The organism is Oceanicaulis alexandrii DSM 11625 (assembly GCF_000420265.1).
GTDB classification, from domain to species: domain Bacteria; phylum Pseudomonadota; class Alphaproteobacteria; order Caulobacterales; family Maricaulaceae; genus Oceanicaulis; species Oceanicaulis alexandrii.
The window spans coordinates 2,501-60,171 of sequence record NZ_ATUP01000002.1 but is presented as its reverse complement, the minus strand read 5'-3'; the positions used below and the strand labels follow the sequence as shown (position 1 = coordinate 60,171).

The 57,671-nt window shown below is 61.6% G+C and carries 47 protein-coding genes, 3 tRNA genes and 2 rRNA genes (1 of these 52 cut by a window edge); 22 read left to right on the top strand and 30 right to left on the bottom strand.

Going from position 1 to position 57,671, the window contains the following annotated elements:
- The 4 genes from G405_RS0112900 to G405_RS0112885 form a co-directional block, all read right to left on the bottom strand.
- Positions 1–309, bottom strand: the 5' portion of a protein-coding gene (locus tag G405_RS0112900; protein WP_156861541.1) for a hypothetical protein. Its footprint begins 132 nt before the window's first position; the window shows 309 of its 441 coding nt (coding positions 1–309); its start codon is at positions 307–309; its stop codon lies beyond the left edge, outside the window.
- A gap of 224 nt (positions 310–533) precedes the next feature.
- Positions 534–3,092, bottom strand: a complete 2,559-nt coding sequence (locus G405_RS0112895) for an EAL domain-containing protein (RefSeq protein ID WP_022701935.1) — start codon at positions 3,090–3,092, stop codon at positions 534–536.
- 126 nt (positions 3,093–3,218) lie between these two features.
- On the bottom strand, positions 3,219–6,050 hold the full coding sequence (locus tag G405_RS0112890) for a S8 family peptidase (RefSeq protein WP_022701934.1): 2,832 nt from the start codon (positions 6,048–6,050) through the stop codon (positions 3,219–3,221).
- Positions 6,051–6,427: 377 nt separating this feature from the next.
- A tRNA-Phe gene (locus tag G405_RS0112885) sits at positions 6,428–6,503 on the bottom strand.
- Positions 6,504–6,697: 194 nt separating this feature from the next.
- Between G405_RS0112885 and G405_RS0112880 the strand changes: the two genes are divergently transcribed.
- Positions 6,698–9,334, top strand: coding sequence for a TonB-dependent receptor domain-containing protein (locus G405_RS0112880; protein WP_022701933.1), 2,637 nt, complete (start codon positions 6,698–6,700; stop codon positions 9,332–9,334).
- A gap of 68 nt (positions 9,335–9,402) precedes the next feature.
- Here the strand turns inward: G405_RS0112880 and G405_RS0112875 are convergent, their stop codons facing one another.
- The 9 genes from G405_RS0112875 to G405_RS17095 all read right to left on the bottom strand — a co-directional run bounded on the left by G405_RS0112875 (position 9,403) and on the right by G405_RS17095 (position 14,576).
- Positions 9,403–9,603: a DNA gyrase inhibitor YacG gene (locus tag G405_RS0112875; protein ID WP_022701932.1), complete on the bottom strand. Its 201-nt coding sequence runs from the start codon at positions 9,601–9,603 to the stop codon at positions 9,403–9,405.
- On the bottom strand, positions 9,600–10,664 hold the full coding sequence (locus tag G405_RS0112870) for a ribonuclease E/G (RefSeq protein WP_028284801.1): 1,065 nt from the start codon (positions 10,662–10,664) through the stop codon (positions 9,600–9,602). Before G405_RS0112870 ends, G405_RS0112875 begins: the two co-directional genes overlap by 4 nt.
- Positions 10,661–11,245, bottom strand: coding sequence for a Maf family protein (locus G405_RS0112865; protein WP_028284800.1), 585 nt, complete (start codon positions 11,243–11,245; stop codon positions 10,661–10,663). Before G405_RS0112865 ends, G405_RS0112870 begins: the two co-directional genes overlap by 4 nt.
- A 7-nt stretch (positions 11,246–11,252) precedes the next feature.
- Complete coding sequence (infA, locus tag G405_RS0112860; RefSeq protein WP_009800516.1) at positions 11,253–11,471, bottom strand: translation initiation factor IF-1; 219 nt, start codon at positions 11,469–11,471, stop codon at positions 11,253–11,255.
- Between the two features lie 153 nt (positions 11,472–11,624).
- Complete coding sequence (locus tag G405_RS0112855) at positions 11,625–12,047, bottom strand: arsenate reductase/protein-tyrosine-phosphatase family protein (protein WP_022701929.1); 423 nt, start codon at positions 12,045–12,047, stop codon at positions 11,625–11,627.
- 2 nt (positions 12,048–12,049) lie between these two features.
- Complete coding sequence (locus G405_RS0112850; protein ID WP_022701928.1) at positions 12,050–12,523, bottom strand: UPF0262 family protein; 474 nt, start codon at positions 12,521–12,523, stop codon at positions 12,050–12,052.
- A gap of 28 nt (positions 12,524–12,551) precedes the next feature.
- On the bottom strand, positions 12,552–12,998 hold the full coding sequence (locus G405_RS0112845; protein ID WP_022701927.1) for a DUF2948 family protein: 447 nt from the start codon (positions 12,996–12,998) through the stop codon (positions 12,552–12,554).
- Positions 12,999–14,276 (bottom strand): UDP-N-acetylglucosamine 1-carboxyvinyltransferase, encoded by a 1,278-nt coding sequence (gene murA / locus G405_RS0112840; protein ID WP_022701926.1) that lies wholly within the window; start codon positions 14,274–14,276, stop codon positions 12,999–13,001.
- A gap of 150 nt (positions 14,277–14,426) precedes the next feature.
- Positions 14,427–14,576 (bottom strand): hypothetical protein, encoded by a 150-nt coding sequence (locus tag G405_RS17095; protein WP_022701925.1) that lies wholly within the window; start codon positions 14,574–14,576, stop codon positions 14,427–14,429.
- A 115-nt stretch (positions 14,577–14,691) separates the two neighbouring features.
- Here G405_RS17095 and G405_RS0112830 point away from each other — a divergent pair.
- Both G405_RS0112830 and G405_RS0112820 read left to right on the top strand, forming a co-directional pair.
- Positions 14,692–14,766: transfer RNA gene (locus G405_RS0112830), tRNA-Thr, on the top strand.
- A gap of 355 nt (positions 14,767–15,121) precedes the next feature.
- Complete coding sequence (locus G405_RS0112820; protein WP_040705771.1) at positions 15,122–16,135, top strand: alpha/beta fold hydrolase; 1,014 nt, start codon at positions 15,122–15,124, stop codon at positions 16,133–16,135.
- 19 nt (positions 16,136–16,154) lie between these two features.
- Here G405_RS0112820 and G405_RS16055 read toward each other — a convergent pair whose 3' ends face one another.
- On the bottom strand, positions 16,155–16,976 hold the full coding sequence (locus tag G405_RS16055; RefSeq protein WP_022701923.1) for a DUF2793 domain-containing protein: 822 nt from the start codon (positions 16,974–16,976) through the stop codon (positions 16,155–16,157).
- 143 nt (positions 16,977–17,119) lie between these two features.
- Between G405_RS16055 and G405_RS16050 the strand changes: the two genes are divergently transcribed.
- The 3 genes from G405_RS16050 to G405_RS0112800 all read left to right on the top strand — a co-directional run bounded on the left by G405_RS16050 (position 17,120) and on the right by G405_RS0112800 (position 21,620).
- The gene (locus tag G405_RS16050) at positions 17,120–19,087 is read left to right on the top strand and encodes a methylmalonyl-CoA mutase family protein (protein WP_022701922.1); all 1,968 of its coding nucleotides are present in this window, start codon (positions 17,120–17,122) and stop codon (positions 19,085–19,087) included.
- Positions 19,084–21,225 carry a methylmalonyl-CoA mutase gene (scpA, locus tag G405_RS0112805; RefSeq protein ID WP_022701921.1) on the top strand — a complete coding sequence of 714 codons (2,142 nt, stop codon included), beginning with the start codon at positions 19,084–19,086 and terminating at the stop codon, positions 21,223–21,225. The genes G405_RS16050 and scpA overlap by 4 nt, the downstream gene beginning before the upstream one ends.
- A gap of 74 nt (positions 21,226–21,299) precedes the next feature.
- Complete coding sequence (locus G405_RS0112800) at positions 21,300–21,620, top strand: heavy metal-binding domain-containing protein (RefSeq protein WP_009800528.1); 321 nt, start codon at positions 21,300–21,302, stop codon at positions 21,618–21,620.
- A gap of 133 nt (positions 21,621–21,753) precedes the next feature.
- On the opposite strand, the gene G405_RS0112795 is transcribed toward G405_RS0112800, so the two are convergent.
- Positions 21,754–22,038, bottom strand: a complete 285-nt coding sequence (locus G405_RS0112795) for a GIY-YIG nuclease family protein (RefSeq protein ID WP_022701920.1) — start codon at positions 22,036–22,038, stop codon at positions 21,754–21,756.
- A gap of 273 nt (positions 22,039–22,311) precedes the next feature.
- Between G405_RS0112795 and G405_RS0112790 the strand changes: the two genes are divergently transcribed.
- The 5 genes from G405_RS0112790 (at position 22,312) to meaB (ending at position 25,789) form a co-directional block, all read left to right on the top strand.
- Positions 22,312–22,743, top strand: a complete 432-nt coding sequence (locus G405_RS0112790; RefSeq protein ID WP_022701919.1) for a hypothetical protein — start codon at positions 22,312–22,314, stop codon at positions 22,741–22,743.
- A 300-nt stretch (positions 22,744–23,043) separates the two neighbouring features.
- Positions 23,044–23,481, top strand: coding sequence for a hypothetical protein (locus G405_RS0112785; RefSeq protein ID WP_022701918.1), 438 nt, complete (start codon positions 23,044–23,046; stop codon positions 23,479–23,481).
- Between the two features lie 178 nt (positions 23,482–23,659).
- On the top strand, positions 23,660–24,175 hold the full coding sequence (locus G405_RS0112780) for a CC0125/CC1285 family lipoprotein (RefSeq protein WP_022701917.1): 516 nt from the start codon (positions 23,660–23,662) through the stop codon (positions 24,173–24,175).
- 69 nt (positions 24,176–24,244) lie between these two features.
- Positions 24,245–24,760: a CC0125/CC1285 family lipoprotein gene (locus tag G405_RS0112775; RefSeq protein ID WP_022701916.1), complete on the top strand. Its 516-nt coding sequence runs from the start codon at positions 24,245–24,247 to the stop codon at positions 24,758–24,760.
- Between the two features lie 60 nt (positions 24,761–24,820).
- Positions 24,821–25,789, top strand: coding sequence for a methylmalonyl Co-A mutase-associated GTPase MeaB (gene meaB / locus G405_RS0112770; protein ID WP_022701915.1), 969 nt, complete (start codon positions 24,821–24,823; stop codon positions 25,787–25,789).
- A gap of 15 nt (positions 25,790–25,804) precedes the next feature.
- On the opposite strand, the gene G405_RS16665 is transcribed toward meaB, so the two are convergent.
- The 3 genes from G405_RS16665 to G405_RS0112755 all read right to left on the bottom strand — a co-directional run bounded on the left by G405_RS16665 (position 25,805) and on the right by G405_RS0112755 (position 28,840).
- Positions 25,805–26,326: a helix-hairpin-helix domain-containing protein gene (locus G405_RS16665; protein ID WP_022701914.1), complete on the bottom strand. Its 522-nt coding sequence runs from the start codon at positions 26,324–26,326 to the stop codon at positions 25,805–25,807.
- Positions 26,326–27,408 (bottom strand): hypothetical protein, encoded by a 1,083-nt coding sequence (locus tag G405_RS0112760; protein ID WP_022701913.1) that lies wholly within the window; start codon positions 27,406–27,408, stop codon positions 26,326–26,328. The genes G405_RS16665 and G405_RS0112760 overlap by 1 nt, the downstream gene beginning before the upstream one ends.
- Before the next feature lie 67 nt (positions 27,409–27,475).
- On the bottom strand, positions 27,476–28,840 hold the full coding sequence (locus G405_RS0112755; protein WP_233346055.1) for a helix-turn-helix domain-containing protein: 1,365 nt from the start codon (positions 28,838–28,840) through the stop codon (positions 27,476–27,478).
- Positions 28,841–29,023: 183 nt separating this feature from the next.
- On the opposite strand from G405_RS0112755, the gene aceA reads away from it, so the two are divergent.
- The 3 genes from aceA to aceB all read left to right on the top strand — a co-directional run bounded on the left by aceA (position 29,024) and on the right by aceB (position 32,575).
- Positions 29,024–30,319 (top strand): isocitrate lyase, encoded by a 1,296-nt coding sequence (gene aceA, locus G405_RS0112750; protein ID WP_022701911.1) that lies wholly within the window; start codon positions 29,024–29,026, stop codon positions 30,317–30,319.
- Between the two features lie 154 nt (positions 30,320–30,473).
- A complete protein-coding gene (rraA, locus tag G405_RS0112745; protein WP_022701910.1) occupies positions 30,474–30,959 on the top strand; it encodes a ribonuclease E activity regulator RraA in 486 nt (161 codons plus the stop codon).
- Between the two features lie 17 nt (positions 30,960–30,976).
- On the top strand, positions 30,977–32,575 hold the full coding sequence (gene aceB, locus G405_RS0112740; RefSeq protein ID WP_022701909.1) for a malate synthase A: 1,599 nt from the start codon (positions 30,977–30,979) through the stop codon (positions 32,573–32,575).
- Positions 32,576–32,741: 166 nt separating this feature from the next.
- Here aceB and G405_RS0112735 read toward each other — a convergent pair whose 3' ends face one another.
- Positions 32,742–35,288 (bottom strand): TonB-dependent receptor, encoded by a 2,547-nt coding sequence (locus tag G405_RS0112735; protein ID WP_022701908.1) that lies wholly within the window; start codon positions 35,286–35,288, stop codon positions 32,742–32,744.
- Between the two features lie 398 nt (positions 35,289–35,686).
- The gene (locus G405_RS0112730) at positions 35,687–38,239 is read right to left on the bottom strand and encodes a TonB-dependent receptor (protein ID WP_022701907.1); all 2,553 of its coding nucleotides are present in this window, start codon (positions 38,237–38,239) and stop codon (positions 35,687–35,689) included.
- Between the two features lie 78 nt (positions 38,240–38,317).
- Between G405_RS0112730 and G405_RS17090 the strand changes: the two genes are divergently transcribed.
- The 4 genes from G405_RS17090 (at position 38,318) to G405_RS0112715 (ending at position 42,471) form a co-directional block, all read left to right on the top strand.
- Entirely contained in the window at positions 38,318–38,590 is a 273-nt protein-coding gene (locus G405_RS17090; protein WP_169447527.1) for a hypothetical protein, read from the top strand.
- Positions 38,541–39,710, top strand: a complete 1,170-nt coding sequence (locus G405_RS0112725) for a hypothetical protein (protein ID WP_022701906.1) — start codon at positions 38,541–38,543, stop codon at positions 39,708–39,710. The genes G405_RS17090 and G405_RS0112725 overlap by 50 nt, the downstream gene beginning before the upstream one ends.
- Before the next feature lie 65 nt (positions 39,711–39,775).
- Positions 39,776–41,836: a S9 family peptidase gene (locus tag G405_RS0112720; protein WP_028284798.1), complete on the top strand. Its 2,061-nt coding sequence runs from the start codon at positions 39,776–39,778 to the stop codon at positions 41,834–41,836.
- A complete protein-coding gene (locus G405_RS0112715) occupies positions 41,833–42,471 on the top strand; it encodes a class I SAM-dependent methyltransferase (RefSeq protein ID WP_022701904.1) in 639 nt (212 codons plus the stop codon). Before G405_RS0112720 ends, G405_RS0112715 begins: the two co-directional genes overlap by 4 nt.
- Here the strand turns inward: G405_RS0112715 and G405_RS0112710 are convergent.
- Genes G405_RS0112710 through G405_RS0112700 form a run of 3 tightly spaced genes read right to left on the bottom strand, consistent with a single transcriptional unit; the run spans position 42,468 to position 45,592 of the window.
- Positions 42,468–43,097, bottom strand: coding sequence for a glutathione S-transferase family protein (locus G405_RS0112710; protein WP_028284796.1), 630 nt, complete (start codon positions 43,095–43,097; stop codon positions 42,468–42,470). The two genes, G405_RS0112715 and G405_RS0112710, sit on opposite strands and share 4 nt — an antisense overlap.
- Positions 43,094–43,864 (bottom strand): hypothetical protein, encoded by a 771-nt coding sequence (locus G405_RS16865; RefSeq protein WP_084683506.1) that lies wholly within the window; start codon positions 43,862–43,864, stop codon positions 43,094–43,096. Before G405_RS16865 ends, G405_RS0112710 begins: the two co-directional genes overlap by 4 nt.
- 6 nt (positions 43,865–43,870) lie before the next feature.
- The gene (locus tag G405_RS0112700; RefSeq protein ID WP_022701902.1) at positions 43,871–45,592 is read right to left on the bottom strand and encodes an amidase; all 1,722 of its coding nucleotides are present in this window, start codon (positions 45,590–45,592) and stop codon (positions 43,871–43,873) included.
- 239 nt (positions 45,593–45,831) lie between these two features.
- Between G405_RS0112700 and G405_RS0112695 the strand changes: the two genes are divergently transcribed.
- Together G405_RS0112695 and G405_RS0112690 are read left to right on the top strand one after the other, a co-directional pair.
- Entirely contained in the window at positions 45,832–46,875 is a 1,044-nt protein-coding gene (locus tag G405_RS0112695; RefSeq protein ID WP_022701901.1) for a hypothetical protein, read from the top strand.
- Between the two features lie 71 nt (positions 46,876–46,946).
- A complete protein-coding gene (locus G405_RS0112690; protein ID WP_022701900.1) occupies positions 46,947–47,735 on the top strand; it encodes a hypothetical protein in 789 nt (262 codons plus the stop codon).
- A gap of 24 nt (positions 47,736–47,759) precedes the next feature.
- Here the strand turns inward: G405_RS0112690 and G405_RS0112685 are convergent, their stop codons facing one another.
- The 3 genes from G405_RS0112685 to G405_RS0112675 all read right to left on the bottom strand — a co-directional run bounded on the left by G405_RS0112685 (position 47,760) and on the right by G405_RS0112675 (position 50,641).
- Positions 47,760–48,365, bottom strand: coding sequence for an FMN-dependent NADH-azoreductase (locus tag G405_RS0112685; protein WP_022701899.1), 606 nt, complete (start codon positions 48,363–48,365; stop codon positions 47,760–47,762).
- Between the two features lie 107 nt (positions 48,366–48,472).
- Complete coding sequence (locus G405_RS16040) at positions 48,473–49,087, bottom strand: FMN-dependent NADH-azoreductase (RefSeq protein ID WP_040705796.1); 615 nt, start codon at positions 49,085–49,087, stop codon at positions 48,473–48,475.
- Positions 49,088–49,198: 111 nt separating this feature from the next.
- Positions 49,199–50,641 (bottom strand): M20/M25/M40 family metallo-hydrolase, encoded by a 1,443-nt coding sequence (locus G405_RS0112675; RefSeq protein WP_022701897.1) that lies wholly within the window; start codon positions 50,639–50,641, stop codon positions 49,199–49,201.
- 107 nt (positions 50,642–50,748) lie between these two features.
- Between G405_RS0112675 and G405_RS0112670 the strand changes: the two genes are divergently transcribed.
- Together G405_RS0112670 and G405_RS0112665 are read left to right on the top strand one after the other, a co-directional pair.
- Complete coding sequence (locus tag G405_RS0112670) at positions 50,749–51,687, top strand: FkbM family methyltransferase (protein WP_022701896.1); 939 nt, start codon at positions 50,749–50,751, stop codon at positions 51,685–51,687.
- A 34-nt stretch (positions 51,688–51,721) separates the two neighbouring features.
- The gene (locus G405_RS0112665) at positions 51,722–52,663 is read left to right on the top strand and encodes a pirin family protein (protein ID WP_022701895.1); all 942 of its coding nucleotides are present in this window, start codon (positions 51,722–51,724) and stop codon (positions 52,661–52,663) included.
- Positions 52,664–52,733: 70 nt separating this feature from the next.
- Here the strand turns inward: G405_RS0112665 and G405_RS0112660 are convergent, their stop codons facing one another.
- The 4 genes from G405_RS0112660 to G405_RS0112645 form a co-directional block, all read right to left on the bottom strand.
- On the bottom strand, positions 52,734–54,086 hold the full coding sequence (locus tag G405_RS0112660; RefSeq protein ID WP_028284793.1) for a DEAD/DEAH box helicase: 1,353 nt from the start codon (positions 54,084–54,086) through the stop codon (positions 52,734–52,736).
- 361 nt (positions 54,087–54,447) lie between these two features.
- A tRNA-Met gene (locus tag G405_RS0112655) sits at positions 54,448–54,524 on the bottom strand.
- 122 nt (positions 54,525–54,646) lie between these two features.
- A 5S ribosomal RNA gene (gene rrf / locus G405_RS0112650) occupies positions 54,647–54,761 on the bottom strand.
- A 104-nt stretch (positions 54,762–54,865) separates the two neighbouring features.
- A 23S ribosomal RNA gene (locus G405_RS0112645) occupies positions 54,866–57,652 on the bottom strand.
- Positions 57,653–57,671 lie beyond the last annotated feature (19 nt).

Sequence of the window (57,671 nt, the reverse complement as noted above, 5' to 3'; positions counted from 1 at the left end):
GCTCTGACCATAATGGGGCAAGCCCGAACGCCCGTCAGCGGAAGCGGCGTATCCATCCGCGCCGAACACATCCGTCAGAACACGATCACGAGCCAGGTCAAGCTCCTGGCGGGCGCGCTCAGCCCCTTCCGGCGTCGAAATATCGCCGGCCCCGGCTTCAAGCGAGACAAGGTAGTTGGAGCGGTCCGCCATGGGTTGCTCTTGCGCGCCCGGCTGATCCGAGGCTGAAGGCGCGGCGCACCCCCCAGCAGACGCAAGTGCGGCGCTTAACGCCGCCATCACGATCAAAGATACTGAGTGTTTGCGCATGGTGATCCGCCCTCCCCTGAGCTTCGTCTGCGGCTTGCAGGCATGCAGGCATGCTGCCGGCGCCCCTATTTAGGCCCCTGCCTCCTGAATGCGCCATTAACGGGTTTTTCAAACGCCAGTTCAACCCTGGTAAGAACAGGCGAAACACAATTCGCGTCAGGAGAACCGCATGCGCTGCAAGCGACAGCGTGTCACAGCGTGAGCCTGTTCACATCACCCACAGATCAGGGGCGATACAGGCTTAGCGGAGCGTCGCCTTCCGCCTGGTGCTGAAACAAACCAACGAGATCCATCACCGGCATGGGGCGCGCCAGGCCAAAGCCCTGCGCCCAATCAGCGCCGAGCCCCTGCAGCGCTGGCAACATGTCCGCATCCTCCACGCCCTCGACCGTGCATTGCATGCCAAGGGTATGGGCCATCTCCACAGAGGAACGGACCAGCAAGCGATCACGATGGGAGTCATTGAAGTCTTGCAAGAAGAAGCGGTCGAGCTTCAGTTCATGCGCTTGCAAATCCTTCAGATAAGCCAGCGAAGACTGACCGACCCCATAATCATCAATGGACAATTTCACGCCGGCCCGAACCCATTGGTCCAGGGTGTGTGCGGCGCGTTTCATATCGTACACGATCGCGGTTTCCGTGATCTCGAAGATCAGCTGGCCCGGCGCTTGCGCCGCGATCCGGGCCGCAAGCGCGGCAAAATCGGGATCTGTGAGCAAGGCCCCTGAAATATTGATCGACAAAGCCACATCATGACCGGCTCTGGACAAGGCGAGCTGATCGCGCGCGATGCGTTTCAGCGCCCATTCCGTCAAACTCCAGATATGGCCGGTTTCTTCCGCCAACGGCACGAATTGACCGGGCGAGATGTTTCCCGTCTTGGGATCATGCCAGCGCGCCAGCGCTTCCGCCCCATCAAACTGGCCTGTGCGTAAATTCAGCTTGGGCTGATAATGCAGGTCCATATGGCCTTCGGAGATGGCCACGGCCATGCGGCTCATCAACGCCAGATTTTCAGACGGGTCGCCGAACGTCTTGGCGTCAAAACGCGCAAAGCCAACATGCGTCTCACGCGCTTGCTCCACAGCGATCATCGCTTGCTTGATGCAATCATCCCCCTCATAGGGCATGCCGCCGACCGTCACCGTCAGATCGATGTCAATGTCATCGATCTTGAACGGCTCCTGCACAAGCCGATGCAGACGCATCGCCACTTGCTCGAGATAATCTTCATCCAGCAAGGAATCCTGAGGGGCGTAGTCCAGGATCACGCCCAGATCGCCGTTGGCGATCAAACCGAGTTTCTCAGTCGCCGCATCCGTCTTCAGGCGCTCTGCCAGCTGCACGCACAAATCAGCGAAGGCACCAAAACCAAGCGCCCCGTTCAGGGCGTCCCGACGATTGATGCTGACCACCAACAACGCGACTTCACGATCCCGCGCCTCGGCCTTTGCGAGCGCACGCTCCAGCGCGCTGCGAGAGGGAAGCCCCGTCATGGCGTCGGTATAAAGCGCGTTTGCGAGGATCGCCTGACGCTCTTTGGACGCCCGGTAGAGATACAGGCTGAACAGCAAGGCGCCAAAAATGAGGGCCAGGGCCGCCCCTGCGCCGATCAGCCGGGTCCGGCTGCGGGCGGTCGCCAAGGCCAGATCTTGTTCCAGCCCTGTCGTGCGCAACTGGTTGATCTGCAACTCTTGCTCAGTGAATTCAAATTGCGCGGCCAGCAAGGCTGTATTGGCGGACGCAGCGATGTCGCGCGCAGCATCTTCAAGCCGCTTGAACGCCTGCGCATGTTCCAGCGCGCGCTCGAACTGGCCCAGACCCGTGTAGATTTCGACGGCGGTTTCATGAAAGTCCGTGAAGGGCTGGGTCGACGCCTCCAACGGCACGCCTTCAAACGTGCGCTGGATATCATCGCGAGCTGTTTCCAGTTCACCACGGCCCAGCGCCGTCTGCGCCCGCACGCCATACAGGAACCGGGACCATTCGCCCGCCTCACGGCCTTCAAACAGAGCAAACGCCCGATCGATCACCTCATCGGCTTCGTCATAAGCTGCATTGGCGGCATGCAAAGCGCCCAGATTGTTCAGGATGCGCGCCTGGAGCACCTGGCTGTCCATGGCTTCAGCGATCTGCAGCGCCGCCTGAAACGCAATCATGGCCTCGTCATAACGTCCCATTTCGCGATAGGCGTTCGCCATATTGTTTGAGGCGGCCAATTCCAGAATGGGATCTTCATACCGTTCGGCTGCATCGGAGAAATGCTGGATCGCCTGCTCGTACCGCCCGCCCGCTGAATAGATCGAGCCGATGGTCTGAAGCACAATGGACTGATTTCGCAGCGCGCCGATCTCAAGATAGATATCATAGGCGCGCCCCATGCTATCCAGCGCCAGCGCATAATCCCCACGGTCTTTTGCGATGCGTCCACGCGCCACCAGAAGGTCGGCGTAAAGCTGGGTGGGAGGCGGCGAGGCGCCCAACAGGGAAATGGCGCGATCCACCACCGGACTGGCGTCAGTCGCGCGTCCGAGCCGGGTCAGCGCTTCGCCTTGCAGCCAAAGCGCGGCCGCTACGGAATGCGCGTGTCCCTCAGTCCGATTGTTGGTTTCGGCCTGGGCTTCAGCAGCCTGGGCTTTGGCGAGAGCCTGCGCCGGATCCGCCATCATGGCGGCCTGGGCCTCTTCAATCAGAGCATCATAGGTAGAGGGCGTCGCTTGCCCGACCGCATGGGTCAAGCTGAAGCAGACAACAATGAGCGCGGCGAGTACAGCTCGCAACATCAGATGGCCCCATAAGAAATACCTAAGAATAAATTACACGTGTATTCTTAATATTCTTGGAATCATCCGCATCAGCATGAAGGCCGCACCTCCGGAACATGTCCGTCAGGTGCGGCCTCAAGCTCTTTAGAAGCGCAAGCGAGCCCGCATGCCGCCCGCCCAGCTGGCGCTTTGCGCCTGGAAGTCAGCGTTCGGGCCTTCAACCCGTCCGAAGGCGTTCAGGCTGAAACGGCCATCCATAGCGTCCAGGCCATAAAGCAATTCCATCGCCAGAGGCCGTTCGCCGCCCATGCTCCAGCGCTGTGTTTGCAGCCCTAAAGCGCCGGTTTCCGCATCCGCCACGGCAAGGCCTGAATACTCGATCACCCCTGTTTCCACATGCAGAGGCTGAATGAAGGACGCTCGCACGGCGTCACCGCGCCGCAAGATGTTCGTCCGGCTGAGCGACACCTGGAAAGCGGTGGACAGCGCCGGATCAGACAAGGTCATGATCCCGTCGCCATACTGCGTCGCCGCCGTCCGGGCGACAGCGCCCGAAACGCTGAGCTGCATCCTGTCGCCAACTCGCATGTCAGCGCCCAGGGTCAGAGCGTCGGTTTCAGAGCCGCCCTCAAACGCCAGAACGCCCAGCCCCTGACCGCCCAGCAGGGCCTCATCTTCTGACAGGTGGGTGTACCCAGCCTGCACGGAGGTCACGTCATTCAATTGATGACGCACATCCATAGCCAGAGCCGATGCGGCGTACGCGTCGAGCGTATCGAAGATCGCGGTGCGTTCGCCCGTCAGCGGATTGCTGAAGGCGTAGGAATCTCGCGTCGTGCTGGCCGCAAACGACAGGCGGGTATCCACGCCCATGTCAAAGCCAGCCATGGCGAACGGCCCGCCGGAAGCGTATCCCAAGAGCGGATTGACGCCGCCGGTTTCAGGGCGGAAATCACTCGCCAGCCCGAACCCGCTATCCTCGCTGAACGCCAGGGCGCCCTCGCCCACACCAAAGCGGACAACATATCCGGCTTCCGTATTTTCCAGCGCCATGCCGGCCTGGAACGGCAGATCGCCGTCCGCCCAGGCTTGCCCCGCGTCCAGGGATGACGCGAACGCGCTGACCACCAGGCCGTCGCGTTGGTCCACCACATAGGACTGCGCCGGACCCTGACGGAAGCTCGCGCCCAGAGGCTGGCCAACCCGCTCAAAGACATAACTCTGATTGGCCGCGGCCGCGCTGGCGCTGACCGCTTCATCGCCCAGGCTCAATTCCTCAAGCGTCATCTCAAAATCGCGATACGTGTCGCGCAGATCCTCAAAGACCGTGATGCTGGAGTCATCCGTCAGGTCAAAGCGCGCCTTCAGCAGGCCCACTTCGCTGGCGTCCACACGCTCGCCCCGACGGGTGACCGCATACAGATTCTCGCGGTTGATCGGCCCCATAGCCGCCTGCACGTCCAGCAGGCCGCGGCCATAGACCGGGTCAACGCCCGGCGCGCCCAGATCCTGTGTGGTGGAGAGCAGCACTTCGGCGATATCGCCCGCCTGCAACCAACGCCACTCGCCTTTCACCAGCGCAGCCGCGCCAGTCACCAGAGGCGCCGCAAAGGACGTACCGGACAGGCGCACATAGCCGCCCTGGCCGTCAGGCATCAGGATCATCTCGCCCGGCGCCACCAGGAAGCGGTCCATCAGACGCGATCCCTCGGCGCAGCGCCCCCTCACTGCGAAGCAGGCGTCGCCCGGCCTGTTGGAGAAGTTTGAAATCTCGCCAGACGGGCTGACCGAGCCCACGATCAGCAGGTTTTCAACGTTCCGGACATCGGTCCAGTTCACGTCGGTCGTCTGAGTGACGCCGTCATTGCCCGCGGCGAAGACGAACAGGGTCTTGTCGGCGAACATCGAGACCCAGCGATCCGACAACACGTCCGCCCAGCCTTCATTAAAGGTCCAGCCCGGCAGGCCGAGCGACAGATTCATGATGCTTGAGGTCATCACTTGTTGGCGTACGCTCGAGCGCACATCGGTCCAGTTCGTGCTCAGGCTCTCATCAAACGGATTAGATAACGTCATGAGCACGTTGGGCGCGACGCCCATCAGTCCTTCACCGTCATGGTCTGCGCCGATCAGGCTGGCCACAGCCAGACCATGGTTGAAATCGAGATAATCCCGGCCGTTATTGTTGCCTGTCAGGCCTGAGATCCGGGACGGCACTGAGAAGTCGACCAGACCGACGAGCACCCAGGAACCGCCGCCCGCCTCTTGCGCCAGGCGCGGCGTCCAGTTGATCGCCGGCATCCAGTGATCCACATGGTCGCGACCGGAATAGCGCATCAGCCCGTCATAGAATTCCAGGAAGAAACGGGCGCGGTCTTCGGCGTCGAGCCCTTCCAGAGAGCGCGCATCATTCAGATCAATGCCAAAGCGTGCGGTCAGCTCGGCCTGGAAACCGCTTTCAAAATCCGTCCCCGTCACGCCTTGATAAGCTGGGCCGAAGATGTCTTCCGCCCGGTCAAACAACGCGTTGAGATCGGTCAGGAGCGTGCCGTACTCGCCGTCATTAAAGGCGCCGATATCGCCCCAGAAGGCGTCGATATCACCCCAGAACGGCCCGATATCGCCCCAGAACGCGCCGATATCACCGTAGAACGCGTCGATATCGCCGTAGAATGCGTCGATGTCACCATAGAAGGCGTCGATGTCGCCCCAGAAGGCGTCAATATCGCCGTAGAACGGACTGATATCGCCCCAGAACGGACTGATATCGCCCCAGAATGGGCTGATGTCGCCGTAGAACGGGTTGATGTCGCCATAAAACGGATTGATGTCGCCGTAGAACGGATTGATGTCCCCGTAATAGGGAGAGATCAGACGGATGGGTTCCTGATCACTGTCATCGGGCTTCTTGCCGTTGTGCGCCAATGCGCCGGCGGAGAGCGCCAGGCTCAAGGCCGAAGCCGAAACTGCGCTCATCAGAAAAGTGTTCAGTGTCCGATTTGTCATTTTGGCGACCTCCAGACCACGACGATAAGGGATCACTCTGTTCTACCGGGCTAACAGATGGGGTTAATAAACCATGAATTCATTGCTATGCTTAGCAAATATTAAAGCACTTGCGCAGGCGCAAACCCCCAAGGCTTACAGTCCTCTACGTCATCGCAGATATGATGCGCAGGCGCGCTTGGCTGCCAGCGCCAGAAAGGTCGAGGGCATATCAATATTCATAAAGTCCGACTCGCCAGTGTTTCCAGCCGAGGGGCGCCCCGGCTCTCGGGTGCTGGGAAACGCACAGTCGGCTGCGCCCCGAATAACGAGGTCGAGCAAAGTCTACCGGTTCAGAAAAAGAAGAATGGTGCCCGGGGGCGGATTCGAACCACCGACACGCGGATTTTCAATCCGCTGCTCTACCAACTGAGCTACCCGGGCGGCGAGACGCAAATCAATGTGCGTCGCGCTGAGGACGCGGTTTATAGGCAAGCACGCGGGGGCTGTCCATGCCCTCCAATCAGTCTTGTGCAGTCAATTTCAGATTTGTCCGGTCTGCCTTCCTGCTTGCCCATACAGGTCGGGGGCTGCTACGCGCTCTGCCAAGAATAAGACTAAAACCTCCGAGGCGAGCAATGAAAAACAAAGTCTGCGTCAGCGCGCTGGCCCTGATGGCCGTGCTGGGTGAAGGCGGCATGGCGTTCGGCCAGTCCGTCACCGACGATGTCATCACCATTACGGCGGGTCGCGCGCCCGGCGCGCAGACGGGCGACCGCCCGGTGATCACACTGGATTCAGACGCGCTCGCCGCCAGCGGCCTGTCCGACCTGGGCGACGCGCTGGCGTTCAATCCCGCCATTGTCGGCTCTGAGTTCAATGACGATCCTGGCACCCAGAACGACACCTCCGGCACGTCGAGCGTCAATCTGCGCGGCCTGGGCCTCGGCGCGACTTTGGTGCTGGTCAACGGCGTCCGGCAAGCACCCTCTTCGGTGGCCTCTGACGACGGCGCCAGTTTTGTGGACATGAACGCGCTTGTGCCCGACATCGCCATCAGCCGAGTCGAGATCCTGAAAGACGGCGCCTCGCCCTTGCACGGCTCGGACGCCATTGCGGGCGTGGTCAATGTCATCACCCGCGACGGGTATGAGGGCTTCGAGGTTCAGACCGAAGCGCGCGGGCCGGACGGGTTTGACGGCGCGGGCTTCACCTCCATCCTCTCCGCCCTCGCCGGGACCGAGATGGGCGCGCTGCACCTGACCGGCGCGATCAGCTATCGCGACACCGATGGCGTTGAGGGCTTTGAGACCGACTTCATTCCGGGCACAGGCCTGTCAGCCCTTGGCCAGCCGGGCGCGTATTCCGTTCCCACGCCGGGCGGCCGTCAGCTGATCATAGACCGCGATTGCGCAGCGGCGGGCGGCCAGCCCTTGGTGCTGGGCGCGGATACAGCCTATGGCACGCCGGGCTATTGCCGGCTCGATTACGGCCAGTTCTTCTCACTGATCCCTGATGAAACCCGACTGAACCTCTATGGCGCCCTTAGCGGCGATTTCGGCGACACGCGCCTGACCGTGCGGGCGGCCTGGGCCGATACGCAGCTGACGCGCGGCAACTCCCCCTCCCTGCCCGCATTGAGCTTTCCCACCATCCCCGTCGCCAATCCGGGCAATTATTTCGGGCAGGACGTGGTTTGGAACGGGCGTCCGCGCGGCGTCAGCGCAGGCGCGGCGCGCCGTAGTTTTGATCATGACACGCTACGGCTGGACGCCGGGCTGGAACATGACTTTGACGCTCTGGGCCGCGACTGGACGGGCGCGGTCACGCTGGCCTATTCCCGCAATGAGCTGGAAGCGACCATTACCGATCATATCGGAGACCGTGTGAGCGCAGCGCTCAATGGGTTCGGCGGCGCCAATTGCCAGACGGGCGCCAGCGCCGGCGATGAGAGCGCGGGCTGTTCCTGGTTCAATCCGTTCGGCTCCGGCGCGCTGGTCACAGACCCGTCAGATCCGCGCTATAATAATCCGGAGCTTCTCGACTGGATGCTGGGCGAGGATGTGCGCACCTCCACTTCCGAACTGACCAGCCTGGACGCCAGCGTGACCACCGCAGCCCTGTTCGCGCTCCCCGCTGGCGACGTGTCCTTGACCGTCGGCGGACAGCTGCGCACCGAAAGCCTTGAGGTCAATCACGGCCAGACCTTCAATGACGACGCCTTCCTGTTCATCGTCGGCGGGCCCGATTATTCCGGTGAGCGTGACGTGGCGAGCGTGTTCGCGGAAAGCGTCATCCCGCTTCATGAGCGCGCACGCCTGACCCTTGCGGCGCGGTATGAGGACCTTGAAGCGTTTTCCTCCACCGATCCCAAGATCGCGCTGGCGGTGGATATCACCGAAAGCCTGACCCTGTCGGCGAGCTGGGCGCAATCTTTCCGCGCGCCGTCCCTGCATCAGCAAGTCAGCGCCACGACCACGCTGCAGTCTCTGACCCTGGGCAATCAAAGCCTGTTCCGCCCCGTGCGCACGGTGGGCTCGACGGCGCTCGATCCTGAAAGCTCAGACAGCTACACGCTGAGCGCCAGCTGGCGCAATGGCGGCTGGAGCGCGCGGGTGGACGCCTGGCGGCTTGAGGTCGAGGACCTGATCATCGAGGAAAGCGCCAACGCCATTCTGGCCGCCGACTTCGCCGATGACGGGGTCTATAACGACCCCCTCGTCGAGCTGTCCCAGGCTGGCGATGTGGTGCTGGTGCGCGCCAATTTCGTCAACGCCCCCAGCGTGGAGGCGCAAGGCGTGGACTTTGCGATCTCCCATGATGGCGTGGATCTGGGCCGGTTCGGCCTGATCAATGCAGGGCTGGACGCGGTCTATATCGACGAATTCACCCTCTTTGACCCCGTTCTCAACACGACGATCGAAGCCGCAGGCAACCGCAACTTCACCAACTTCGCCCGCTCCCTGCCGCAATGGCGCGCCAGCGCACGCGCCGGCTGGATGAACGGGCCGTGGAGCGTCAATGCGCAAGCGCGCTTCATCTCGTCCTATGACGATGATGAAAACGGCGGCGCTGAAATCGACAGCTGGACCGCCTATGACCTTCAGGCGGGCTGGAGCGAAGAGGTGCGCGGCCATGTGCTGACCGCCTCTCTGGGCGCCCTGAACGTCTTTGACGAGGCGGCGCCGACCGTGAACACGCCGCTGGGCTATGACACCAAGGTACATGACGCGCGCGGCCGGGTGCTCTACGCCCGGATCAGCGTGGCTCGCTAGGGTCAGAGTTCAGATCAAACAAAAGCCCCGCAGCGATGCTGCGGGGCTTTTTTGTCGTCGACGGCGGATCAGTGTTGATCCCCGCCCTCCTCATCGCCGCGCGCTTCGGGCGGCAGGGCTTCGGGCGGGACCGGTTCGCCCGGCACCGCGTAAGCGCCGGAGAACCAGCGCCCAAGGTCTGCATCGGCGCAGCGGGCCGAACAGAAGGGCTTGTATTGGGGATCGACGGGTTTCTTGCAGATCGGGCAGCCGGGTTTGGATTTGCTCATAGCGGGCGCACCTCAAAATTGCGCGCCCCCTTTGCTTCGTCCAGAACCAGTTCAAACCGGTCGCCGAGGCGCGATTTCATCGCCTTTGACCATCCGATGGGATCGTTTTCAAGCCAGGCGTGAACCTCTTTGCCCGCCAGGAGCGCCAGACGGCCGCCGCGTTTGGCCTGACCTTCCGCGTCCAGACGGCGCAGCGCGGCGAGCGCACAGGTCTCGACACTGTCGACGCCAAAGCGTTCCCAAGCAATTTCGTGCAGGGCGCGGCCCAGGCGCTGACGCGCCAGCTCCACGATGGCGAAGCGACTGGACGGCGCCACATCGACCTTGGCGGGGTCGCGCTTGAACGCGCCCTTCAGCGTCTGGTCGAGCTGGCTCTGATCCTGTTTCTTCTTCAAGGGCAGGAAATCGATGGCGATGACGCCGCCAATCCCGCGCAAGCGGATCTGGCGCGCGGCTTCACGCGCCGCAGTCTTGTTCAAATCCAGCGCCATTTTCGGCGCGCCGCCCTGGGACTGGCGTCCGGCGGCGTCCACATCGATGACCGTCATCGCCGTCACCGGCTCGATGATCAGCTTGCCGCCGCCCGGCAGCGGGACCACAGCCTCCAGCGCCTCGTCAAACAACTCATCAAGGGCGACATCCGCCTCTTTGGGCGTGCGCACGGGCGCTTCAAACATCATCGACAGGCGTTCCGCCAGCGGCGGCGCCGCCACCACGATTTCCGGCGCCTCGCCCGGCTCGACCTCAAACAGGGTCAGCGTGGGGCCTTTTTCCTGAAATTGTTCGCGCGCGATCTGAACGCCGATAGCGGCGCCTTCATGCAAACCTTCAGGGCGCCCCGCCTTGCCGAACGGCAGAAAAGCGGTCGGGCCGCGCCCAATCTCGCAGAACGCGCCGTTCAGCGATCCGTCCACCTTGGTGACGCGGGCGCGAAACACTTCACCGCGCAACGCACGTTGGCCGCGCTCGGACCAGCGCTCCAGGTGAAGCTCGATGGCGCGATCACCATCCAGAACGGCGGCGCGGGTTTCACCCACATGCTCAGCAGCGACGATTCTCAAAACACATATCCCAATCCGACCAGCATCTGCCGCGCCTCATAGACCGGAAGTCCCATCACCCCGGTGTAAGAGCCGATCAGCTTGCTGATATAGGCGCCGGCGCGGCCCTGAATGCCGTATCCGCCCGCTTTTCCATCCCACTCCCCGCTATCGAGATAAGCGGTGAGTTCATCTTCGCTGAGCCGTTTGAAGGCCAGCCGGGTTTCGACCACGCGGCTGATCTCGCGACCGTCCGGCGCGCGCACGGCGACGCCGGTATAGACCCGGTGATTGCGACCGCTCAAAAGCCGCAGACACGCCTCGGCGGTTTCCCGGTCTTCCGATTTGGGCAGGATGCGGCGGCCGACGGACACGACCGTGTCGCTCGCCAGGACAAAGGCGCCTGGATGCTCGGCGGCCGCGAGTTTCTCGACCGCCAGCCGCAGCGCCAGATCGCGCGGCAGCTCGCCAGGTCGTTCGGTCTCGTCGATATCGGTGGGCGCGATCTGATCGGGCGGCGCACCGATCCCGACCAGCAGATCACGTCGACGCGGAGAGGCGCTCGCCAGCACAAACGGCGCGCGCACGGAAACGGGCGTCACGCTCACCTTATTTGAAGCGATAAGTGATGCGCCCTTTGGTCAGGTCGTAAGGCGTCATCTCGACCAGAACCTTGTCGCCAGCCAGCACGCGGATGCGATTCTTGCGCATCTTGCCCGCCGTATGAGCGATGATTTCGTGATCATTTTCCAGTTTGACCTTGAAGGTCGCATTGGGCAGCAGTTCCACGACTTCGCCTGGAAACTCCAGCAGTTCTTCCTTCGCCATGCAGCTCCTCTTGATCAATGGCGTATATCAGGCGCGAGTGCGCCAAACGCAAAAACCCCGTACGCTTTAGCATGAGATATCATGCCAGCGTCGGGCGGTCTCGTGCCGCTATATAAGCGGGATCGCGGCGATCGTCGAGCGCGGTTGTAAGGACTAGTCCGGATTAAACGCCGAAATACGCGCTTTTATGTCGTCCCGCGCAGCGCGATAGGCGTCCAGACGCGCTTCATGACGGCCTTCAGCCGCCGCGGGGTCGGGAATCGCCCAGAGCTGATAGTCCGCCCCGCGCGCGTCTGCGAAGGCGCTTGCGGCGGGATCGGCGTCCTCGGCCAGACACACCACAAGCTCGACCGGGTCGTCCGCAGTGTCGGCCAGATCGCGACATTCAAAGTTTGACAGATCGACCCCGCTCTCCCCCATGACGTTGATCATGAAGCCGTCCGGCCAGGCGGCCGGCTCCACGCCGCAGGATCGCGCCAGGCAGTCGGCTCCGAAACGCGCTTTCCAGAAGCCTTCAGCCATGGGAGAGCGCACCGCATTGCGGCCGCACACAAAAACGACGGAGGGGACCGCCATGCTCAGGCGCCTCGCCGGTGCAAGGCGCAAATGAGGGTGAACAGACGCCGCGCCGTATCGAAATCCACCTCGATCTTGCCTGCCAAGCGCTCACGAAGCAGCTCGGAGCCTTCGTTGTGCACCCCGCGCCGCCCCATATCGATCGCCTCGATCTGGCCCAAGGGCGCGTCGCGCACAGCCGCGTAATAGCTTTCACACATCAGGAAATAATCCTTGATGATGCGGCGCAGCGGCCCCAACGAAAACACGAACATGCGAACGGCGTCGCCGTTTTCGCGCTTGATGTCGAAAACCAGACGCTGATCCTCGATGGCGAGACGCAGCGCATAGGGGCCCGCCTCGGAATCGGCGGGATGAAATGTGTTGGAGTCCAATAGATCAGCAATGGCCACGCGGCGCTCATGCTCCACGGCCTCATCGGCCTTGCCGATGGTCAGTTGGTCAAGCTCGACCGCGACCAGGCGCTGATCGGTCATAAAGAACTCCTGTCGACCCGGTTGCGGGTCATGCCTCGTCTTCGTCTGGATGGCTCGGCCGCGCCGCCGCCCGCCAGGGCTCGGACACATCCGCCAGAGCCATATCAATGCATTCCACCTCAAGACGCAGCTCGCCGCCACCGGAAAAGGTGAAGCTGAGCACCCCGCCCGGCGCTTCATCAGGCTCAAACGCCAGCGTCAGGAGGCTGATCACCCCATCTTCATTGGCCTGATTGAGGCGTTTGGCCTGCGCCTTGAGCACCGAGCCAACCTGCAGCGCCGCGCGCACGCGCTCGCCATGCCCCTTGCTCGGACCTTCCCAGCGGAACCGGTTGAGCGCCAGCGTGAACTGGCGCGCTTTCGGCTCGTACTGAAAATCGCCCAGCAGCCCCACAGCGTCCTGCAACGCGGCGGAGAGCACGGCGAGATCGTCAGTGGATTGCGCCAACAGGCGCATCGGCGTGTAGCCGGTCATTCAGTTCTCCGCAGTTTCAGCAACGCGGCGAATCTGCGCGCCACAGGCGGACAACTTGTCCTCCAGGCGCTCAAACCCCCGGTCCAGATGGTAGATTCGGTTGACCACAGTCTCACCTTCCGCAGCAAGACCGGCGATGACAAGGCTGACAGATGCGCGCAGATCGGTCGCCATCACCGGCGCGCCTTTCAGCGCGCACGGGCCGCGCACCACTGCCTCATTGCCGCGCACATCGATCCGGGCGCCCAGACGCGACAACTCCGGCGCATGCATGAAACGGTTCTCAAAAATGGTTTCGCGGATCACCGAGGCGCCCTCGGCCAGGCTCATCAGCGCCATGAATTGCGCCTGAAGATCTGTCGGGAAGCCCGGAAATGGCGCCGTTTGCATATCGACCGCCTTCAGCGCTCCATTGCGCCGGACACGGACACCGCCCTCTTCCGCCTGAACATCGACCCCGGCCTTGCGCAGCAAATCCCAAAGCGCGCCATTATGATCAAAGATCGCATCCTTGAGCAGAACGTCGCCGCCCGCCACCGCAGCGGCGGCCATGGCGTAGGTTCCGGTCTCGATCCGGTCTGGAACCACGGCCCAGTCCGCCCCATGAAGCTTAGGCACGCCCTCAATGGTGATGGTGGCGGTTCCCGCGCCGCTCACCTTCGCGCCCATGGCGTTCAGGCAACCGGCGAGATCGGCGATTTCCGGCTCACGGGCGCAATTTTCAAGCACCGTTTCGCCCTTCGCCAGCACCGCCGCCAGCATGGCGTGCTCGGTGGCGCCCACGGACACCATGGGAAAGACGATCCGCGCACCGGTCAGCCCGCCTGACGGCGCCTTGGCGTTCACATAGCCTTCAGACAGCTCGATCTCGGCCCCCAGCGCCTCCAGCGCCTGCAAATGCAGATCCACAGGGCGCGCGCCGATGGCGCAACCGCCCGGCAGCGAGACCTTGGCGTGGCCGACCCGGGCGATCAGAGGACCGAGCACGTTGAAGCTCGCCCGCATCTTGCGCACCAGGTCGTAGGGCGCGAAGGGCTCGCCCAAAGCATCGGCGTGCATGAACAGCCTCGCTCCGGCGCGCTCCTCCACCGTGACGCCGAGATGCGCCAGCAAATGCCCCAGAAAGCGCGTGTCGGCGAGCCGCGGCATGCGCGACAGCTCCAGCGGCTCGTCCGTCAACAAACAGGCGGCCATCAGCTTGAGCGCGGAGTTTTTCGCGCCTGAGATCTCGATGTCACCGGAAAGGCGCGATCCGCCGCGAATAGAAATGCTGTCCATACTGCCCTCATGGTCCTAAGGCGTGCGCCGACGCCAGCGCCCCACCCTTCAGCGCCCGTAGTAAAGGCATTCGCACGATGACGAAATGAGGGCGTCACAGAGGCGATGATTTGTGGGCGCCGCGCTTTGAACGCAAGGGCGCTGAACGCTTTAAGACGCGTCGCCCGGTTTTGGCGCATCGCTCTTGCGCGCCGCCGCCTTGCGTCGTCGCAAATTGGCGCGCAAGGCCTGGGCCAGGCGCTGCTCTCGATCGGTGGGCGGTGTTTCGCCCTTTGCAGGCTTGTGATCTGAGGTGCTCATGGGCTCTCAACTGCCTTATATCTGCAAAAGAGGTCAAGCCCGGTCTTGGCGCGAGAAGAATCAAACGCTATAAGCCCGGCTCCGACGACGCGAGAGCATGCTCTTGCTACCGGACGCCGCTATAGCTCAGGGGTAGAGCGTTCCCTTGGTAAGGGAGAGGTCGAGTGTTCAATTCACTCTAGCGGCACCACTCTTTCTTCAAAATTTTCATATAGCCCGCAAACAGGCGCTCGTGTCTTGCGAACTCGTTGGTTTGCAAGCTGCTGGCTTGCTCCTCGTGAGGATGCATATGCGTCCAGCTTTCGTTGCAAAGCACTGCCAGGAAGGTGTTTTGCAAAGCCTGGCGATTGAGCCCTGGCTTTCAGGTGAGCCCCACACGCCCGTACTGGCTAGCTGCATTAAAAGATGCGATGCAAATAATTCGTATGGCCTGCAAACAGACTCCGCCTTGTTACCTTCGCGCTTCCAAACAGAAGCAAATAAAGTAATAAATCGAAATAATTGTCTAGCGCGTCGTTTCTGCCAGGTCCCGTCGAATGCCACTTATGACCCCGCTTTTTCCCGCGCTTGAGCCCTACGCAAGCACCCGCCTTCAAGTTGATGACGCCTTTGAGCTTTATGTCGAGAGCTCAGGCGACCCCGACGCGCCCACCGTTGTATTCGTTCACGGCGGGCCGGGTTCCGGCGCCAGCCCGCGGCACCGGCGGTATTTCAACCCCAGCAAATGGAACATCGTGCTGTTTGACCAGCGCGGATGCGGTCGCTCACGCCCCTTGTTCGAGCTGGAGACCAACACCACCGCACATCTGATCGAGGATATGGAGCGCGTGCGAGAGGCGCTGGGTCTGGAGCGATGGACCCTGTTTGGTCCGTCCTGGGGCTCCACGCTGGCTCTCGCTTATGCGCAAAGCCATCCGGACCGTGTTGAAACGCTGGTGATAGAAGGCGTCATGCTCGGCGAACGCGAGGAAATGGACTGGTTTCACGATCCTGCGGGCGCAGGGTCGATCCGTCCTGACGCGCTCGAACGCCTGATGCAGGGCGTACCGACCGCCTGTCAGACCCCGCTCGACTTTCGTCATTGGGCGCTTGAACGGATGCAAGATGAAATCGCCGCCGGGCGGCCGCTTCTGGCAGGGCTTGAAGATCCGGATACTCCGCTGGAAACCCTGCAGCAATCGGTTCTGTATCGCTGGAGCGAGTATGAGGAGACCCTGGGCTGGCTGGACAAGTCCAATGCCGAGATCAAGAAGGACTATGCCGAACGCGGCGCCGACTGGCTGACCGCGCATTCATTGCTAGAGGCCTGGTATTTCGCTCATGACTGCTTTCTGGAACCGGGGCAGATTCTGGACAACGCCCGGTCGCTGACCATGCCGGTGCACATAATCCAGAGCCGCTATGATCTGGTCTGTCCCGGGCGCGCCTCCCAGCGGCTCGCCGAAGCCGCCCCGAATGCGCGCCTGCACTGGGTGGAACGGTCAGGCCATATCATGACCACTCCAATGCATCGCGAAGTCCGAGCCGTGTTCGAGGCGCTCGCCGCACATCGCCGCTGACCCGACGAGGCGTATCAGCTCACCATGCAGACAACGCCGAGCGTCTCCACTGATTGGCGGCGACGCACACATACACAAAATCGCCGTCCCAGCATAAATCGCCCGCCTGGCCCGGCGCTGCAGCGCTCGCCGGCGTATGGCTGGCGCTCAGGCTAAGCCGACCTGACAAGACGCTCAGGCCCGACAGCGTCACCACGCCGTCTCCCGCTGACACCTTCAGCGCTTCCAGCCAGCTCGCGCCATCGTCTGAGACCTTGATGGAGAACGCCTCATCGCCCGTCAGTCCAAGCTCGGCGCGGCCGGACCAGTTTGATTGAAACACCAGGCTCGCCGTTCGCGAAGCGTCCGACTTGTTCATCGTCAGGCGCATATCGCCCGGCCCGGCGTCATCGGCTGACATCAAGACGCCTGTGGATTTGATCGCGACCCGATTGACGGGGTCCGCCTGCGTCCCCACCCCCAGCGCTTCAAGCCCCCCAAGCGCACGAACCTGGTCTTTGAGGGCGGTCCATTCGGCGCCGTCATGAATCAGGCTCACCGCTTCATCCGCCACATAGACGGTCAGCCCCGCCCAGGGCTGAACGGCGGTCCAGACGCCTTCGTGAAACACCATCAGAACGCCTTCGCTTTGCGATGACCAATCTGCGCCCTGAGGCGCATCGGGCAGAAGATAGCCCTCTCCTTCCGACGGCGTCTCAGGTTGACCTGACAGAGTGCGGCTCAACACGCTGGCCTGCACCAGCATATCCAGACGCGCCAACGCCTCGTTGACGGTCACATGTTTCTGGGCCTGGGCCGGCATCAGCCAGGGCAGGCCCAGCCGGGGGGTGCGCTCTTGCATCGGGATCAGTCCTTTCACCGCTGACAGGACACAAGCTTAGAAGGCGGAGCAGCGGTAGCGGATAAGCCGCTCCGCTTTCCGCAGTGGCGAAACGTCCGCAAGCGCGGCTTTTCTAATCGTCAAAGCCGGTGTACCCACACGATATGACTGACTCTATCCGCCCCCTGGCCGAGGGATTTGAGGCCATCGACGACGCGCAATGGCGCGTCATGGCAGAGGCCGCCCTCAAAGGCGCTCCGCTGGAGCGGCTTGTCCGCAAAACCCTCGACGGTGTCGCGCGTGGACCGTTATTCACGCGGACCGACCGTGACCAGATCGGACCGTTGCCCGCGCCGGGGGCTGCGCCCTATTTGCGCGGGTTGACGGCGGAACGCGACCCCTATCTGCCCTGGGGCATCCGCCAGATCATTGATGACGCGGCCCCCAAAGCCGCGAACGCCGCACTCCTGAGCGAGCTGTCAGGCGGGGTCAGCGAGATTGCGCTCACCCTTGACCCCACAGGGGCCATGGGCGTCGCGGTCAGGACGCTCGACGAGCTGAAAACCGTACTGGACGGGGTCATGCTCGATCTCGCGCCGGTCTATCTGCAGCCCTCGCGCATGGCGCCGCAATACGCGGCTCTGGCGCTGGCCTATATGCGCGATCAGGGACTGGACCTGAGCACGCTGAAAGGCGGACTCGGCCTGTCGCCCATCGGGCAGAAATCCCTGGCCGGCGGCGGCGCGGAAAACCTGCCTGAACGCCTGAAGCGTACGGCGGAAGCCGCCGCCTGGTGCGCCGATCATGCGCCTAACATCAAGGTGGTCTCCATCACCGCCAACGCCCCGCATGAAGCGGGCGGTTCGGCGGCGCAGGAGCTCGCTTTCGCCTGCGGCGGCGGCGCCAGCTATATGCGCGCCTTCATTGATCATGGTCTGACGCCGGATCAGGCCGCCAATGCGCTGGAGTTCAGCTTCGCCGCTGATGCTGACGTGCATCTGACCATCGCCAAGCTGCGCGCCGCGCGACGCGTCTGGGCCAGAGTGGCGGAAGCCTTCGGCTGTTCGCCGGAAGCGCAAGGCATGCGCATTTGCGCCATCACCTCCTCGCGCATGCTGACGGCGCGCGACGCCTGGACCAATCTGATCCGCAACGCCTGCGCGGGTCTTGGAGCTGCTGCGGGCGGCGCGGATTCCATCACCGTAAGGCCGTTCAACGAACCCTTGGGCGCGGCCACGTCGTTCGCCCGGCGTGTGGGGCGCAATCTTCAGATCATGCTGATGGAAGAGAGCCATCTGGGCGTGACTGCAGATCCGGCAGGCGGCAGCTATCTGCATGAAACCCTGGGTCACCGACTGGCGCAGGCAGGTTGGGATCTTTTCCAGCAAATCGAACGCCGCGGCGGCCTGTTTGAAACGGTCAAGGCGGGCTGGCTTCAAAACGAAGTCGCCAAGAGCCGCGACGCCTATGTGGCGCAATACGCTGAAGGCCGCGAAAGCCTGATCGGGGTGACGCAATACGCCAATCTGGAAGAACGTCCCGTCGAGGCGGGCCAGCGCAGCTATACGCCGCCCAAGCTCGATGCGCCGACGCTGGAGCCGCAGCCCTTTGCCGACAAGCTTGAAGCCGCCGCCAACGGTCACGCCATTCGCCTGCTGGAAGCGCCGGATCAGAACTGGCCGCCCTTGCGATACATGCGCATGGCGGAGCCCTTTGAAGCGCTGCGCGACGCCGCCGACGCCCATGCAGAAAAGGCCGGTCAGGCGCCCCGCGCTTTCCTCGCCACTTTGGGCGCGCTGGCGGATTTCAACGCCCGCGCCAGCTTCGCCTCAAACCGGCTCGCCGTTTCCGGGGTCGAGACCGATCCCGCGCGTGAATACGCCGACATCGACGCCTGCGCGGACGCCTTTGCGGAAACCGGCTCAAAACTCGCCGTGATCTGCGGCACGGACGATGCGTATTCCGACATGGCGGAAGAGCTTGCGGAAGCGCTCAAACAGGCCGGCGCGCAGGAAATCTGGGTGGCGGGCAAGCCGGGCTCCATTCCCGGCGTCGACCACTTCATTCACATGCGCAGCCATAGCCTCGAGGATGGCGAACGCGCCCACACCGTTCTGGGAGTGAGCTCATGAGCCAGCATCCTGATTTCACCCAGATCGGTTTGGGCCAGCCCGACATCCAACCAGGCCCGGCGCCGGAGCGCGCGCCTCACATGACGGCGGAAGAGCTGCCGATCCAGCCCGCCTACACGTCCGAAGACGTGGCCGGGCTTGATTTCACTGACGGGTATCCCGGCGCCGCGCCCTACCATCGCGGCCCCTACCCAACCATGTTCGTCCAGCGCCCCTGGACGATCCGGCAATATGCGGGCTTCTCAACGGCTGCGGAATCAAACGCGTTTTACCGCCGCAATCTCAAGGCCGGTCAGAAGGGCCTGTCGGTGGCCTTCGATCTGGCCACTCACCGCGGCTATGACAGCGACAATCCGCGCGTGATCGGCGATGTGGGCATGGCGGGCGTCGCCATCGATTCCATCCTCGACATGCGCCAGCTCTTTGACGGCATTCCGCTCGATCAGATGAGCGTGTCGATGACCATGAACGGCGCCGTGCTGCCGGTTCTGGCGCTCTATATCGTCGCCGCCGAGGAACAGGGCGTCAGCCCCAAACAACTTTCAGGAACGATCCAGAACGACATCCTGAAAGAGTTCATGGTGCGCAACACCTATATCTATCCGCCGCGCCCCTCCATGCGGATCATCTCTGACATTTTCGCCTATACGGCCAAGGAGATGCCGCGCTTCAACTCGATCTCGATCTCCGGCTATCACATGCAGGAGGCTGGCGCCCCCGCCGATCTCGAGCTCGCCTACACCATCGCAGACGGTCTTGACTACATTCGCTCCGGCGTCGAGGCGGGGCTGGATGTGGACGCGTTCGCGCCACGGCTGAGCTTTTTCTGGGGCGTGTCCATGAATTACTTCATGGAGATCGCCAAGATGCGCGCCGCGCGCCTGATCTGGGCCAGCCTTGTGAAAGCGCGGTTCAACCCGAAGAACGCCAAATCCCTCGCCCTGCGCACCCACAGTCAGACCTCGGGCTGGTCTCTGACCGCCCAGGACGTGTTCAACAATGTGGGCCGCACCGCGGTCGAGGCCATGGCGGCGGTCGATGGCCACACCCAGTCGCTGCACACCAACTCGCTGGATGAAGCTTTGGCCCTGCCGACCGACTTCTCAGCCCGCATCGCGCGAAACACCCAGCTGGTGCTCGAGACCGAGGCGCACCTCACCGACGCCATCGACCCCTGGGGCGGCAGTTATTATGTCGAGCGGTTGACCCATGATCTGGCCGCCCGCGCGCTGGACCATATCGCGGAAGTGGATTCGCTGGGCGGCATGGCGAAAGCCATCGAAGAGGGCCTGCCCAAGCTTCGCATCGAGGAAGCCGCCGCCAAGACGCAGGCGAAAATCGATTCCGGCCTGCAGACGATTGTCGGCGTCAACAAATTCCGCCTCAACGAGCCTGAAGACATTCCGGTTCTGAAAGTGGACAATTCCAAGGTCCGCAAGGAACAGCTCGCCAAGCTTGAAAAGCTGCGTGCCGAACGCGACCCCAAAGCTGTAGAGCATGCACTTGAAGCGCTGACCAACGCGGCGGAGCACGGCGGCAACCTCTTGCAGCTCTCCGTCGAGGCCGCCCGCGCCAAGGCGACGGTGGGCGAAATCTCGGACGCCATGGAAAAGGTGTTCGGCCGCCACAAGGCAGAAATCAAATCGGTTCAGGGGGTGTTCTTGAAAGCCTCAGGTGATGACGAAAAGGTCAAGAAGGCGCTTGAAGCCTCTGACGCCTTTGCTGAAAACGAAGGCCGCCGCCCGCGCATCCTGATCGCGAAAATGGGCCAGGATGGCCATGATCGCGGTCAGAAGGTCGTCGCTTCCGCCTTCGCCGATCTGGGCTGGGATGTGGATATCGGTCCGCTCTTCCAGACCCCTGAAGAGGCCGCGCGTCAGGCGGTGGAGAACGACGTCCACGTGGTCGCCGCCTCCTCGCTAGCCGCCGGTCACCTCACCCTGGTGCCCGAGCTCAAGAAACAGCTCGCCGAAATGGGCCGCCCCGACATCACCATCATTGTCGGCGGCGTCATCCCGCCCGAAGACGTCCCGATCCTGAAAGACATGGGCGCGGCCGCGGTCTACCCGCCGGGTACGGTGATTGCGGACAGCGCGGTGGAGCTGATCAATATTGTCGCTAATGCGAGCGCGGCCTGACAGGACCGTAAGGTGACATCCATGGTGTGAGCCTCCACGCTTCGTCTCAAACACAAAAGCGAAGGAGCCTCCCCATGATCGTCACCACCACACCGTCTGTCGAAGGCCGTCATATCCACGACTACAAGGGCGTCGTCACCGGCGAGGCCATTCTGGGCGCGCACCTGTTCCGCGATCTGTTTGCGGGCATACGCGACATTGTCGGCGGCCGGTCGGGCTCTTACGAGAAATCCTTGCGTGAGGCCCGCCAGATCGCACTGTCAGAGCTTGAAGACGAAGCGCGCAAACTCGGCGCGAACGCCGTGGTGGGCGTCGATCTCGACTATGAAGTGATCGGCGAGCAAGGCTCCATGCTGATGGTCTCCGCCTCCGGGACAGCGGTGGTGCTGGGCTGATCCTGTGTTCTGCAGCGCTGTGAAGGCTTCAACCGACCGGCATGGGTTCGCCGGACACGCCGTCGAATGACAAACTCAAAGACTAAACTCATGTCATCCCCCGCTTTATGCGGGGGACCCATGCCGGTCGGGTTCAGAGCGATAGTCGGTTCCAGAGGTCAGCCCAGTCCGGATTCTCCGCTTCGATCAGATTGATCTTCCATTGGCGCGGATATCGCTTGATGCGTTTCTCGCGCCGGATGGCGTGCTCCACACTGTCATAGGACTCAAACCAGACCAGTCGTTTGACGCCATGGCTCTCGGTGAAGCCTGGCGCTAATCCTTCGCGATGCTCATGCACCCGGCGCAACAGATCATTGGTGACGCCGCAATAGAGCGTCCCATTTTTCTGGCTGGCCATTAGATAGACGAAATACATTGCGCCAGCATGGCGAGCGCTGGATTGCGGGGCAATAGTTCGGGCATGGGTTCGCCGGACAAGCCGTCGAATGACCGTGATAGGGGCGAGCGCCCCAATCTCGCAACACCTTATGATGAATGCAAAATTTTAGCGCCTTGCAGCGCCCGATCACCTTGCGTTCATGTTTGGCGAGGCAAGGTCCGCCTGCATTCGCCGCCACTCTACAACACAGGGCGGACGAGCCGGGCTGGCGACACGCGCCAGACGAACAGACCTTTCTTGGGGGACGCCATGAACAAGACCTTTCTGACCGCCGTCGCGATCGCCGCAATCGCCAGCACCGCCGCCATCGCTCAGGATTACACCCTGAACCCGACCTATGGCACGCATTCGCTGGACGCCGGCTTCCTGCCTGATCCCGCCGAGCTGCAAATCACCGCCGGCGGCATGGTTGATGCGGGCAATGTGGGATGCGCCGGCGCCATCGCCAACGCGCCGGACGCGCGCCTGATGTGGGGCGGCGGCGAGATGACTATCGGCGCCAACTCGAACGCCGACACCACGCTGGTGGTGAATGGTCCGGACGGCGAATGGTACTGCTCGGATGACGTGAATGGCCTCAATCCGGCCATCCGCTTCGGCGAGGCCGGCCAGTACGACATCTGGGTCGGCGTCTATGAAGGAACCAACGCCCCGGCGACCCTGTACGTCACCGAATACTAGGCGCTTCGCTCAAAACAGACTGCCGTAAGGCGGCGCTCACCCGAGCGCCGCCTTTTTCTGTTTAATCCAGCGCGAACGCCTCCAAAAAAGTTCCCGTTCAGCCCGGACACAATCGCTCTGCCCTTCACGCCCCCAAAACTCAATAAGAACAATTTCGTGCTGTTTTGCGGCACGATCACCTTGCGTTCATCTTTGGCGGGGCATGGTGCCCCCGTACTCGTGTTCGACTTGCACATAAGGCGAAGCGAGCATTACGCTGGCGATGATCGTCAGTTCTATTTTTCTCTTTTGGGGGACGCCATGAAAAAGACCTTCCTGACCGCCATCGCTATCGCCGCTGTCGCCAGCACCGCCGCCATCGCGCAAGATTACAGCCTGAACCCGAATTTCGGCACGTATTCGCTGAATGCAGGCTTCCTGCCGGATCCGTCTGAAGTGAACATTGTCGCAGGCGGCTCCATCAACGCCTCTCGCCTGGGCGGCAGCTGCGCCGGCAACATCTCCAACGCGCCGGACGTGCGTCTGCAGTGGTCGGGCGGTCGCATGACCATCGGCGCGCGCTCGGGTTCGGACACCACGCTTGTGGTCAACGGTCCGGACGGCAGCTGGTACTGCAATGACGACGCCAACGGCCTGGACCCGGCCATGGTGTTCAACCAGAGCGGCCAGTACGACATCTGGGTCGGCACCTATAATGGCGGCACCGCCTCTGCAGTGCTCTACGTCACCGAATACTAAGGCCTTTCGTCCTTATTGACTGACAAGAAGCGGCGCCCGCCTCGGGCGCCGCTTTTTTGTGCGCAACAGCCGAGCAAGCGCTATGCAGGCCGCTTTTTCGCCACAGGACCGGGTTTGCCCCTGTTTCGCCACGACAATCCGTCTAGTCTATCGTCTGGTCCGTTTCTGGAGATTTGCCATGCCCCGCACCCTCCTTGTCAGCCTGACCGCGCTCAGCCTTGTCGCCTGCGCCTCAAGCCCTGGCCCCGTTTACGGCCCGGCCAGCGCCTATTCCAATGGCGCAGGCTATTCGGACTACCGGATTGAAAATGATCGCTGGCGCATCCGTTATACTGGCGCCCGCGGTCAGGACGAGGATGATCTCGAACGGTTGGCCCTGCGGCGCGCAGGCGAGCTTGCGATTTCAAACGGCTATGACTGGTTCACCGTCGTGCAGCGTCAGGTCGAGACCGAAGGCGATGAAAACGAACGCCCGGTTCGCGTGGGCGGCTCTATCGGGCAGACATTCGGAACAGGCGGGTTTCGCGGTTCCAGCGTCGGCATCGGCATCGCCATCAATCCCGGCGCCGGCCAGACCGAGACTGAATTGAGTCTCGAGATCATCGCCGGACGCGGCGAGCCCCGCCCGGACGGCGCCTATGACGCGGCGCGCATGGCCAATCCCGCCGGCGCCTACGCCCCAGGCTCCCTTTAGGGCCTGACTTGCGAAATCCCGCGAACCGGTCGACTTTGCAAGATCAGTTAGCACAGCAAAGAGGCGGGCATGCGCGCGCTATGGCTCACCGGACCGCTCGCCCTGGTCGCTCTGACCGGGTGCGCCGTCACCTCAGACGCTTTTGTCAGTCCGCCGCTCAGCGCCTATGGCCCCGCCAGCGCCAGCGTGGACGGGCTGGGCTATGACGCGCTGCGGACCGGGCCTGACACCTGGCGGGTCTGGTACACCGCCCCGGCACGCACAGACGACGCGCAGGTTGAGCAGTTCGCCCTTCGCCACGCCGCCGAGACGGTTCACAACGCTGGCTATGACTGGTTCCGCATCCGTTATGATGCGACGCCGCGTCATGCAGACGGCTATCGACCAGTCAACCGCTCGGGCGACATCACGCCCGCCTATGTGGACGAGGTGGAGCGCGCCGGGCCGATGGGACTGGTGCGAAACTGGATTTTCCGCGAAGGCCCACAAGGCCAAATCACCGCAATCCTCGACGTACAAGGCGGACGGGGCGCACGTCCGGGCGGCGCTTATGATCCGGTGGTGATCATCGGCTCTTATCCGTAATCGCGGACGAATGACACAATTGCGCTTGCTCCCCGTCCCGGCTCGCGTTTGAACAGACCCATGACAGACGCGCTCGCAGAAAAGCTGATCGACGGAGATCGCGCCGCCCTCGCCCGCGGCATTACTCTGGTGGAGTCCACGCGCCCCGAGCACCAGGCTCGTGCGCGGGATTTGCTCACCCACGTCATGGACCGCACTGGCAAAGCCTGGCGCGTCGGGCTGACAGGTGTGCCGGGCGTGGGCAAGTCCACCTTGATAGAGCAACTGGGTAGGCATCTGACTGCGCAGGGCCGCAAGGTCGCGGTGCTGGCGGTGGACCCGTCTTCATCACGCACAAAAGGCTCCATTTTGGGTGACAAGACCCGCATGGGCGCGCTGGCGGTGGGTCGAAACGCCTTTATTCGGCCCTCGCCCAGCGCCGGCTCCCTGGGCGGAGTCGCCCGCAAAACCCGCGAATCCATGCTGCTGTGCGAGGCGGCGGGCTATGATGTGGTGATCGTCGAGACCGTGGGCGTGGGCCAGTCTGAAACCGTGGTTGCAGACATGGTGGACGTGTTCGTAGCGTTGATGCTGCCCGGCGCCGGCGACGAGCTGCAGGGCATCAAGAAGGGCCTTCTGGAACTGGCTGAAATCCTGTTCGTAAACAAGGCTGATGGGGAAAACGACACCCGCGCCCGCCGCGCCCAGCGCGACCTAGAAGCGGCGCTGCATCTGTTCGCGCCGGTCAGCCCGCACTGGAGCCCTGCGGTCTTACGAGGCTCTGGGTTGACCGGCGACGGCGTTGAAGCGCTGTGGGAAACGGTCAAGAAGCACCGCCAGGCGCTCGAGAACGCAGGCGCCTTGGACGCCAAACGGTCAGGTCAGCAAGTGCGCTGGCTCTGGTCGATGGTCGAAGAACGCGTCCTGCAGAGCTTTCACGCGGATCCTGACATCAAGAAGCTAGCGCCAGAACTGGAACGGGCGGTCGCGGAAGGACGCTTGCCCGCCAGCGAAGCCGCAGAGCGGCTGTGGCGGGCCAACAAGCACTGAGATGTCTCAAGGCGCCTAGGCGGACAGCGCTTTCGCCTGCCCCACCCAGTCATCACGCTCAATGCGGCCGCGACCGTTGATCATGTCATCCATGCGCGCCACATCGTCGGCCGTCCAGTTCGCGATCTGGGCCAGCGAGGTCACGCCGTTCTCAGACAACTTCGCCGCCGCTTTCGGGCCAAGTCCTTTGATCTGGGTGAGATCATCGCTGACCGGCGCGGTCTCGGTTTCGGGTTCGGGGGCGCCCGACGTGTCAGCAGACGCGCCTTTTTCGGTGGGGGAGACCAGATCCGGCGCCGCCTCCTGCAGCAAATCAGCGGCGCGTTTTTTGGGCGCCGCAGGCTCGGCCTTGACCGGTTCGGCGTCCAGAGTCGCGCTCGTCGCGTGACTGTGCGGCCCCTGGGCCGGCTCAAGCAGGCCGCGCGGGCCGGACTTGGGCGTCTCGTCGGACTTGCCGTGCAAAATCCAGCCTGTCACGACACCGCCAATAAAGGCCAGCAGCAACAGGATCCACATATTCCAGATCAGCCACATCATCAGCCTTGTTCCTCTTCCAGTTCGGCGGGCATGGGGTCAGGGGCGGCACGCGGGGTCAGTCGAAACTGCATGGCGTCCTGAGCGCCCAACGGCGCCGCTTCGGCCAGGAAATGCGCCCGCTCGACCCCGGCTTCCGCCATGGCGTCCGCAGCCGCCTCGCCGCGCATCAGAGCCAGACCCGCTCCTTCATCGCCAGATTCGTCGGCGCGCACAGCGATAATCAGATCGCCTGCGCCCACACAGGCGGCGTAGACTTCGCCAGCGCGACGCAAGGCGGCGCGGCTCTCATTCGTCAATGTGTTACGGCCCGGCGCGAAAGCGATGGGACGGCGCCCCAGCGCGCCCCGGATCAGCAATTCGCATAAACCTGCATCGGTCAGTTCAGCCTGGTAGCTTTCACCATCGGCGCGTACGAGCGCCGCGGCTTGAAAGCCGACGGGCGCTTCCGCAAACAGGCTCCGCACCTCACGTGCTGCGGCTGGGCTCGGCGCCAACCCGGTCAAGGCCGCACGATCGCGCGTGACCAGCCCGGCCCCGGCGTCCAGCTGCCCCAGCGCCTGAATCATGTCTGACACCATGCGTTCCCAGCCTGCCGGCGCCCCGCCGGGGGCAAGCCTGAACAGGACATCCACCCGTCCAGAACTTTGCTCACGCGCCAGATCGGCCAGACGCTCTCCGGTTTCGGCATCGGGGATCAGGCCGTCCAGACGCATGCGACCACCCGTCAGGTCGAGCCGCAAAGCGAAGCTTTCCGCTTCACCGGGCAAACGGGTCTGATCAAAAACCTCCGTCACGCCGCCAGCGACGACGCCCCCGGCCCAGCTGGCGGTGGCGACGGCCTGTAACGCCGAATCGCGCGCCTGGCGGGACGGCGCCAGGCCACTCAGGGTGGCGGTTTGCCCATTCATCTCGACCCGCGCCCATTCATCCGCGCGCATGGCGTACAGCGCATCATCCGCAGCGCCCTGAAGGCGCTCTTCAAGCACCTGAGCAGACATGGGACTGGCGTGAATGGCGACGCCCCCGAGCACCAGGAACACTGCGCCGGCAATGAGAGCGGCTTTTCGACGTGGAGACAGCATGGCGGCGATCCGGAATCGGCGGCTGGAGGAGTGCGATCATACGACCTACTCCCAAGGATGGAAAAGCTTAATCCTCCCCAAAGCTGAACGGCGCGGCGCCGCGCAGATGGGGATCGACACGTAAGGCGCGTTGCATAGGGGGAAACGCACGGACGGCGCAATCGTTCCGGTCACACAGACGGCAAGACAAGCCAATGGGCGTGTAGTGCTGGCCAGGCTCGTAGACGATCCGATCCGCATCATTGACCTCACACCCCACAGCGACCGCATTCAGCGCCGCTCCACCATCCGGGAGGGGCCGAGCAACCGCGCGAGAGATGGAAATGAACCGGCTGCCATCTGTCAGCTCGAGCCCCTGCACATGCAGTTGTTCCGGCGTCCGGAACACATCAAACAGGCGCCAGCGCGCACACCCGCCCCCTGATCGTGCAAACGCCAGGACACCGCCGCCGAAGCGCTTGGTCACATTGCCGGCCTGATCGGTCCGGATCATGAAAAACGACACGCCCCGCGCTCCCGGGCGATGCAGCGTGGTCAGGCGATGGCAGACTTGCTCAAAGCTCACTTCGAACCGTCGGCGCAATGCGTCGATGTCGTACCGACTGCGTTCGGCCGCCTCGAAAAAGGGCTGGTAAGGCATCATCAGCGCCGCTGCGGCGTAGCTCGCCAGAGTCGAACGCAACATGGCGCGCGCATCATCACTGAGCCCGGCCGCCCGATGCGCTTCCTGATCGAGCACATCGCCCAGTTCCAGATTGACCAAGGTCACCGCCAGGTGAAACACCCGCCCCGCCGGCTCCAGCAAATCGGACAGCAGGAGCTTGCGCGCATGAAAGTCAAACCGGCGCAGGGCGCCGCCCATAACAGCGTCGTCATATAGGCGCACAGCGGCGCCGTGAGATGACTTCAAGCGCGCAGTCAGCGCCGCACCAAGATCTGAGCTTTCGTCCAGGCTGGCGCGGAACCGATCGCAGGCGTCTTCTATAGCGGGGAAATAGTTTGAAGCGGCGTCCAGCGCATCGCGCACTTCTTCGAGCGGGCTCAGAATGGACGCCCCCTCCTCCCCGGTCGCGCGCAGGGCCAGGTCGGCCGCGGCGGCGTTGCTTTCCCGATAGGCCTGGTGAAGCTTCGCCAGCGCTTCAGCGGCGCGGGGGTGGGCGTCCGCCAGCTCTTGCACGTCGCGCGCGTCCAGGTCCGCGCTTTTCAGTACCGGATCTGCAGCAGCTTCCTTGAGATCCGCCAGAAGCTGACGATCGCTTTCAGCAGCGAAGGCGCGCACATCCACATCAAACACGTCTGCGAGCGACAACAGGACACGCGCCGTGACGGGCCGCTGATTGCGCTCCAGCAAATTGAGATAGCTGGCGGAGACATTGAGGCTCTCGGCGAATTGGGCCTGGGTCTGGCCCAGCTCCTTGCGGAGGCGACGCAAGCGGGCACCGGCGAAAAGCTTTTCCTGAGAGGCGCTCATTTGTAAACTTTATTACATCCATACACAGTGACAAGTGTTTATCGTATACTTCGTATCCTCTTTTTATGCAATGAGGTCATGGCCACGCTGCAGCTGCGTTGTAAGGTCGTTGACAACAAACCTTGCCAAAAAGGGGCAACCCCGATGACCACTTTCTACGATCTGGTTCCCGCCGCCGCCAAAGGCCGCTTTGACGGCATCGAGCGCAATTACACCGCTGATGACGTTCTCAAGCTGCGCGGCTCCGTGCAGATCCAGCACACCCTCGCCGAGCGCGGCGCAGCCAAGCTGTGGGAGCTGATCAACAATGAGCCTTACATCAATGCGCTGGGCGCCCTGTCGGGCAACCAGGCCATGCAGATGGTTCGTGCGGGCCTGAAAGCGATCTATCTGTCAGGTTGGCAGGTCGCCGCCGACGCCAATGTCGCCGGCGCCATGTATCCCGACCAGTCTCTGTATCCGGCGAACTCCGCCCCGGAGCTGGCGAAGAAAATCAACCGCACCCTTCAGCGCGCCGACCAGATCGAAGTCGCTGAAAATGGCGAAGCCAGCCGTGACTGGTTCGCGCCGATCGTGGCTGACGCTGAAGCCGGTTTTGGCGGCACGCTGAACTGCTATGAGATCATGAAGGCCTTCATCGAAGCGGGCGCTGCGGGCGTTCACTTCGAAGACCAGGTCGCCGCGGAAAAGAAATGCGGACACCTGGGCGGCAAAGTGCTGATCCCGACCAGCCAGCATGAACGCAACCTCAACGCCGCACGCCTGGCCGCCGACGTGATGGGCACGCCGACCTTGACCGTGGCCCGCACCGATGCGGAATCCGCCACCCTCATCAACTCTGATGTGGACGAGCGCGACCATGAATTCATCGATTATGACGCTGGCCGCACCGCAGAGGGCTTCTACCGCCTGAAGCCGGGCATGGGCGTGGACCACTGCATCAAGCGTGGCCTGGCCTACGCCAAAGTCGCCGATCTTCTGTGGTGGGAGACCTCCAAGCCGAACCTGGATGAAGCCAAGCGCTTCGCCGAGGCGGTGCAAAAGAAATATCCCGGCAAGATGATGGCGTATAACTGCTCGCCCTCTTTCAACTGGGAAGCCAATCTGGACAAGGCCACCATCGAGACCTACCAGCGTGAGCTGGGCGCGATGGGCTACAAGTTCCAGTTCGTGACGCTGGCGGGCTTCCACCAGCTTAACTACGGCATGTTCCAGCTGGCCTCGGGCTACCGGGATCGCGGCATGGGCGCTTATTCCGAACTGCAACAGGCCGAGTTTGGCGCCGAGAAGGATGGCTACACCGCCACCCGTCACCAGCGCGAAGTGGGCACCGGGTATTTCGACCTCGTGAACATGACCCTGTCAGGCGGCAAGGCGTCGACCACCGCTATGGGCGCGTCGACCGAAACCGACCAGTTCAAGACCGACGCAGCGGAGTAATCCGCTCAATCGACCTCAGAGCTTGCGTTGGTGGACACGCAAGCCCTGACTGAGGGCGCTGTGGCGGGCCGCTGGATGCCCGCCCGGCGCTCTCAAGCATTTCTGGACCCGAGTTTATGCCAGCTCTGCTTCTCCAACTGACCAGGAGACCGTCATGACCCCGGTTTGTGATTTGTGCGACGCGTTCCCAGAGGCTGTTCAAGTGCTCGAACCCGCCCTCAAATCGTATGGCGGCGAACAGGCTTTTTATGGCCAGGTGGAGACCATCCGCACCCATGAAGACAATTCTCGCGTCCGCGAGGCTGTGTCTGAACCCGGCTCGGGCCGCGTGCTTGTCGTTGACGGGGGCGGATCATTGAAACGATCATTGCTGGGCGGCGATCTCGCCGGCAAAGCCGCAGCAAACGGATGGGCGGGCGTGATCGTCAACGGCGCCGTGCGCGACGCGGCTGAGCTGGAAGCGGAATCCCTGGGCGTGCTCGCCCTGGCGCTGATTCCGATGAAAACCGAAAAGCGCGATCTTGGCGTTCGCGGCGTCCCGGTCACTCTGGCGGGCGCTGTCGTGCGCCGCGGCGACTGGGTTTATGCTGACCGTGACGGCGTCATCGTCTCCGCCGAGCCGCTACATCTGCAAATCTGAAACCAAAGGAGCGCCTCATGAGCGTCGCACCCGAAGGCCTGATCATTCAGGGCCCGATGAAGCCCGGTTTTGAAGAGATTCTCACCCCGGACGCGCTGACTCTGCTCGCCGACGTCCATCGCCGGTTTGACGATGAGCGCCTCGCGCTCTTGCAAGAGCGGCTGAAGCGCCAGGCGCGTCTGGATTCAGGCGAGGAAGTTCTCGATTTTCCGGCTGAGACCCAAGCCATCCGCAAGGGCGACTGGACGGTCCCCGCCGCCCCTGCCGATCTTCAGGATCGCCGGGTCGAGATCACCGGCCCTGTCGATCGCAAAATGGTCATCAACGCGCTCAATTCCGGCGCGAAATGCTTCATGGCCGATTTCGAGGACGCTTCGACCCCATCCTGGGAGAACATGGTCGAAGGCCAGATCAATCTGCGCGACGCCAATGCGCGCACAATCGGTTTTACAGATGAGAAATCCGGCAAGTCCTATGCCCTGAAGGAGGACCCTGCAGTTCTCATCGCCCGGGCGCGCGGCCTGCATCTGGATGAAGCCCATGTGACGGTTGACGGAGCGCCGGTGTCCGGCGGCTTCTTCGACTTTGTCCTCTATCTCTTTCACAATCATGCCAGCACGGCGAAAAACGGATCCGGCCCCTATTTCTACATCCCCAAGCTGGAAACGCGTTTTGAGGCGCGTCTCTGGTCGCTGGTGATCCGCCATTGCGAAGAACATCTGGGACTTGAGCGCGGCACGGTGCGCATCACGGTGCTGATCGAGACCTTGCCGGCGGCCTTTGAGCTCGACGAAATCCTCTACGAGCTGCGCGAGAACATCACCGCATTCAACGCCGGGCGCTGGGACTATATTTTCAGCTATATCAAACGGCAGAAATCCGATGGCGGTAAAGTGCTGCCCGATCGCGCCCAGGTGACAATGGCCGCGCCCTTCATGGCGGCCTACGCCCAGCGCGTAATCGCCGTCTGCCATCGCCGGGGCGCCCACGCCATGGGCGGAATGTCCGCCTTCATCCCCGTCAAAGGCGATGACGCCGCGAATGAAGCAGCCGTTGAAAAGGTGAAAGCGGACAAGACCCGCGAAGCCAGCATCGGCCATGACGGCGCCTGGGTGGCCCACCCCGCGCTGGTCCCGGTGGCCATGGCGGCGTTTGACGCCGTGATGCCCGGCCCGAACCAGCTCGATAAAAAACCAGAGGTCAAAGAGGACCGCGGCGCGCTGACCGAGCCCTGCGAAGGCACGATCACCGAAGCGGGCCTCTACGGTAATGTTGATGTGGCCGTCCGCTATATCGCCAGCTGGCTGCAAGGGCGCGGCGCCGCGCCGATCCATAATCTGATGGAAGACGCCGCCACCGCCGAGATCTCCCGCGCCCAGCTCTGGCAATGGCGCACCCATCGAGCGAAGACCGATGACGGCCAACTGATCGACGCCCCGCGCATCAAGGCCGTGATCGCCAAGGCCTCTGACGCTATCAAGTCAGAAGTCGGCGACAACGCCTGGGCCGGCGGACGTTTCTCCGAAGCCGCAGACATCCTGGCGGAGCTGGCGCTGAGCGATACGTTCGAGGAATTCCTCACACTGCCCGCCTACCAGAAAATCCAGTCTCGCTGAGCGGGGCGGCATAACCGATCAAGGGCGGCCGTTCGGCCGCCCTTTTTCGTTCAGAGGCCGGGCCCCTGCTTAGCCAAACCGCAAAAGACAAGGGCCGGAGCTTTTGCTCCGGCCCTCGCCGTCCTCCCTGACTGGTCATTGGTCGCCAATCAGTTGGTGTGTGATTCTACCACTCCGTACGCAGAGTCAAACCCCAGGTTCTCGGAGCGCCCATGAAGGCGCCGAAACCGCCGGATTGAGCGAACTGATCGAACGCCACCTGAGCATAGGCTTCATCCGTCAGATTGCGGCCCCACGCCTCGACTGACCACAGCCCGTCAGGATTGGAGAGACCCACACGAGCATTGAGGATCGTGAAGGCGTCCTGAACCTTCTCAGGATCAAGGTCAGAGCCGGTGTTGTACTCGCTGACATAACGGGCATCCAGGCTCGCAAGACCCCAGACTTCGCCAAACAGCGGACGCTCGTAGATCACCTGTGCGGTCAGGAAGTTCTCTGGTGACAGAGAAATCTGATTGCCGCGCAGATTCGCCGCGATCGAGGCTTCATCGCCATATTCGGCGTTCACGTAGGCGTAGCCGCCGGTGATATCGAGGCCATCGATCGGCGTGGCGTACGCAAAGTCGATCTCGACGCCGTAGCTTTCAATGCTGGCGATGGAATCCACCACGAAGGAGATGCCGGTGAAGGTGTTGAGCTGGAAGTCCTCAACCTCTTGATAGAAGGCGTTGGCGTTCAGCTGCAGCACATTGCCGAAGAGTTGGGATTTGAAGCCAACTTCATAAGCATCAATGATTTCAGGCGCGAAGCCGGAATCCACATCGGTATAGCCAAGGGTGGGATCAAGCGGACCATTGAAGGAGCGGTCCAGGTTGAAACCGCCGGCCTTGAAGCCGCGCGAATAACCCACATACCCCATGACATCGTCAGAGAAATCATAGGTCAGGCGGACCGTACCCGAAACTTGCTCGTCGGTGCGCTCACGGTCATAGCCGGTCTGGTCCAGAGCCGTACGGGCGAAGGGCAGACAGATATTGCCCGCCGCCGTAGCCAGTCCGGAGATGGACGCCGCCGGCAAGCCTGCAGCGGTAGCCGCCGCCACAACACCTGCGACAGGGTCCGGGCCAAACGCCGTTTCCAAGGCGCCGCAAGCTGCCGGGCTATCGGTATTGAACGTGGCGAACACATTCTTGGTCTCATGCGTGTAACGCAGACCCGCCGTCAGGCTCAGATTGTCGGTCAGACGATAGGTGTTGTGGGTGAACAGAGCCCAGCTTTCCGCCGTCTGGTCATAGACATCGCCAGCGACGCCCGTTCCCCCGGGGATAGCGGAGCCCGGCGCCGGAATCGGCAGCGTGCCCTGCGCGCCCGGAACCCCGATCAGCGCTGCGACCGGCGCAAGGCCAGCCATGGCCTGAAGCGTTGCGGACACACCTGCAGGGGTGCCCAGCGGCGGCACGGAACCCGCTGTCAGAAGGCGGCCAAGATAGCCTTCCCAGTCATCCCCGAAGCGGATCGCGTCACCCAGCTCAAGCTCTTCATGAGAGAGGAAGCCGCCGACCAGCCAGTCCAGATCGCCCCAGATGCCCGTCAAGCGCACTTCCTGGGAGAAACGATTGAGGTCGGTGTAGTTCCCGTCCGCGCGATAAGCGATATCCGCCGTGGAATAATCAATGTCCTGGGTGCGGCTGTTTTCCCAGCGGCGCCAGGAAGTCACGGAGGTCAGAGTGCCGATCGGCATCTCGATGTCGAACTCTGCGGAAATGCCCTGGTCTTCGACTTCCTGGGCATATTCGCGGTTTGCGAATGCTACGCGCGCCTCAGGGTCGGCAGGCTGAAGCACCTGGCCGCCAACGGAGCCGACAAAGACAGCCGGCGTCGCTGCGTAATCCCACTGCACAGCCGAGCAGCACAACTCATCCCGTTTTGAGTAATCGACGATGAAGCGGCCTTCGACAGAATTGCTCGGCGTCCACAAAGCCTGAGCGCGGAAGGTGTAATAATCCTGGGTTTCAGAATTGGTGACTTCTGCAGGACCGTTGCCGTCATCCAGAATCAGTTGCTGAAAACCGTCACGCTCGCCTTTGGCGGCGAAGACGCGCACCGCCAGAATGTCGTCAATGATGGGACCGGTCAGCGCACCGCTATAACGGCGGAACCCGTAATCACCGACCGACGCTTCGAGATTGCCGCCGAATTCAAACTCAGGCGCCGCCGTCACCACATTCAGAACGCCAGCAGAGGTGTTCTTGCCGAACAGCGTGCCTTGCGGACCGCGCAGCACTTCGATGCGTTCGATTTCGCCAAGGTCGCCGAAGCCGACGCCGTTGCGGGAGCGGAACACACCGTCGATGTAAACGCCGACGGAGCTTTCCAGACCAAAGTTGTCGCCCACGGTGCCGATCCCGCGAATACGCGCGGTGGTGATCGTCTCGGACTGGGTCGAGGTGACCATCAGGCCGGGTGCGATCGAGATCAGATCCTTGATATCTTTTACGCCCGCATTCTGGAGCGCATCAGTGTCATAGGCGCCGATGGAGATCGGAACATCCTGTGCGCTTTCCTCACGCTGTTGCGCCGTAACCGTGATGACGTCGACCGTGCGGCGATCACCGCCCCCGACCTGGTCAAAAACCTGAGCTTGCGCAGCAGCGCCCAGCACAAAAGTGGATGCGGCCGCATAAAGAGCGGTGCGCGTGAACTTAGACATCATGAATTGGTCTCCTCCCTACTCAGCGTGTCCGGCCTGGCCGGTGACGTGTGAGGCGCTCCGCCGCGCCATTCATCGCTGACTAATGTCCATACAAAGGTGACTGATTTTGCAAGAGCGTGAAAGCACCCAATAGCGCTTAAGCATTCCCGCAGAGGCCATATGAGGTACTTTTTTGAATTTTCATATACAACTGTTGCGGCACAGTCACGATGACGCGAACGTCAATCTATGCTGCAGTCGCTCAGTCCAAATGCGTTATTTATTGAAAATACACGCTGCATCTGCAGCAAAACCTCCTGGCTCTCTCTGAATTAGAATCGCCCAAACACAAAAAAGAAAAGGCCGATTCCTTTCGGAACCGGCCTTTCGCATCTGCAGCTATGTCGTAAAGAGTGTTCTTACCACTCGGTACGCAGGGTCACGCCCCAGGTGCGCGGAGCCCCCAGGAAGGCCGCATAACTGGCCGTGCCGCGTGAATCGAGCGAGGTGCCCGCGCCAGCGCGACGCCCTTGAGCGAAGGCGTCGATGGCCACTTGAGCGTAGGTCTCGTCAGTGAGGTTGCGACCCCACACTTCAACCGACCAGGCGCCGTCTTCACGACCAAGGCCCAGACGAGCGTTCACGGTTGTGAAAGCGTCCTGCACCTTTTCCGGGTCCAGATCGGAACCCGTGTTGTATTCAGACGCCCAGCGCGCATCCAGGCTGGCGCTGGCCAACAGGTTGTCGAAAACCGGACGCGAGTAGATCACCTGGGTGGTGAAAGTCTGCTCAGGCACCAGCGAGAAGTCCTGGCCCTGCAACGCGTCGACCAGCGGGTCGCCCGTGTTCACCTCGGTGTACTCGGTGTTGGTGTAGGCGTAACCAGCCGTCAGATCGAGACCTTCGATCGGCGTGGCGTAGAAGAAATCCAGTTCTGCGCCATAGGTTTCAGCTTCGTCGATGCTCTCAACCACAAAAGCGATGCCGTTGAAGGTGTTCAGCTGGAAGTCGCCGACCTGCTGGAAGAAGACCGAGCCGTTGAGCTGAACCACATTGCCAAACAGTTGGGATTTGAAGCCGAGCTCGTAGGAGTCCACGGTTTCCGCCGCAAACGAGTTATCCGAGTTCAGATAACCGTCCGCGCCGATCGGGCCGTTCAGCTGACGATCCAGGTTGAAGCCACCCGCCTTGAAACCGCGGGAATAGCCGCCATAGACCATCACATCGTCATTGATGTCATAGGTCAGACGCAAGGTGCCGGAGACTTCCTCGTCGGTACGCTCGTTGTCATAGCCGTTCGCATCAAGGCCGGAGCGGTGATACGGCAGACAGATATTGCCGATGGCGGTGGCGCCGTTGGCGATCGTGGCGGCCGGCAGGCCTTGTGCAGCGGCCGCAGCAATGAAGCCGTTGATCGGATCAAAGCCGAACGCCTGCTCAACAGCCGCGCAAGCCAGCGGCTGGTTGGTGTCGAACGTCGCGTAAACGTCCTTGTTTTCATGGGTGTAGCGCAGACCTGCCGTCAACGTCAGGTCGTCTGTCAGGCGATAGGCGTTGTGCGTGAACACAGCCCAGCTGTCAGCCGTCTGGTTGTAAATATCCTGGTTGACGCCCTGTCCGCCCAGATATGCGGAGCCGGGGGGAATGTTGATCAAACCACCCGTCAGTTGCGCCAGAACGGCGCTGACGCCGGCCGGGGTGCCGAGCGGCGGCACGGAGCCAGCCGTTAGAGACCGTCCAAGGAAGGCTTCCCAGTCATCACCGATCCGGATGGCGTCGCCCAGAACCAGATCTTCATGGGAGTAGAACGCGCCGACGAGCCAGTCGAGATCGCCCCATTGACCGTTCAGACGGACTTCCTGAGACAGACGCTCGATATTGGTGAAGTTGTTTTCGCGGTCACGATAAGCCAGATCCGCACTGGTGTAATCGATGTCCTGGCTGCGTGCGTTCTCCCAGTTGCGATAGGAGGTGACCGTCGTCAGCGTGCCGATGGGCAGTTCGATATCGAACTCTGCGGACACGCCCCAATCTTCGACGATCTGGTCGTATTCGCGATTGGCGAACGCCACACGCTCTTCAGGATCGGCCGGGTAGAGAGCGTCACCGCCAACTGAGTTGACCAGTGCGATTCCCGCCGGAGAGTAATCCCAGGACGCTGCCGAACAGCACACTTCATCGCGCTCGGTATAGTCGGCGATCAGGCGGCCGGTGACGGTTTCGCTCGGGGTCCACTCCAGCTGGCCGCGAACGGACCAGAAGCCCTGATCGTCGGATTCAGTGTCCGTGTACTGTCCGTTGCGATCCTGGACGTAGAGGTCCATGTAACCGTCGCGCTCGCCGCGCACAGCGAACAAACGGCCCGCGAGAACATCCTCGATGATCGCCCCGGTCACATGACCGCTGAGGCGCGAGTACCCGTAATCGCCGACGGTGGCTTCAAGAGCGCCGCCATGTTCAAATTCAGGACCTGCGGTGACAATGTTCAGAACGCCGGCGGAAGTATTCTTGCCAAACAGCGTGCCTTGCGGGCCGCGCAGCACTTCGATCCGCTCAATCTCGCCCAGATCGTTAAAGCCCACGCCGTTACGAGCGCGGAACACGCCGTCGATGTAGACGCCGACCGAGCTTTCCAGGCCGAAGTTATCGCCCACAGTGCCGATGCCGCGGATACGCGCGGTGGTGATGGTCTCGGACTGGGTGGAGGTGACGATCAGGCCCGGCGCAAGCGCTTGCAGGTCCTTGATGTCACGCACGCCAGCATTGGCCAACGCTTCGGTGTCATAGGCGCCGATGGAGATCGGAACATCCTGCGCGCTTTCCTCACGCTGCTGCGCAGTGACGGTGATCACGTCGACCGTGCGGCGTTCGCCGCCGCCGACCTGATCGAAAACTTGTGCTTGAGATGCTGCGCTGAGCGTCAGGCTCGACGCCGCTGCAAGCAAGGCGATCCGGTTAAAGGATGACACCATGGAGACTCTCCCTGATTGAACGCAATCTTCGTCCGATTGCTTGTCTATCTGATCAGCCTGTGGCTGGACGCGCGGACCATGACTGATTTGCAACGCAATAAAAAGATGCTGCATGCGCTTCATTCAATCGAGAATGGCTCAAAAAGCCCTTTTTCTTTGAATAATTTATTACCGGTGCGGCGCAGCAACATATTGCAGCACAATCTCGCTATTCACGCCGCTTCTCCGCTTGAAAGAAACAGTTACGCTCTGACAACGCCTTCAGGGTTAAGATCAGGACGAACCAAGGAGAGACCCGGGCGTGAACGACGACGTGATGACCCAGCTCAAGCGCCATCTGGCGAGCGCTGAGCAGATTGACGTAAGCCGCTATCAGTTCGTGAACATGGACAGGGTGCGCGATGCGGCGGGCGACCGCTGGCCGGAGTGGCGCGAGCGGGTCTTCATCGCCTCACGCTCCATTATCGACAAGCGGGTGGCTGAGGACGATCTGATCATTCAGTGCGCCAGTGGGTATCTGGTCATTTTCAAAGCCCTGTCCGGGCCACAGGCGCAAAAGCTGACCAACAAGATCAGCCATGAAATGGAAGAGTTCTTTCTGGGCGAATCCTTCATCAACCAGCTCAAGGTTGAAGCCAAAAGCGAACAGCTAAGCGTTGAAGAATTCGCCGCGACCATGGCGTCCGCCGAGATCGATGAGCCGCGTCAGGCCAAAACTGTTGAGACAGAGCCAAACCAGAAGAAAGCCTTTTCCCTATTCTACCAGCCTGTCTGGGACATGAAGCGAGAGGCGGTCGCCAGTTACTTCGTTCGGGCGCTGAATGCTGAGGTCGACTCCCCGTATCAGGCGCGCAACACAGATTTGATGCTGACGGATCTGAAGCCGGACGCGCGCCTGGCCGTGGACATGGCGGTGCTGAACGATGCGGCTGAAGCGCTTGAGGAACTGGTCCAGACGGGGACACGGTGCGCGCTGATCGTGCCGGCGGGCTACACGTCGCTGAGCAACCCCCGGACGCGTTCGCAATATGTCATGGCGCTGGCCGATCTACCGGCAAATTTACGCCAGCTTGTCTGGGTCCAGATCAGGGACGCCCCGGCCGATCCGCCCTCCACCGTGCTGGATGAAACCTTGCGGATCCTGCGTTCGCAAACCGCCAAGCTGTTTGTTCAAGTGCGCACGGACTGGCCCTTCTGGAGCCGGTTTGAAAATCTGGGCGTGGACGCTATCGGCGCAGATTTTCCTGAACGGCTGACCGAAACTGACCGGCTGGACATCGACCGGTTCCTGGCCAGCGCCAAGCGAGGCGGCAGTTCAGTCTATTTCAACCGGGTCGAGAGCTGGGAGGCGTTTCGCGCCGCCACCCGTACAGGTGCGCGCTTGATCGCCGGTCGCGCCGTGGGGCAATTGCCCCACCCCGCCGCTCCGTTCCGGCTCTCACGCGCACGCTTGCTCAATTCTGCTCGATAACCTCCCCTTGCCCTTAAGTGGTTCAGGGCCCTACGCTGTCAGATCAAAGATTTGGAGCGTCCATGATGAACCGCCTACTCCTTGCTTCGCTAGCCTGCGCGCTCGCGACTCCCAGCGCCTTTGCATCGACTCAAGCTGCGGGCGGCCCCTTGCAAGCGGCCGACATTTTCAGCCTGGAAATGGCGAATGACCCGCAAATCAGCCCCAATGGGCGGTATGTTGTCTACCAGCGTCGCTCCAATGACATCATGACGGACCGAACACGGTCCGCATTGTGGATCGCGCCCTATGACGGAGGCTCGAACCGCCCCCTTGTCACAGGCGCTGGCGAATATTCTTCGGCGCGCTGGTCGCCAGACTCCAGCCAGCTTGTCTACATCGCCAATGAAGACGACCAAAGCTTGCTCAAAACCGTATGGGTGGATAGCGGACGCAGCGCCACCCTGGCACACCTGCCAGGCGGCGCCGGCAATCTCAGCTGGTCGCCGGACGGGCGCTGGATCGCTTTCACCATGTTCATGAGCGCCCCCGAACCCCAGGTCGACATCGGCATGCCCGCGCAGCCGCGCGGCGCAGACTGGGCGGCGCCGGCGCTGGTGGATGAGACCACTCGGTATGAGTTTGACGGCGCCGGAGAGCTGCCCTCAGGCTTTACACAAATCTTTGTTGCGCCTGCAGATGGCGGCGCACCGCGTCAGTTGACCCAGGTCAGCGATGGCTCGATTTCAGGCGTCAGCTGGGGACCGGACTCCCAAGCGCTTTATTACTCGCTCGGCGGACGGGAAGCCGATGGCTTTGATTTCCGTGAAGCCGACATCTACGCCATTACGCTCGACGCGTCCGATCCGGTCCAGATTACCGACTATCCGGGTGGAGAATCCAGTCCGCGCATTTCGCCGGACGGCGAAACTCTGGCCTATCTCTCCACACCGCGTGTTGAAACCTCGCATGCTGATACGGATCTGAAAGTCTTGTCGCTCAACGGCGGCGAACCGCGTGAGCTCTTGTCAGACCTAGATCGCGGCATTGATCAGGCCGAATGGGATGAACGCGGACGGGGACTATGGGTCCGGTTTGATGATCGCGGCCATACCATATTGGGTTATGCGGGCCTCAATGGCGGCCTCGACCGGGTGCGCGATGATCTCGGCGGCACGACCTTTGGCCGACCTTACACGTCAGGCGCTTTCACCGTGTCTGACAATGATCGCTGGGCGGCGACGCTCGCCAGTGCGCAGGATCTCGCCAATGTGGGGGTCGGCACGCGGCGCGGCCTGGCGAACCGGCTGACTGATGTGAACGCGGATGTGCTGGGCCTGCGCGACCTGGCGGAGGTGGAGCGTTTCACCTGGGAAAGCTCGGCCGATGGTCAGGAAATCGAAGGCTGGATCGCCTATCCGCCCGGCTTCGACCCCAGCCAGACCTATCCGATGATCCTTGAGATCCATGGCGGCCCGCACACCGCCTATGGCCCGCAATTCTCCGGTGAGGTCCAGCTCTACGCCGCGGCGGGCTATGTGGTGCTTTACACCAATCCGCGCGGCTCGACCTCTTATGGCGAAACCTTCGCCAACGAGATCGACAAGGCCTATCCCGGCCAGGACGTGGATGACCTTCTGTCAGGCATTGATGCGCTGGTCGCACGCGGGTTTGTGGATGAAGAGCGCCTGTTCGTCACCGGCGGTTCGGGCGGCGGCGTTCTGACAGCCCAATTGATCGGGGTGACGGATCGCTTCGCCGCCGCTGCGGTGGGCAAGCCGGTGATCAACTGGACGAGCTTCACCCTCGCCGCCGATATCGGCCCGAGCATCTATCGCTACTGGTTCGGCGTAACGCCCTGGGACGCGCCTGAGGAATACTGGCGCCGCAGCCCGCTCTCGCTGGTGGGCAATGTTGAGACGCCCTCTCTGGTGTTTGTGGGCGGCGAAGACCGCCGCACGCCGGTGTTTGAGGCCGAACAATATTACAACGCCCTGCAGATCCGCGGAATCGACAGCCGCCTGGTCCGCATTCCCGGCGCCTATCACGGCATCGCTGACAGCCGGCCCTCGCGCCTGTTGCAGAAGGCCGGGCACGTTCTCGCCTGGTTTGAGCAATACGACCCGGCCAACGCCGAAGAGGAATGAGGGATCGCGACCCGGAGGCGGAGGCGCTCGGCGCCTCCGCCATCGCAAACATCTATGAGCGCCATGCCGAACGGTTTGACGCTCGACGGCGGCATGCAAAAACGTTTCTGGAAGCGGGCTGGATGGCGCGCTTTCTTGCCTTAACAAGACCGGGCGGACGGATACTCGATCTCGGCTGCGGATCAGGTTTTCCCATCGCCGCTCACCTTATCGACCAGGGTTTTGCGGTCGAAGGCGTGGATATCGCGCCCGCCATGATAGAGCTCTGTCAAAAGGCCTGGCCCGACCAGACCTGGCGTGTCGGCGATATGCGCGACATTGAGCTCACCGGCCCCCATGACGGCGCCCTCGCCTGGCATTCCAGTTTTCACCTGCCCGCAGAAGACCAAGCGCGCCTGATCCAGCGCATCGGCGCTACGCTAGCGCCCGGCGCGCCTTTCATGTTCACCAGCGGAGACGGTGATGGCGTCGCCTGGGGCGACATGTTCGGCGACGCCCTGTTTCACGCCAGCCTGGCGCCCGAACGCTTTGAACAGAGCCTTCATGAGGCCGGGTTCGATCGTGTCGAGCAATGCTTCTGGGATGACAGCTGTGGCGGCGCATCCGTCTGGCTGACGCGTAAACGCCAAGCCTAGACCTGACCGCTGGGCCGCGCCTTGCAGGCGTCGCGCCATGTGCTGAGCGCGGTCAGCTCTTCACCGGGAACCATCTTCACCCAGGCTGCGAACTCCACAAACACAAAGGCGGTGATGTCGGCGAAGCTGAAGGAATCCCCTGCAAGCCAGGGCGTTTCGGACAGACGCGCATCCAGTGTTTTGAAGAAGCGCTGGCCGCGCATCATGCCCCGCTCGGCCAGTTCCGGGATTTGCGGCACCGGGTCTGGTCCGGGCAGCGCGCGGTCCTTCATGGATTTAGAGGTGTTGCGCAACACCTCCATCACGCTGATCAGGCCTTCAAACTCTGACCGCCACACCCATTCGGCCACCCGCGCCTGCTCGATCGGACTCACACCCAGAAGCGGCGGGTCAGGATAGAGCGCTTCGAGATAGCGCACGATTGAAGCGTTCTCGCACAAGGTCTCGCCCTCGTCAGTGACCAGGGCGGGCACCGTGCAGCCGGGATTGACCGCCATGAAGTCAGGGCTGAATTGCTCGCCGGATCGCAGGTCGATCTCGACGGTCTCTACATCAATGCGCTTCTCGGCGATCACCATGCGGGCGCGGCGAGGGCTGGGCGCGCTGGCGCAATCATAAAACTTCATGAAAAAATCCATAAAATTAAAGACAGGGGTACAGAAACTATTGAAGCCAATGTTCCAAAAAAAGCGACCAATTTTGCAGCCCGACTTTCAAAAGTTCGATCAATCCAAACCCAGAATGAATTGACCTTAGTTCTCAACTTTCCCTTAATCCACTTTCGCAGGATCCTATCAAAGAAACCCACTTTAGAGAGCGTTGACTTGTGAAGTTTGATAAATTCCTTCGATTTGAAAGCTTCAACCTCTTCCAAACCCGTTAGAAATTCTCTATGGATTCCTCCATTTAAATCCATCAAAGACACCATCTTCGGGTCAGCCACATAATTTGGACCATACCAAGAACCTAGCATATCGCTCAAATTAATTCGACGCTCGATCGGAATAGAAGGAACGTTATTTAGCCCCAATACGTTTGCTCTATGCTCAATATGCTCAAAACCAAAAGTTAAACTCCTCATGTTCCAATGAATCCAATACTTATCCCTTTTGTCACGAACAAAATCGTAGAATTTTGAGAGCAAAAGCCGTTCAATTTCGTCAAGTTTATCAGGAACATCATCACGCGATACTCCCAGCTCTTCAGCGACCGCATGCGTTGAAAAGCTAACAACTTGAGAGTTTCCAAAAAAAGATACAGCGATCGATGTGATTCGAGGTGAAAGCCCTTCATTGTCATCGTTTAGTGACTGGCAAGAATAATGAATCAAGTAGAACCGATCAGCGTGCTTCTTTATCTCTTTCCTGAAATCGCGAGCAGAATTTATAGACATATCTCTCTATCCAAATTGGCTGGGCCGAGTATCGGCCACGCCCAGCCGCGCTTCAATCTGCGCGCCCAGCGCCAGGATCACACCTTCGTCAAACAAGGGCGCCCAGAGCGAGCTGGCGTAGGGCACGGTGAAGGTCTCACCGCTCTCATCCACCGGAGCGCCGAAAATCGTCCGTGTGGGTTGCTCGATGAATCCCGAGCGAAAGGCGAGCTGAGGGTGGCCGGTATAGTTGGTGATCAACAGCATCCCGCCGGCGAAATTCGGGCCAATCATGGCGTCAATGCCTTCAAAGGTCTCAGCCATCATCGTCATCGCCTTGCGGCGCAGACGGTCCGCGTTGACCATGTCTACAGCGCTGGCGAAGCGCGCGCGACGGAACGTGTTGGGCCAGGCGGCGTCATCCTGCCAGCGCAGCTGATCGTCCAGACCTTCAAGCGTCAGCGTTTCAAACGCCGCAGCCGCCTCGCATTCCAGCTGGATCAGCATCGTATCCCAGGGCTGTTCGTCAATCTCGAACGGAACCAGCTCGACGCCCAGCGCGCGGGCTGCGTCAAGCGCGGCGCGATCGGGATCGGCGGCGTCTTCAAACCAGCTTGGATTATAGCCCAGACGCAAACCTGTCAGATCGCGCGTGAAATCCGCCTCGAACCCGTGATCGAAAGACGACGCATCGCCCGCATCCCCGCCATTGATCGCCGCCAGCACCAAAGCGGCGTCCGGCGTTGAACGCGCAATGGGGCCGATCTTGTCGAGCGACCAGCACAGCGCCATAGCCCCCGTCCGCGGCACGCGTCCGAAAGTCGGGCGCAGGCCGGTCGTGCCGCAACGATGCGACGGCGAAACGATGGAGCCCAGGGTTTCGGTGCCGATGGCGAAGCTGCACAAAGCCGCAGCCGTCGCGGAAGCGGGGCCGGCCGAGCTGCCCGAGCTGCCTTCATTGGGGTTGAACGGATTGCGCGTCACCCCGTCAAACCAGATGTCGCCATAGGCGAGCGCGCCCGAGGTCGCCTTACCCAGAAGCACCGCGCCTGCGGCTTCCAGACGCTGCGCGACCACAGCCGTTTCATCGGCTATCCGGTCCTGATAGACGCTGGCGCCCCAGCTCGCGCGAACATCTGCAACATCAATAATGTCTTTCAACGCATAGGGCACGCCATGCAGCGGTCCGCGCACCTCGCCGCGGGCGCGCTCTGCGTCCATCTGGGCGGCCTGCCGCCGCGCATGGTCGGCGGTGACCGTCACATAGCATTCCAGCGCCTCGCCATGGCGAGCGATCCGGTCAAGATAGATCTCGGTCAGTTCAACGCTGCTCAACGCGCCGGCCGCCATCCAGCTCGCCTGTTTCCAGACTGGTGCGTAGGCGATGTCTGCGGGGTCGCTTGGCGCGGGGCCCGCATTGATGGGCAATCCGGATACGAAAGTGTCTTGCGCACGATAGGTCACGCCCGGCAGACGCGGATCAAAGGTCAGCGCAGGCGCGAGGTCGTTGGGCTTGTCCACCGCGCGCAGGCGCTCGGCGCGCGACACCCAGGCCTCTACGCCATTAAGCATCTGTTCGCGCTCAGACGCTGTATAGCTCACCCCCATCATTCGTTCGGCGCCCGAAAGGGTCTCGCTTGTGATGGGCGGCTGTTGGCGAGCGCTGGCGGCCGAGGCGGCCAGCCCTCCAGCGCCCGCCCCCGCCAGCAATCCCAATACCGTGCGGCGCGTATTCAATGGTCCGGTCATGACGTCCCCTCTGAGATGTTCAGCTCCGGTTCAGCCGCCGGATTGTTCATCTATGTTAACGGCGTCACCGCGCCGAACTCGATGTCGGAGGAAAGTAGAGTGAAGCGCGTCCCGAAAAAAGACGCAATTCGCCGCTTTTCAGCCTTGTTTCGTTTGATTTCGCCCAACTTAAGCTTGATTATCGGGACATGGTTAACTCTTGGGCGCTGTGAACAGACTTAATCAAAAGGGGCCGGACCATGCGCGATACGATTGAAACCCAAGATCGGCCGATCACGAACAACCTTCTCGGTTTGAACCGGGGACGGTCGGAGGATGCGGACGAGATCATGGATACTGAAATTGATCGCAAAACCCATCAGATCGTCGATCGTCTGACGGATGCGTATTATCGCGCTTCGGCCTGTTTTGACGCCTATCTGCATTTTCGCCAGACACGCGGTCGGATGTTTGAAGAGGCGCTGCCGCGCGACAAATGGGTCAATCGCTCCGCGACCTATCCTGAAAGCCATATCATGCACTTCTCCATCCTCGCCGGGATGGTGCTCGTGGAAGGCCTGATCAACGCCTATTTCTTTTCCAAAAGCTCTGATCTGGGCCTGTTGGGCGGCTGGATTCAGGCCATCACCGTGGCTTTCACCAATGTGATCACCGCATTCTTCCTGATCGGGTTTTTAGGCTTGCGCCTGTTACAGAACCCAGACCGCCCCTTCTCCTTCGCCGCCGCCATCATCGGCACGCCCTTGGCGTTGGGCTTTGTGGTGTTCCTGAACTACACCGCCGCGCTCTATCGTGACTTGCTGGAACTGAACGCCGCCACTCTGGCGCTCGGCGATCTGGCCGAGCCGACCGGGGCGATTCTGGCGCCCGTGAGTTCCGCCATGGCGGGAACCGGCATCCAGACGCTGGAAGGGCTCTTGCTGTTTGGACTGGGCGTCACCTTCGCCGCCATCGCCGCGTTCAAGGGCGCCACGTTCGATGACCGCCTGATCGGCTATGGCACAGCCCAGCGCCGGGCGATCAATGCAGCCGCCCACCTGTCCGCCGTGCTCAAGCAATTGCCCCACACGCACCGCGAAAACACGGAAAGCGCCGTCGAGATCGAGGAAAGCCTGAGCGGGCCGACGCGTCGTGAGGCGATCGCGCTCAAGCGCAAGATCGACAAGTTTTTCGCCGCCGACAATTCACGCTCGATCCAGCTCTATGAGCAGGCGGCGGACACCGATCTCACCGATCCGGGCGAGACGAGCGGGTCAGACAAACCGCCCTTCCCCGGCCGATAACGTCTAGCCATAAGCGGGCGGGCGCCCCATGATGCCCTCCGCTATCGGCTGGCAGAGGGGGCGTCAGACATATGCGCGGCAAGGATATTCTGGGCATCATCAATATTCTGATCGTGATCGGCGTGCTCGGCGCGATCAGCTATGCCGCCCTCGTGCTGCAACCGCCCGAATATGACCCCAACACCCTATGCCTGAGCGGGGAACAGCCAGCCCATATGGCGCTCGTGATCGACAAAACCGACCTCTATTCGCCCGAACAGGCCTCCCGCATCGAGCAACTCGCGCTCGACAGCCGCGACCGGCTGGAGATCGGCGAACGGTTGTCCCTGTACGAGCTGGACGCGCGCGGCGAGCTGATCAACACCAACAGTTTCTCGCTGTGCAATCCTGGCCGCGGCGACCAGATCAATCCGCTCTATCGAAATCCGGCCCGGGTCGAGGCGCGCTATCAGGCCTTGTTTGAAGGCCCGCTGCAAAGCGCCCTCGCCGATCTGGTCGAACCCAAGGAAAGCCCGGCGAGCCCGATTATCGAGGCCCTGGCCGACCTGGCGCTGGAAGACGGTTTCAATCCCGACACCCCGCGCCGCACGGTCATTCTTGTTTCCGACATGCTGCAGAATTCACGCCTGTTCAGCGTTTATGGCCGCGCCCGGTCAGACCTTGAAAACCGCCTGCCGCCGCCTGGCCGTGTGGCGGCGCTGATCGAGGATGAATATGGCGATGTGCTCGCAGGCGTCAGGATCGAAATCTATCTGATCGAACGTCGGGGATGGAGCAGCGAACAGCGTGATGTTCTGCAAGCCTATTGGTCAGAAGTCTTCCGTCAGCTGGGCGTACGCGACGACTGGCGCACGCTCTAGAACGCCAGTCGTCAAACCTCAAGCCTACGCGCTTAAAGCCCGGATCTCGTCACGTTTCGCAGCCTTCAAGGCGTCATCCAGATCCCGCCAGCCCGCAGCATCGATAACGCGCACATCCTTCATGCCCATAAAGCCCAAAACGTATTTCAGATAGCCGGTCGCGAAGTCCATGTCTGATCCCAGCGGCGTGCCGCCGGTCGGCGTCACCAACCAGACGGTGCGGACCTTCACCAGCCCTTGAACATACGGATCTCCATCGTCAAAGACATAGCGGAAGCTCTCATTGGCGCGCGCCACCATGTCGACCCAGGCCTTCAAGGCCGCCGGGATGGAATAATTGTACATGGGCGCTGCGATCACCAGCTGATCAGCGGCCATCAATTCATCCAGCACATCTGTGGAGACGGCCAGCGCCTTCACTTGCGCCGCGGTGCGGTTTGCAGGCGGGGTGAAGCTCGCGTCCACAAACGCCTCATCCACAAAGGGCAGCGGTTGGGCGACCAGATCACGCGTTGTGATCACGCCTGACTCACCGGCCAGAGTGATGGACAACAGGTCTGCCAGTTCACGGCTGGCGGACTGGGTGGTGCGACCGCTGGAATACAGGGTCAGAATGCGAGGCGCGGTCATGAGGGCTCCTGAAACTATTCGAAAGAATGGCTTCAGAGATGAGACCAAGACCGCGCCAGCGCCAATCAAACGCGCACCACATAAATGTGAGCGCCTGGGGAGCGTCTTTATTCAGCCGCTTGCGCAGGCTGAACATCCGCCGTGCGGGCCAGTGCGCGGATCGCCTCGCGATCGGTTTCCTCTCGGAAATCCCAGCGCGAGCCGTCAATGACGCGAATATCGGTGATGCCGACGAAATTCAGCACCTGACGCAGATAAGGCGTCGCGAAATCCACGCCTGAATCCAGTGGCACGCCGCCCGACGCGACCACGATCCAGGCCGTTTTTCCGGTCAGCAAGCCTTCAGGCCCCGCTTCGGAATACCGGAAGGTTTCGCGCGCGCGAGCGATCTGATCGATCCAGGCCTTCAGGCTGGCGGGAATGGAGAAATTGTAGATCGGCATGCCGATGACAATTTGATCCGCCGCTTTCAGCTCACCCACGAGCGCGTCAGACCCTTTGAGGATGTCGCGCTGTGCTTGGGTGCGTTCAGCAGGATCAGTGAAATTGGCGCCGACCCAGCCTGCGTCCACTTGCGGCACAGGGGTTTCGGCGAGATCGCGAACCGTCACCGTGCCGGACTCGCCAGCCAGGGCCTGGGAAAGCAGCTGCGACAGTTCGCGGCTGACCGAGCCTTCGAGACGGGCGCTGGAATTGACCTGAAGAATAGTGGGCGCAGACATAATCACCTCCATCATGTGTTGCGGCGGCGCCGCCTGATGGCAGGAGATATGCCTACGCCCGGATCCCGCGTGTAGCCCGACTTCTGGAAGCTCATTGCTTCCAGAACGGAATTACTCGCTCGCTTCCGCTTGCGGCGTCTGCGGCCGGAAATCAGTCTCGCTGTTGGCCAGCAGCCAGACCATCATGGTCCAGGCGGCGACGTTCTGCGCCATTTCTTCAGGCACTATCTTGTCGAACGTGTCATTCGGCGTGTGGTGGAACTCGAAATAGTCCTCGCCGTTCTGCTCAAGCCGCACCATGGGCACGCCCATATATTGCAGCGGGATCATGTCTGGCCCGCCGCCGCCGGAATTATCACCGCGCACCAGACCCAGGCTTTGCAGTTCGCGGTGAATGGCGTCGATCTCCGGCAGGGCGTGCTCGCCCACATTGGAGCGCAGGCGCCAGACTTCCCGAGCGCCGAAATCTGATTCAGACCCGATGATGTGATCGCCCACCGTGCCGTCTTCCATGCGAGCGTTGGCGTAGGCGCGTGCGCCCACCAGTCCCACTTCCTCGGCGCCGAACAGCACCACACGAATGGTGCGGCGCGGACGATGACCACTTTCCGCGATCAGACGCGCAGCGGCCGTGACGATGCCGACGCCCGCGCCATCGTCGAGAGCGCCTGTGGCGGTGTCCCAGCTATCCAGATGCGCGCCGATAATGACGATCTCGTCAGGCGCTTCAGATCCGGTGATCTCGGCGATAACGTTGCCGCTCATCGCCTCGCCCCGCCAGCCGGCATAGGTGCGCATATTGATCGAGACGGTTTCGCCCATCTCATTCAGGCGCTGGAGCTGGTCTGCATCCGGCGCAGAAACGGCCAGAGCCGGAATGTCGGGCCGACGCCCGTCAGGAAAGCTCATCATGCCGGTGTGCGCGAAACGGTTGGAGCTGGTCCCCACAGAACGAATAAGCACACCCACAGCGCCGCGATCCTCAGCCAGCACCCAGGCGTCTCGGCGTTTGCGATTGGCCCAGCCATAGCCCTCGCCAGTACGGCTGGCGACCATGCGGTCATTGACGAAGACCAGCTTGCCCTCGAGCGCATCTTCGTCCGCATCCGACGCGAGAAGTGCGTCATAGCTGTCAAAGAACACGACCTCCGCTTCCAGCCCGCCTTCAGGCGTGGCGCCGGCGCCGCCCAGGGAGATCGCATAGAGTTCCTGAGGATAAGGCGCAGTGATAGCCACTTCTTCATAAACCGAGCGTCCGCGCGTCCACAGATCAAGCTCGAACGGCTCGACGCGGACGTTTTCAAACGCCAGCTCTTCAAGCATCTCCACCGCCCAATCGCGCGCCCGCTCTTCCTGTGGCGTGCCCGCGAGACGGGGGCCGACTTCGGTCGTAAGAGACTCGGTGATCTCATAAGCGAGATCGCTCTCAAGCGCGGCCTGTCCCAGAGCCCGGGCGATCTCTCGATTGTCCTGCCCCAGATCAAACGGCTCGGTCTGGGCGTGCGCCAGGCTTGCTGTGGATAGCAGGGCGGCGACCGCAAAGGTGCGCAGCATGATGTCTCTCCTCCTCAGAATTGAGGTGACCATACTGGCGCCGAGCGAAACTGGAAACCTGATCTCATGGTATGCGGTCACGCCCAATTGCGTTTATAAGTCTTGGCATGACCGAGACGACATCAAACTCCGACCAGGCTTTGCCTGAGACCGACGAAATGCTGACGATTCCGCCCGCCTCACCTGAAGTGAAGCGGGCGCAGGGCGGGCCTGTGTCTCATGAACCGCCTGCCCCCGGATATGGCGCGTATGCGCCAGGATTTGTCAGCAAGATCGGGCTCGCCATCGGACGCGCCTTGCCGGCCTCACGCGCCGGCTTGCGTCTGGCCGGCGCCGCGCGCCCTCTGGCGCTCAGCGGCATGAAAGCTGGCGTGGCGGATGTTCAGGCGCTTGGCTTGAAGTTGCGGCTGCACCCCACCGACAATCTGTCGGAAAAGCGTCTGTTCATGACGCCGCAATGCTTTGACCCGGCCGAACTCGAAGCGCTGCGCAGCATCATGGGCCCTGGCAAGGCGTTCATGGATATCGGCGCGAACGCCGGCGCTTATGCGCTGGTGGCGGCGCTGGCCGGCGGCGAGAAATCACGCGTCATCGCGGTCGAGCCCCAACGTGAAATGCGCCGCAGACTCAGCTTCAACGCACGCCAGAATGCGCTCGGCCAGATCGAGATGGCGGGCGTCGCACTGGCGGATTACGAGGGCGAAGAGGTCATGCGCATGATCTCGGGCAATCATGGTCAGGCCCATCTTGGCGGCTCGGAAGGCGAAGCTGTGCGCGTCACAACGCTTCTAACGCTTATGGATGAGCTCAAGCTCACCAAAGCGCACGCCATGAAAGTGGATGTGGAGGGCGGTGAAGCCGCCATCCTGTCACATTTCTTCGCCAAGGCCCCCAAGACACGCTGGCCGGATTTGCTGATCCTGGAGCGCGCCGACATGGCCGATGGCCGCACCACGCCCGACGCTGCAGCACTGGCGCTGAGCAAGGGTTATCGCATCCGCCAGAGCACCCGAATGAACGTCATTCTTGACCGGGACGCACGCTAACTCCCCCCTCTCCGTTCAGCCCAGAGGACAACTGATGAACCCGCTTGAACGCATTCTGGAAGGCAAGAGCAAGGATTTGGGCGGATTTTGCGTCACGCGCATCCTGCCTGTCGCACAGCGCCGCCATGTCGGCCCCTTCGTCTTTTACGACCAGATGGGCCCGGCGCAGTTCAACCCCGGCGAAGGCATCAATGTGCGCCCCCACCCCCATATCGGCCTGGCGACCGTCACCTATCTGTTTGACGGTGAGATGGACCATCGCGATTGTTTGGGCGTGCACCAGACCATCTATCCAGGCGATGTGAACTGGATGACCGCCGGCAAGGGCGTCACCCATTCAGAACGCACGGGCGATGAAGCCCGCGCCAAGGGCCTTTTCATGTTCGGCATTCAGGTCTGGGTCGCTCTGCCTGAAGACTGCCAGGAGATCGAGCCCGAGTTTCATCATCATGGCGCGGATGACCTGCCGGCTTTCGAGCTGGGCGACGCGCACTGTCGTCTGATCCTGGGCAGCGCCTATGGCCGCACCTCGCCGGTGAAAGTCTATTCCCCCATTGTCTACGCTCATATCGAGGCGAAAGCGGGCGCACAGTTTGATTTGCCGGAAGGCCATGAAGAACTGGCGCTGCATGTGGTCTCAGGGGGTGTTGAGGTCCGCGGCGAGACCGTCTCAGGCGGACATATGGCGATCTTCACGCCCGGCCAGAACCAGGCGAGCGTCAGCGTGACAGAAGACTCCCGTCTGATGCTGCTCGGCGGCCAACCGCTGGGCCAGCGCTTCATGGAATGGAATTTCGTCTCCAGCCGCAAAGAGCGCATCGAGCAGGCCAAAGCCGACTGGCGCGCCTCGATCGCTCAAGGCTTCAAGGACACCCCCTTCCGCATGCCGGTCGAGGAAAACGAATACATCCCCCTGCCCGGCGATCCCGAACCGGGCGAGCCGCCTGCCTGTACGGAAGAGAATCCGACGAGCTGAACGACAATCAAATGCAAAATGGGCGCGGTTTTGATGAACCGCGCCCGCTCTCTATGGATCTGTAGCAGCCTTATTCGGCGGCTGTGGCGCTCGGGCCGCGGCGTTGACCGCCCCCGCCGCTCCGTCGATTACGCTGGGGTTTGCCGCCGCGTGCGCCTTCACCGCCCTGGCGCGGCTTGCCGGAAGCGCCCCCGCGCTTCTGGCCGGACGGGGCGCCCTCGCCCTGTCCCTGGCCCTGACCGCGGCGTCCGCCCCGGCGTCGGCTTTTGGACTTGGCGGCCTCGCCCTTGGGCATTGGCGGCGCGTCGTTCAGACCGGCGATGGCGACGCCCATGGTCTTCTCGATATCCTTGAGCATCACGCGCTCGTCCGGCGCGCACAAAGCGACGGCCCGGCCGGTCGCGCCGGCGCGCGCGGTGCGGCCGATGCGGTGGACATAGTTCTCGGCCACATTGGGCAGCTCGTAATTGACCACCAGATCAACCCCGTCCACATCAATGCCGCGGGCGGCGATATCAGTGGCCACCAGAACCGGAGATTCGCCGGATTTGAAGGCGTCGAGCGCCCGGGTGCGCTGGTTCTGGCTCTTGTCGCCATGAATGGCGTTGGCCTTGTGGCCGTATTTCACCAGACGTTTCGCCACCCGGTCCGCGCCATGCTTGGTGCGCGTGAAGATGATCGTGCGCTTGCCGGCTTCCGGCGCCATCAGATCGATCAGCGCTTCGGGTTTATCCGCCGCTTCGGTGTAGAGCACCTTCTGGTCGATCCGCTCCACCGGTTTGGAGGGCGGGGTCACCGCCACGGTTTCCGGATTGGACAGGAAATCGTCAGCCAGCTGGCGGATCGCCGGCACCATGGTGGCGGAGAACATCAGCGTCTGACGCTCTTTGCCCACCAGACGCAGCAGCTTGCGGATCGCCGGGATAAAGCCGAGATCGAGCATCTGATCCGCTTCGTCCAGCACCACGAAACTGGTCAGATCCAGCCGCGCCTTGCGTTCGCCCAGATGGTCCAGAAGACGGCCCGGCGTCGCCACCAGGATATCCACGCCGCGCGCCAGAGTCTTGATCTGCGGGCCGGCTTTGACGCCACCAAAGATTACCGCGCTCGTCAGGCGCGTGTGAGCGGTATAGGCGCGAACCTGCTCTTCGATCTGGGCTGCCAGCTCACGCGTCGGCGCCAGAATCAGGGCGCGACAGGAGCGGCCCGGCGCCTGTTTGTTCACAGCCAGCAATTGATGGATCAGCGGCAGCACGAAGGCGGCGGTCTTGCCGGTGCCGGTTTGCGCCAGGCCGATCAGGTCACGGCCGGCGAGCACCTGGGGGATGGCGCGCGCCTGAATGGGGGTGGGCGTTTCATAGCCCTGTTCGGCGATCGCCGAGAGAATGGAGTCGTTCAGACCTAGATCTGTAAATCGGGTCAAGGATAACCTCATAGCAGCGCTCACGGACGATCTCCGGGCGCTATTTCGTTCAAAAATATAGACAACTGGATCGTTCAGCCGCCGTTCTGGGACGAATATCGCCCCCGCCCGGACCTCATCACGGGAGTGCTCTCACTCCGGCTGATCCGTCGCCGCGCAACCAGCCTCGTGCTGGGCGCGTGCTTCGCGTGCCGCCTCTGTGCGCCCAAATGACCAAGAACGCAAGTGATCATTCTTGAGATACGCTCAATTCCTCTTGGATCATGACCTCTTAGGGCGTTCGCCACATGCATCCCGTCCGTCTCTCGCCTGGTCTGAAACAAGAAAAAGCCCCGGCCAATGGCGCGGGGCTTTTGAAACTTGGGTGCGGGGGTAGGATTTGAACCTACGACCTTCAGGTTATGAGCCTGACGAGCTACCGGGCTGCTCCACCCCGCATCAGGGCTGCAACGCTTTTGTTTTAACAACAAATGGGTTGCAGAAGCAAACGTCGTTCTGAGTGACGGCGTCGGTCTCATTTAACAGTGTAACGGAGAATGTAATTGCATCGTGTCTAGCGGACCGGGCGGCGACCTACTCTCCCATGCCTTAGGACATAGTACCATTGGCGCAGAAGGTCTTAACGGCCGTGTTCGGGATGGGAACGGGTGTGGAGCCTTCGCTATAACCACCCGGTCGGCAAGACCGATGCATTGATTTGTAGAGACATGCTGACTTTTACTTGGCGTTGCCAAGATCGGGCTTCATGGGACGAAGCGATCGCCGCCCATGAGCATTGTTGGATCAAGCCGATCGAGCAATTAGTACTGGTCCGCTTCACGCATTGCTGCGCTTCCACTTCCAGCCTATCAACGTGGTGGTCTTCCACGGCTCTGATAGGGATACCTGGTTTTGAGGGGGGCTTCCCGCTTAGATGCTTTCAGCGGTTATCCTTTCCGTACTTAGCTACCCTGCTATGCTACTGGCGTAACAACAGGTCCACCAGAGGTACGTCCATCCCGGTCCTCTCGTACTAGGGACAGCTCCTCTCAAGTATCCAACACCCACGGCAGATAGGGACCGAACTGTCTCACGACGTTCTAAACCCAGCTCACGTACCGCTTTAATTGGCGAACAGCCAAACCCTTGGGACCTGCTCCAGCCCCAGGATGCGATGAGCCGACATCGAGGTGCCAAACAATGCCGTCGATATGGACTCTTGGGCATCATCAGCCTGTTATCCCCGGCGTACCTTTTATCCGTTGAGCGATGGCCCTTCCACGCGGGACCACCGGATCACTATGGCCGTCTTTCGACTCTGTTCGACCTGTCAGTCTCACAGTCAGGCTGGCTTATGCCATTGCACTCAACGAGCGATTTCCGACCGCTCTGAGCCAACCTTCGCGCGCCTCCGTTACTCTTTGGGAGGCGACCGCCCCAGTCAAACTACCCGCCACGCAGGGTCCCGGATCCAGGTTCATGGACCGCGGTTAGACGTCAATGAGGATAAGGGCGGTATTTCAAGGATGGCTCCACCAGAACTGGCGCTCTGGTTTCAAAGCCTCCCGCCTATCCTACACATATCGCCACTAACGCCACTGCGAAGCTGTAGTAAAGGTGCACGGGGTCTTTCCGTCTGACCGCGGGTACTCCGCATCTTCACGGAGAATTCAATTTCGCTGAGTCTCTGTTGGAGACAGTGGGGAAGTCGTTACGCCATTCGTGCAGGTCGGAACTTACCCGACAAGGAATTTCGCTACCTTAGGACCGTTATAGTTACGGCCGCCGTTTACCGGGGCTTCAATTCGGAGCTCTCACCCCTCCTTTTAACCTTCCGGCACCGGGCAGGCGTCAGACCCTATACGTCGTCTTGCGACTTCGCAGAGCCCTGTGTTTTTAATAAACAGTCGCCACCCCCTGGTCTGTGCCCCTGGACACCAGTTGCCTAATGCCAGGCTCCCTTCTCGCGAACTTACGGGAGTAATTTGCCGAGTTCCTTCAACAGAGTTCTCTCAAGCGCCTTGGTATGCTCTACCAGTCCACCTGTGTCGGTTTGGGGTACGGTCTCATGCGGGAGCTATTTCCAGGGACGGCTTGGCTGCACACTCAATCCAGTAAGAGTGTACAACGTCCGCAATCCGTCACTACCCGCTGGCCCAGGAATATTAACCTGGTTCCCATCGACTACGCCTTTCGGCCTCGCCTTAGGGGCCGGCTTACCCTGCGCTGATTAGCATTGCGCAGGAACCCTTGGACTTTCGGCGAGAGGGCCTCTCACCCTCTTTATCGCTACTCATGTCAGCATTCTCACTTCTGATATCTCCAGCAGCCCTCGCAGGCCACCTTCACAGACTTACAGAACGCTCCGCTACCACTCTTTCGAGTCCGCAGCTTCGGTGTATCACTTAAGCCCCGTTACATTTTCCGCGCAGGAACGCTTGACCAGTGAGCTGTTACGCTTTCTTTAAAGGATGGCTGCTTCTAAGCCAACCTCCTGGTTGTCTAAGCATTCCCACATCGTTTCCCACTTAGTGATAACTTAGGGACCTTAGCTGGCGGTCAGGGCTGTTTCCCTCTCCACTACGGACCTTAGCACCCGCAGTGTGTCTGCCTCGCTCTACTCTTCGGTATTCGGAGTTTGGTTAGGTTTGGTAAGTCGTTGGGACCCCCTAGCCCATCCAGTGCTCTACCCCCGAAGGTAATACGAGACGCTCTACCTAAATAGATTTCGCGGAGAACCAGCTATCTCCGAGTTTGATTGGCCTTTCACCCCTAGCCACACGTCATCCCCGTCTTTTTCAACAGACGTGGGTTCGGTCCTCCAGTGCGTGTTACCGCACCTTCAACCTGCACATGGCTAGATCACTCGGTTTCGGGTCTTATCCCTCGAACTCGTCGCCCTATTCAGACTCGCTTTCGCTGCGCCTACACCTACCGGCTTAAGCTTGCTCGAGAGACAAAGTCGCTGACCCATTATACAAAAGGTACGCCGTCACCGCGCAAGGCGGCTCCGACTGCTTGTAGGCGTCCGGTTTCAGGATCTGTTTCACTCCCCTCGTCGGGGTGCTTTTCACCTTTCCCTCACGGTACTGGTTCACTATCGGTTGGTAAGGAGTACTTAGGCTTGGAGGGTGGTCCCCCCATGTTCAGACAGGATTTCACGTGTCCCGCCCTACTCAAGGTCTCTTCAATCGCTTTAACGTACGGGGCTATCACCCGCTATGGCCGAACTTTCCAGATCGTTCCGCTGACTCAAGAAGAGACACTGGCCTGGTTCCCGTTCGCTCGCCGCTACTAGGGAAGTCTCAATTGATGTCCTTTCCTTCGGGTACTTAGATGTTTCAGTTCCCCGAGTTCGCTTCTTATTCCTATGTATTCAGAATAAGATACCTTTCACAAACACTGGTGATTGGCCGCCTGATCACTCAGACGAACAACCGCCAGGGTCTGTAAAGGTGGGTTCCCCCATTCGGAAATTTCCGGATCAAAGTCTGCTCGCAACTCCCCGGAACTTAACGCAGCGTGCCACGTCCTTCATCGCCTCTTACCACCAAGGCATCCACCAGACGCCCTTTTGACGCTTGATCTCAACGATGCTCATGCACG

What these genes read in the sequence shown, in the direction of transcription:
- meaB (WP_022701915.1), top strand. Translation starts at nt 24,821, where the DNA reads ATGACAGACGCGCTCGCAGAAAAGCTGATCGACGGAGATCGCGCCGCC.
- G405_RS0112715 (WP_022701904.1), top strand. Translation starts at nt 41,833, where the DNA reads ATGAGGGATCGCGACCCGGAGGCGGAGGCGCTCGGCGCCTCCGCCATC.
- G405_RS0112675 (WP_022701897.1), bottom strand. Translation starts at nt 50,641, where the DNA reads ATGCTGCGCACCTTTGCGGTCGCCGCCCTGCTATCCACAGCAAGCCTG.
- G405_RS0112790 (WP_022701919.1), top strand. Translation starts at nt 22,312, where the DNA reads ATGAACAAGACCTTTCTGACCGCCGTCGCGATCGCCGCAATCGCCAGC.
- scpA (WP_022701921.1), top strand. Translation starts at nt 19,084, where the DNA reads ATGAGCCAGCATCCTGATTTCACCCAGATCGGTTTGGGCCAGCCCGAC.
- G405_RS0112820 (WP_040705771.1), top strand. Translation starts at nt 15,122, where the DNA reads ATGACCCCGCTTTTTCCCGCGCTTGAGCCCTACGCAAGCACCCGCCTT.
- G405_RS16865 (WP_084683506.1), bottom strand. Translation starts at nt 43,864, where the DNA reads ATGTCTATAAATTCTGCTCGCGATTTCAGGAAAGAGATAAAGAAGCAC.
- G405_RS0112795 (WP_022701920.1), bottom strand. Translation starts at nt 22,038, where the DNA reads ATGTATTTCGTCTATCTAATGGCCAGCCAGAAAAATGGGACGCTCTAT.
- G405_RS0112665 (WP_022701895.1), top strand. Translation starts at nt 51,722, where the DNA reads ATGAACCCGCTTGAACGCATTCTGGAAGGCAAGAGCAAGGATTTGGGC.
- G405_RS0112690 (WP_022701900.1), top strand. Translation starts at nt 46,947, where the DNA reads ATGCGCGGCAAGGATATTCTGGGCATCATCAATATTCTGATCGTGATC.
- G405_RS0112730 (WP_022701907.1), bottom strand. Translation starts at nt 38,239, where the DNA reads ATGGTGTCATCCTTTAACCGGATCGCCTTGCTTGCAGCGGCGTCGAGC.
- G405_RS17090 (WP_169447527.1), top strand. Translation starts at nt 38,318, where the DNA reads ATGACTGATTTGCAACGCAATAAAAAGATGCTGCATGCGCTTCATTCA.
- G405_RS16055 (WP_022701923.1), bottom strand. Translation starts at nt 16,976, where the DNA reads ATGCAAGAGCGCACCCCCCGGCTGGGCCTGCCCTGGCTGATGCCGGCC.
- G405_RS0112700 (WP_022701902.1), bottom strand. Translation starts at nt 45,592, where the DNA reads ATGACCGGACCATTGAATACGCGCCGCACGGTATTGGGATTGCTGGCG.
- G405_RS0112785 (WP_022701918.1), top strand. Translation starts at nt 23,044, where the DNA reads ATGAAAAAGACCTTCCTGACCGCCATCGCTATCGCCGCTGTCGCCAGC.
- G405_RS0112775 (WP_022701916.1), top strand. Translation starts at nt 24,245, where the DNA reads ATGCGCGCGCTATGGCTCACCGGACCGCTCGCCCTGGTCGCTCTGACC.
- G405_RS0112850 (WP_022701928.1), bottom strand. Translation starts at nt 12,523, where the DNA reads ATGACCGATCAGCGCCTGGTCGCGGTCGAGCTTGACCAACTGACCATC.
- G405_RS0112895 (WP_022701935.1), bottom strand. Translation starts at nt 3,092, where the DNA reads ATGTTGCGAGCTGTACTCGCCGCGCTCATTGTTGTCTGCTTCAGCTTG.
- rraA (WP_022701910.1), top strand. Translation starts at nt 30,474, where the DNA reads ATGACCCCGGTTTGTGATTTGTGCGACGCGTTCCCAGAGGCTGTTCAA.
- G405_RS16040 (WP_040705796.1), bottom strand. Translation starts at nt 49,087, where the DNA reads ATGTCTGCGCCCACTATTCTTCAGGTCAATTCCAGCGCCCGTCTCGAA.
- aceB (WP_022701909.1), top strand. Translation starts at nt 30,977, where the DNA reads ATGAGCGTCGCACCCGAAGGCCTGATCATTCAGGGCCCGATGAAGCCC.
- murA (WP_022701926.1), bottom strand. Translation starts at nt 14,276, where the DNA reads ATGGACAGCATTTCTATTCGCGGCGGATCGCGCCTTTCCGGTGACATC.
- G405_RS16050 (WP_022701922.1), top strand. Translation starts at nt 17,120, where the DNA reads ATGACTGACTCTATCCGCCCCCTGGCCGAGGGATTTGAGGCCATCGAC.
- G405_RS0112800 (WP_009800528.1), top strand. Translation starts at nt 21,300, where the DNA reads ATGATCGTCACCACCACACCGTCTGTCGAAGGCCGTCATATCCACGAC.
- G405_RS16665 (WP_022701914.1), bottom strand. Translation starts at nt 26,326, where the DNA reads ATGATGTGGCTGATCTGGAATATGTGGATCCTGTTGCTGCTGGCCTTT.
- G405_RS0112845 (WP_022701927.1), bottom strand. Translation starts at nt 12,998, where the DNA reads ATGACCGGCTACACGCCGATGCGCCTGTTGGCGCAATCCACTGACGAT.
- G405_RS0112720 (WP_028284798.1), top strand. Translation starts at nt 39,776, where the DNA reads ATGAACCGCCTACTCCTTGCTTCGCTAGCCTGCGCGCTCGCGACTCCC.
- G405_RS0112685 (WP_022701899.1), bottom strand. Translation starts at nt 48,365, where the DNA reads ATGACCGCGCCTCGCATTCTGACCCTGTATTCCAGCGGTCGCACCACC.
- G405_RS0112760 (WP_022701913.1), bottom strand. Translation starts at nt 27,408, where the DNA reads ATGCTGTCTCCACGTCGAAAAGCCGCTCTCATTGCCGGCGCAGTGTTC.
- G405_RS0112735 (WP_022701908.1), bottom strand. Translation starts at nt 35,288, where the DNA reads ATGATGTCTAAGTTCACGCGCACCGCTCTTTATGCGGCCGCATCCACT.
- G405_RS0112670 (WP_022701896.1), top strand. Translation starts at nt 50,749, where the DNA reads ATGACCGAGACGACATCAAACTCCGACCAGGCTTTGCCTGAGACCGAC.
- G405_RS17095 (WP_022701925.1), bottom strand. Translation starts at nt 14,576, where the DNA reads ATGAGCACCTCAGATCACAAGCCTGCAAAGGGCGAAACACCGCCCACC.
- G405_RS0112780 (WP_022701917.1), top strand. Translation starts at nt 23,660, where the DNA reads ATGCCCCGCACCCTCCTTGTCAGCCTGACCGCGCTCAGCCTTGTCGCC.
- aceA (WP_022701911.1), top strand. Translation starts at nt 29,024, where the DNA reads ATGACCACTTTCTACGATCTGGTTCCCGCCGCCGCCAAAGGCCGCTTT.
- G405_RS0112875 (WP_022701932.1), bottom strand. Translation starts at nt 9,603, where the DNA reads ATGAGCAAATCCAAACCCGGCTGCCCGATCTGCAAGAAACCCGTCGAT.
- G405_RS0112890 (WP_022701934.1), bottom strand. Translation starts at nt 6,050, where the DNA reads ATGAGCGCAGTTTCGGCTTCGGCCTTGAGCCTGGCGCTCTCCGCCGGC.
- G405_RS0112695 (WP_022701901.1), top strand. Translation starts at nt 45,832, where the DNA reads ATGCGCGATACGATTGAAACCCAAGATCGGCCGATCACGAACAACCTT.
- infA (WP_009800516.1), bottom strand. Translation starts at nt 11,471, where the DNA reads ATGGCGAAGGAAGAACTGCTGGAGTTTCCAGGCGAAGTCGTGGAACTG.
- G405_RS0112710 (WP_028284796.1), bottom strand. Translation starts at nt 43,097, where the DNA reads ATGAAGTTTTATGATTGCGCCAGCGCGCCCAGCCCTCGCCGCGCCCGC.
- G405_RS0112880 (WP_022701933.1), top strand. Translation starts at nt 6,698, where the DNA reads ATGAAAAACAAAGTCTGCGTCAGCGCGCTGGCCCTGATGGCCGTGCTG.
- G405_RS0112855 (WP_022701929.1), bottom strand. Translation starts at nt 12,047, where the DNA reads ATGGCGGTCCCCTCCGTCGTTTTTGTGTGCGGCCGCAATGCGGTGCGC.